Genomic DNA, 57,671 nt, shown 5'->3' with positions numbered 1-57,671 from the left:
TTATAACGTCATTAAATCCGAATAGGACAAGAAGACCTGGAATTGGTGATGCTGTTCCTGGTGCATTATTAACAAGCTGGAATAGCGATGTAATAATACCGGCAAGTGCACCGCCAACGAAATTTGTCATATAGATAGGAATTGGATTTGCTGAGACAACATCGGCTTGTGTTAAAGGCTCGATTGCTACAGCAATTGTATCTTTCTTTGAACAAATTTTTAATCGTTTAAAGAAAATAAAGTTCATCGGGGCTGAGGCGGCAACGGCAAGACTACCAATCGCCATTGGTAAACCTGTTAATCCAAGCATTGCAGTTAGTGCCATAGAACTTAGTGGAGAGGTAGAAATAACTGTTATTAATCCACCAAGCATAATACCCATAATGATAGGGCTTTCTGTAGTTGCAACTGAAATCATAGAACCGATTTTACCGAGTGTTGCGTTAACAAGCGGATCCATAAGCATTGCCATTCCGCGTGAGATTGGTGCAGCGATAAATAGGATTGCTAAAAATTCCACGCCAGCTGGTAATTTCTTTTCGAGAAATTTCACGACGAAAGCACAAACGTATCCAGCGAAAAATCCTGGTAAAATACCGAATCCACTAGTAGCGATACCAATTAAAACAGCGTATACGGGGGAAACACCGATTGCTAATGCGACTAAAATCGCTGCTGCGACACCGCTCATACTACCGGAAGCTTCTCCTACTGATTGTAAAAAGTCATTATGAAACATTTCTCCACCTATATAACGGTGAAATGCTTCAATAAGAAAACTTGCGATTGCTGCATTAGCTAAAGCACCCATCGCCTTCATTCCATAAGGCGCACGGTAACTAAAAAGTGTAAATAGACAAAGTACAACAAGTAATAGTGCTAAACCTTGCAAGATAGCCATTTGAAAACTGTCTCCTTTGATTTTTGTAATAAAAATTCGTATCATTCAATAATAATATAAAAGTGTATGAAACGGAAAAATTTTTTCTTGGGAACTTGCTGTAAGAAAAAATCCCTTACAATAATGTAAGGAAAGTGTAAGACTTTTAGATAGAGTATAGTATGCTCTTTTCCGTATAATACAAGTATAGATATAATACTAGTGAGAAAGAAGTGCAAACAGGAGGTTCATGTATGAAATTGGTAATTAAAGTTTTAGCTATATTCGCCATTATTCTAGGTGGAACAGCGTATTATTTGAACACAAAAACAGAAGGTGTACATGCTTTTGTAGACAACTTCTTTTCAAATAAAGAAATACAAGATTATTATGCGGTTATAGATAAAGGTGAGAAAAAAGACGGAGAATACTTGTATACTTTTAAAGGGTATACAGAAGACGGAAAGTTACAGATCATTAAAAGAATGATGAACCGTGAATTGCATACGGGGGCGTTTATAAAAATTTATGCAAAAGGTATGCAAGGAAAAGGATGGGCTGAAATCCCGAAAGAATCTATTCCACAAAAAGCGTTGGAAAAAATAGAAAAACCATAAAAGGAGCGACTCATTCGCTCCTTTTTAGTGGGTTAAAATAGTGATAGATGTTTTTTCCTTGTTAGAAATAATTTTTGCACGTCCACCAATTGGGAAAGTGAAAATCGGGGTTGTATGCCCGAAACTTGCGTTTGCAATGATAGGAATATGTGCAAGTTCAGGTTTTGAAGCAATCATTTCTTGAATGTCTTCTATCGTACATTCTGCACCTTTTTGCATCTTTCCTATAATGATTCCCTTTATGTATTCAAAATCTTGCTGCTGCATAAGGGAATGTAAATAACGATCAAAAGTTTTAAGAGTAGATGTTCCAGTTAAACTATCTTCTTCAATAAATAAAATTTTGTGCTTTAAATTTGGCATATATGGTGTGCCTTGCAGTAAGTTAAATGTGCTCATATTGCCACCGATAATATCTTCCGTAGCTTCTCCTTCCTGAATTGAAACGTATCCTTCATTTTTAATAAATTCTCGATTTTCCTGATCTATATACCAAGAATCATCGCTCCATGTTTCAGATGGCAGGACTTCAATAGGCTCATTAGAAGTTAAGCACTTTAAAAAGTAATCGGTTGTATACCCGAGCCCTTTCTCCATTCCAAACGAAGAGAAATGGGGTCCTGAATATGTAACAAGCCCTGTTTTTGCGTAAATTGCATTATTTAAGGCAGTAATATCAGAATAACCACAGAAAAATTTCGGGTTTTCACGAATTAAATCATAATCGAGATGTTTCAATAAACCATTTGAGTTGTATCCGCCAAGTGTAGTCAAAATAGCTTTTACATTAGGGTCTCCAAATGCTTCATGGAGGTCTTGAATGCGGGAAGAAATAGAGGAGGAAGCAAATCGATCTATCTCATCAGCATATTTTGAGAATGTAACTTGAAAGCCCATGTCAGTTAATCTTTTTATAGCAAGTTTTCTATTTTCATTTGAAACAATACTTAAACTACACGATGGTGAAATCACTCGTATTTCATCACCCTTTTTTAACTTTGTTGGTATCACTATATTCACCTCTTTAATTGAAAGAATATTTAGATTTAAAAAATATTTTATCATATGAAATAAAGTAGAAGTGAATTATTTTTTGAAATGGAGTTTTCCTGATTTTTCAGCAGACAGACAGAGTCTTTTTTTGATATGATAGGAAAAGTGATTTATTATAAGTAGTATTTAATATCTATAACATTTGAAAGGTGTGCAAGACGTGGAGAAACAACTTGCAGGCTTGCCGGTACACGTTCATTTCGTAACAGAAATCCGTGAAGGGGCGAGGAAGGAAACCGTTGCTTTTGAAGCAAATGGTCAATACTATGTAAAAGGTCAAGGTACATATGTAACATTCCAGGAGCCGAACGAACAAGGCGAAGTGAAAACAATTATTAAAATTCAAGATGAACAAGTTCTCATTATGCGTTCAGGTGCTGTTTCTATGCGTCAGACGCATGTGAAAGGTGAATGGACAACTGGTACGTATACGAGTGAACTTGGTACGTTTGCATTGCAAACAAAGACTGATAACGTTCTTTTTAAATGGTCGGATGAAAAGAAAAAAGGACAACTCTTCTTAACTTACGCATTGCTTCTAAGTGAACAAGAAGCTGGCAGATATACTATTACAATTAATTTGAAGGAGGCAAAATAATGAATTCCTTAGAACAAGTAAAAGGATTGATTAAAGAAGAAATTCAGGCTGCTGTATTAAAGGCAGAATTAGCGACAGAAGAACAGATTCCAAACGTTGTATTAGAATCTCCAAAAGATAAAACAAATGGTGACTTCTCTACAAATATGGCAATGCAACTTGCACGCGTTGCGAAAAAAGCACCTCGTATGATTGCAGAAGAACTAGTTGCAAACTTCGATAAAGCAAAAGCTTCTATTGAAAAAATCGAAATCGCTGGTCCTGGTTTTATTAACTTCTATATGGATAATAGCTACTTAACAGATTTAATTCCAACAATCGTAAACGCTGGTGAAGCTTACGGTGAAACGAATACTGGTAAAGGTGAAAAAGTACAAGTTGAGTTCGTATCTGCGAATCCAACAGGTGACCTTCACTTAGGACATGCACGTGGTGCGGCAGTAGGTGACACTTTATGTAACTTATTAGCAAAAGCAGGCTACGATGTATCTCGTGAGTACTACATTAATGATGCTGGTAACCAAATTCATAACTTAGCTCTTTCTGTTGAAGCTCGTTACATGCAAGCTTTAGGCTTAGATAAAGAAATGCCAGAAGACGGTTATCATGGTGCGGATATCATTGGAATCGGTAAACGTTTAGCTGAAGAATTCGGCGATCGTTATGCGAAAGCTGATGAAAAAGAAAGTTATGAATTCTATCGTGAATACGGTTTAAAATATGAATTAGCAAAACTTCAAAAAGACTTAGAAAGCTTCCGTGTTAAATTTGATGTATGGTTCTCAGAAACATCACTATACAAAAACGGAAAAATCGATCAAGCTCTTGCTGTATTAAAAGAGCGTGAAGAGATCTTTGAAGAAGACGGCGCAACTTGGTTCCGTTCAATGACTTACGGCGATGACAAAAATCGTGTATTAATTAAAAACGACGGTTCTTACACATACTTAACGCCAGATATCGCGTATCACCGTGATAAATTAGAGCGCGGTTTTGATAAGTTAATCAACATTTGGGGTGCTGACCACCACGGTTACATTCCTCGTATGAAGGCTGCTATTCAAGCACTTGGTTACGATAAAGACACGCTTGAAGTAGAAATCATCCAAATGGTACAACTATACCAAAATGGTGAAAAAATGAAGATGAGTAAGCGTACGGGTAAAGCAGTTACACTTCGTGAGCTTATGGAAGAAGTAGGCGTGGACGCAATGCGTTACTTCTTCGCAATGCGTAGCGGTGATTCTCATTTAGACTTCGATATGGACTTAGCTGTATCAAAATCTAATGAAAACCCAGTATACTATGCACAATATGCTCATGCTCGCGTATGCAGTATCCTTCGTCAAGGCGAAGAATTAGGATTAGCTGTAGATGGAGATGTGAACTATAAACTTGTTACTTCTGAGAAAGAAGTAGAGTTACTGAAAAAACTTGGTGAATTCCCAGCGGTAGTTGCGGATGCAGCACAAAAACGTCTACCACACCGTATTACAAACTATGCATTTGAATTAGCAGCAACATTACACAGCTTCTACAATGCAGAAAAAGTATTAAACCAAGATAACTTAGAATTAAGTAAAGCTCGTTACGAGTTAATGAAAGCAGTACGCACTACACTTCAAAATGCATTAGCAATCGTAGGAGTATCTGCACCAGAAAAAATGTAATGAAGAAAAGCGGAAGCGGCTCGTTTAGAATAGGAGGGGGATGGAGCTCCTGACAGAGAGGTGTACTTTGCCTCGGAGGAAGGCGCGAAGCCACCGAGTATTCTAGCCGCTGGAACTGGACAATAAAGAAAAGCGGAGCCGACTGTTTAGTCCCGAAGGCTAAGGTTCTTTCCCACAGAAGATGCATTTTATCTTCTCGTGGGGAAGGTTCTTAGACAGAAGGGGCTAGGAGGCAGAGCTGGACATAAAGAAAAGCGGAAGCGGACTTTCGTTTTTAAATAAAAGGCAATCACACGATGTTGTGATTGCCTTTTTATGTGGAGATAATAAAAAAAATTTATCAAACAAAAGGGGAATTTGCGTCGTCTTATATAAATGACAGGAGGCTTATGATGGAAGAAAAGATAGAAGAATTAATTGATATATATAAGCAGCAAATATATTCCTTATGCTATAAGTTAGCGAAAACGAAAGAAGATGCGGAAGATATTTTTCAAGAGACGTGGATAAAGGTTTTTTCATCAAGGCACCAACTTTTTTATGTGGATAATTATAAAAAGTGGATTACTACAATTTGCGTTCGTACATTTTATGACTTTTACCGCAAGAAGAAAAGATGGAAAGATCGCGTCTTAGATTTATTTTATAAAGAAGATGGTGGAGAAATAGATTTCGCAGATGATGTGAATATATCAGAAGAATTTATTCAAAAAGTGGAAGCGGAAATGATACGGGAAGTTATACAGCTATTGAATGAAAAATATAAAACCGTGCTCGTACTCTACTATTATGAACAATACTCTTATAAAGAAATGAGCGAAATATTAAATATACCGATTGGTACAGTGAAATATCGCCTTAATTATGCGAAGAAGCAAATGCGAGAACATTTGGAGGGGTTCGTTTATGACAGAAGATAAATTTGAACAGAAGGTAAAGAGTAGCTTAGCAGAAGAGATAACTCCAAGCGAAGAGCTAATAAATAACACGAAGCAGGGCGTGCGAAAGGCTCAGAAGTTAGAGAGGAAATGGATGATTTGTATTCACACCATTTGGATTGTTTTGTTAACAATTGTTATAGAACAATTTGTCACACATTTGGATTATAAAATTCCTATGTTGATAGCCATTGTGATTATGATGCATGTATACATTCCGATATATGTTGTAATACAGTCATTTTTAAAGAAGGAGTATAGATTACATGAAAGAGTTCGCTAATCCGTTTGTACTATTTGAAGTAGCTGGAGTGACGATGTTTTTAGCTTTTATAGCACTTTTAATATGTGTTGCATCATGGGTATATACAGATGCTAAAGCACATCAAATGAGCAAAGGATGGAGTATTTTAGCAGTTATATTGCCATTCTTTATTGGGTTTTTATTATATATGGTAAGAAGAAGTAAAAAGAAGGTTGAAGGAGAATGTAAGGTGAATTTTGTTAAAAAACAGAAAGTAACATTAGTTGCGATATTGGCAAGCACAATGTTTGTATTACTTAGTGGTTTTACTTTTGCACAAACGTTAGATGATGCATGGAGAGCCGGGGATATATATTTAGCAAATGAGAAGCAAGGGAAAACAAGTTATGAGGCAAAATTCTCATCATGGGATATTGCCAGTAAGGATATTGAATTTCAGTATGAAAAGGATACAGAAGTGACATTTTCTTATGAGACAGATGCAAAACGAGGAAACTTATGTTTTAGTGTGTATGAAAGACAAGGAGAAGGTATAAAAGAGTTAAAGGAAATTTGTGAATCGAAAAAAGGTACTTTTACAGTTACTTTAAAAGCAAATGAAGAATATGTATTGAATATAAGCGGATTAACAGTAAAAGATGGATTTGTAAAAGTGAATTGGCAAGAGAAATAAAAGGGGCCCTATAAAGGACCTCTTTTTTATTGAATAGTATAAGTAACAGAAAAACTAACAGGACTATAGTAAACGTAAGGTGCATGAAATTGAACATACATATTTCCATCTGTTTTTGCAGTGAAAATTCGGCCGTAACCATCAGAATAACGTCCAATTAGGTTATGATTTGAGTCATAAACACTGTAACTAGGAGTTTTGCTGTTAGGATGAATTGTTAGTTCTTGTCCTTTTTGAAGGAAAATAGGTTTTTGTTCAGAACTACCTCCAGTTTGCAAAGAATAAAATTTTGTAAAGCTTTGTTCTTGAGCGGCAGCAGCGACTTTTGTTTCAGGAATAAACGCAGTAGCTCCAGTAATTCCTGCTAAAGTTAATGCACCTGCTAAAATCATTTTTTTCATAATAGAAAAAGCCTCCTTATTAGTTGTAATCAGTTTTGTTACAATTAATATTGTATACGATAATGGGTAGGATAAAATATGCTTTTATGCATATATATTTTTTCTCAATAAAAGACCACCGATAAAATCAGTGGTCTTTTAAATGATTAAGCAGCTTTCTGTTCAGTTTGAGGAACAGGTTTTTGAAGCGAGTTATAAACTCCTGTTCCGATAACGTCTAATGCCATTCTCATTCGTTCAGGTGAAATGTTTTCTAATACGTTATCTTGAGGTGTATGGTATACCTTCTCAATATGATAGATTAATGGATTCCAACTATCGACACCCATCCAAATGAATAGAGCAGCAGGAATACCAGCTTCAGCAAATGGAACATGATCACTAGAACCGAATTTACCTTGTAGGATGAGGTTATTATTTAGTTGTTTACCTGCTTGCAAGGCAGCGTCTGTTACAAAGTTTGTAGAGCCATCAGGTGTCATAGCATATAAATTCTTTGCTTTATCATAATTTGTTGCAACCATGTCGGCGTTAAAGACACCTAAAATACGGTCGCGTTCTTTTTGGGATAGACTATTCACGTAATAATCCGAACCAAGTAATCCAGTTTCTTCAGAACCAAAGGTAATAAAGCGAATTTCTTTATCAGTTTCTACATTTTGAAAAGCACGAGCTAGTTCTAATACTAATCCAGTTCCAGAAGCATTATCATTTGCGCCAGGTGCTCCGACAACACTATCATAGTGCGAGCTTACAACGACTGCTTTTTCATTACCTGTACTCTTCTTTGGTTTCTTTTTGGCGATAACATTTAGAGATGTTAATTTAGATTCATGTCTCGCTTTTAGGGAAAGAATTGTTGTCCCTTTTTTAGCGATTTCTTCTTTAAATGCATTTCCTTGCGCATAAGCAAGACCAAAGACAGGGATAGATTGCTTTTTCATTAGGCGGGGATTGAAGGTTTGTCCATAATTTCCGCGTCCGCCAATTAAACTGTATAAAAGAACACCTTTTGCACCTTTGCTAACAGCATTTTCAACTTGTTTATTATAGTCGGTAACTGTCGTTCCTCTTTCAAATAAAACAATTTTACCGTTTACTTCATTTGGAATATCTTCTAATTTTGTCCCACCTTGAACAAAGATAAGGGGAGCTGTAACAGCTTCTGTAGAAATTAGTGCATTAGGAGCAGCACCAGCTTGCCAATTACGTTTTGTTGATAGGGGTGATTCAATGAATCCAACGTATTGATCGGGCACCTGAAATGGTTGATATTCTACTTCATAGCCCATTGATTTAAGCTGCATACCAATGTAACGAGAAGCCCATTCTTCGGATTTTGTTCCACCGGGGCGAGGACCAATTGTTTCAGATAAGAAACGAACATGTTCAATCGCGCGGTTTGGATCAATCTGTTTTGTAATAGATGGAGTTTGTGTAACCTCTGACGTGGAATCCGCTTTTGCTTGCCCAATTGGAGCTAAGCTAACAGCAAGTGATACAGCAAGCAAAGAGCTTACTATTTTTTGTTTCAATGATTTTCTCATTTTTTCCTCTCCTATTCTTCTATTCTCTCTGACTGACAAAAGAAGACGGATAATGACTTTATTTTACCTTCACACCTTTTATTTTTCAATATTCTGACATTGAGAAATAAAAAAACGATATATGCATATTTGCATATTTTTGAGGGAGATATGTATGCTATCATTTTAAACGAAGGTTCGCTTTCTACTCTGAAAGCTCCTACATTGCATGAATCTAGTGTACCCAAACTTTAGATTATGTAGAGGAATGGAACCACTGTAGGGTTTCATTTCTCATGTTTGAATCAGTTGATGGTAATTATGTTTCCGCATTTCATAATTATTATCAGTGATATATGTAAGGCATCCATATGAAAATAAGAGGCTGTTCAAAGGTTTTCCGTACTTTTGGGCAGCCTCACCCCGTTAAAAGGACGATACTTTATGTATCGTCCTTTTTGTATAAAAAAACATCCAATCAATTGAGAGATTGATTGGATGTGAAAAAATTATTAATAATTTTTTTTGCGTTTTGTAGCTAAAATACTTAATAATCCAGCTAGTAGAAGAACAATACCTACTGTTTGTGTAGGGTCTTCTTTATGACCTGTATTTGGAAGGTGCTTATCCGTATTTCGATCATCTTGCTGTTTGTTATCTGTTTTATTCGATGTTTCTTCGGAAGTTCCGTTTTCGTGTTTCTCAGGTGTTTCATTATTTTGTTCTTCAGAAGTTCCGTTTTCGTGTTTCTCAGATGTTTCATTGCCTTTGTTATCTTCTTTATTTGGAGGAGTAATTGGCTTGTCATCTCCACCTGAAGAAGATTCAATTTTTTTATTTGAAACTGTAATTTGTAGTGGCTTAGCTTGGGCTTTATCAATTGTAAAGTTTATTGGTGATGCATCTAATTGATAGCCTTTAGGAGCCTTTGTTTCTACTAATTGATAATTACCAGGTTTCAAATCATTTACGATTACTTTTCCGTGTTGATCTGTTTTTAAACCTTCTCGGATGACTTTTCCATCTTGGTCTAAAATATTGAAAATGGCACCTTCAAGTGTTCCATGGTGATCAATATCAACTTTAGTCAACTCAATTGAACCTGTTGTTAAACTATTTAAGGCTGTAACAGAGGTAACCTGAGATTGTCCTTTCGTAATTGTGAAAGGAATTGGTTTAACGTTTAAATCATAGCCAGTTGGAGCTTTCGTTTCAATGAACTGATAATCTCCCGGACGTAAATCAGAAACTGAAATCTTCCCATCTTTATCAGTAGTTAAATCAGTGCGAACAATTTTACCTTTCGCATCGATGATGTTAAACACTGCATCAGAAAGTTTTGTATCTGGATTTATATCATCCACTTTTATTAATTCTACAGCACCCTCAGTTAAGCTATTTGTAGCAGTAACTTGGAGCTTTTCTTTTTGGCTTTTCTTAATTGTAAACTTAATAGGTGTACTATCTAATTTATAGTGTTCAGGAGCTTTCGTTTCAATAAACTGATAGTCCCCAGGACGTAAATCAGAAACAGAAATTTTTCCATGTACATCTGTTGTAAGCTCAGTGCGAATGTCGTTACCATTCATATCAGTAATTTTAAATATCGCATCTTTAAGAGCAGTACCATCTACATCATCTACTTTAGAAAGTTCCACAGTGCCTTTCGTTAAGCTATTTGTAGCTGTAACGGAGATAGGATCAGCTTGGCTCTTTGTGATTGTGAATGGAATTGGCTCTTTGTTTAAATCATAGTGTTTCGGAGCCGTTGTCTCGATGAATTGATAATCACCAGGACGTAGGTCAGAAACGCTAATTTTACCTTGTTGATTCGTAACAAGATCTTTGCGAATTACAGTGCCATTCATATCCACAATTTTAAATACTGCGCCTTCAAGAGTAGTGCCATCGACGTCATCCACTTTAGAAAGTTCCACGCCGCCTTTTGTTAAACTATTTTTCATAGTAACGGTAGCAATATCTTTTTGGCTTTTTTCAATTGTAAATATAATTGGTTTTTTGTCTAAATCATAGTGTTCAGGAGCCGTTATTTCAACGAATTGATACGTACCAGGACGTAAGTTTTCGATAACGATTTTACCTTCACTGTTTGTTTTTAAATCTGTTTTAAGTACTTTGCCATCTTGATCTAGTAAATTAAATACCGCATCGGCAAGTTTTGTTTGAGTGTTTAAATCATCAACTTTAAGTAATTCGATACTACCTTGTTTTAAGCTATTTGTAGCAGTTAAAGAAATAACTTTCTTCTGTCCTTTTTCAATAGTGAATTTGATTGGTGTTTCATCTAAAACGTAATGCTTAGGAGCTTTCGTTTCGATGAATTGGTAATCACCAGGACGTAGGTCGTTAATTTCGATTATTCCTTGTTCATTTGTAACAAGGTCTTTATGAACTACATCACCGTTCATATTAACAATTTTAAATACTGCATCTTTAAGAACAGTGCCATCAATATCGTCTACTTTAGAAAGTTTAACTGCACCCTTTGTTAAAGCATTTGTAGCAGTGATATGAAGAGTTTCAGTTTGGCTCTTTTTAATTGTAAATACGATAGGTTTTTTATCTAAATCGTAATGTTCAGGAGCAATTGTTTCAACGAATTGATACGTACCAGGACGTAGATTTTCAACAACAATTTTACCTTCAGCATTTGTTTTTAAGCCTTCTTCAACTAGCTCACCGTCTGCATCTAATAAATTAAATACGGCGTTAGAAAGTTTTGTATTTATATCAATATCGTCAATCTTTGTTAGTTCAACGCTACCTTTTTTCAAAGCATTTTTGCCTGTAACATTGATCTCTTTCGTTTGACTTCTTTCAATTGTAAATGGAATCGTTGTTTCATCTAATACATAGTGCTCAGGAGCTTTTGTTTCAATGAACTGATAGTCTCCAGGGCGTAAATCAGAAACAGAAATTTTTCCGTTTTTATCTGTAACAAGATTCGTATGAACTTCCTTACCATTCATATCCACAATCTTAAAGATTGCACCTTCGAGCATCGTACGATCGATGTCATCAATTTTTGTTAATGTTACTGCGCCTTTCTTTAAACTGTTAGTAGCGGTAACAGTAATATTCTCTTTTTGACTTTTTTCGATAGTGAACGGAATAGGGTCTTTGCTTAAGGTATAGTCTTTTGGAGCTTTTACTTCAATAAATTGATAGTCTCCAGGACGTAAATCAGAAGCAGTAATTTTACCGTTTTTATCAGTCGTTAAACCTTTTCGAATTATCTTTTTAGTATCATGAGCGTCAACGATTATAAATTCTGCACCTTCAAGAGTAGTGCCATCAACATCATCCACTTTTGTTAAAGTGACGCCACCTGTAAGTAAACTATTTTTTACAGTAACAGGGATAGGAAGATCTTCCTTACTACCTTTTTTAATTGTGAACTTAATAGGTGTTTTGTCTAATTTATAATGTTCAGGGGCTTTTGTTTCGATAAATTGATAATCCCCTGGTGCTAAATCAGGAATAACTAATACTCCGTGATCATCTGTTGTTAAATCTTTCATAATTTCTTTGCCAGTTGCGTCTTGCAATGTGAATACAGCGCCGGCAAGAGCTTTACTACTTTCCACATCATCTTCTTTAATAAGTTTAACTTTTCCTTTCGTTAAACTATTTTTAAATGTAAGTGGAAGGAGTTTTTGTTGTCCTTTTTCGATTGTAAATTCAATTGGTTCTACATTTACATCGTAATAAGTTGGAGCCTTTGTTTCGATAAGTTTATAGTTACCAGGACGTAAGTCATCTACAACTAGCCTTCCTTTACTATTCGTAACAAGGTCCGTACGAACATCTTCATTAGTATCTCTATTAACGATTTTAAATACTGCACCTTCAAGTGTTTCCTTTTCATCTGCAGCATTCACTTTTGTTAACTCAATACCGCCTTTTGTTAAGCTGTTTTTAGCGGTAACAGTAGCCTGAGTTGTTTGACTTTCTGTAATCGTAAATTTAATTGGTTTTGTATTTTTGTCGTAATACTTCGGTGCTGTTACTTCGATAAATTTATAATCGCCAGGGCGTAAGCCAGTAGCGATAGCTGTACCATCCGCACCAGTTTTTACATTTTCGCGAATGACTTTCTTTTCATCATTAGCATCAACAATTTTAAATACAGCACCTTCAAGAGCTGTACCATCGATATCATCAACTTTTGTTAATTCAACATCTCCTGGTTTTAAAGCATTTTCAGCTTTCACAAGTAGAGTTTCTTTCTGACTTCTATCGATTGTAAATTCAATAGGTTCTGCTCGTAAAACGTAATGTTCAGGAGCAGCTATTTCAATAAATTTATACGTACCAGGACGTAGGTTACTAACTTTAACTTTACCGTGTTTATCAGTAGTTAAGTTAGTGTAAGGGGAAACGTCATTATTATTTGTATCGACAAGCTTGAATACTGCACCTTCAAGGGGTTTTTTCTCACCAAACTCATCAACTTTTAATAATTCAACTTCGCCCGTTTTTAAGCTGTTATTTGCCGTAACAGTAGCAAGAGCTTGTTGGCTTTTATCAATTGTAAACTCGATAGGGTTTGTACTTAACGTATAATCCTTAGGAGCTTCTGTTTCGATAAATTTATAAACACCAGGCTCTAGATCTTTAATGGTAACTTTTCCATCTGAACCTGTTTTTATATTTTCACGAATTACTTGTTTCTCGTCATTCGCATCGACAATTTTAAATACAGCACCTTCAAGGGCAGTGCCATCGACATCATCGACTTTCGTTAAAGTGACACCACCTTTAATGAGGTGATTTGTCGCGGTAACAGTAAGTGCTTTCTGTTGGCTTTTTTCAATTGTAAATTTAAGCGGTTTTTTATCTATTTCATAATGTTCAGGTGCTTTCTCTTCAACAAACTGGTACTCTCCAGGAAGTAAATTTTTCGCTTCGATTTGTCCGTTACCATTTGTCGTTAATTTGGTATAACCAGGAATTCTTTTGTTATTTTGGTCCCGTACACTAAATACAGCACCTTCTAAAGTATTACCCTCTTTATCAACTTTTGTTAGGATAGCTGAGCCTCTAATTAAGCTGTTTTGGGCCGTTTTATTGATTACTGTTGTTTGATCTTCCTCGATTGTAAATTCAATAAGTCGATCATCTAATTGATAATGCTCAGGAGCCTTTATTTCTTTTAAATAGTAAGTTCCTGGTTTTAAATTATCTACAGTAATTTGTCCTTTATCATTTGTTGTTAATTTTTCGTGTTCTGAAATTATTTTTTTATCTTTATCAAGTAGTGTGAAAACGGCACCTTGCAGTGTGACGTTTTTATTCAGGTCATCAGACTTTGTTAAAACTACTTTACCGACAAACTTCTTATTTGCAAGTTTATATGTTGTAGTCTCTTGTGTACCAAGTTCAACAATTTTTCCTTGTTTTAAATCCCAGCTAATTACATAGCCTTCAGGAGCCTTTGTTTCTTTTAATAAATATTTATCGCGTTTTAAATTATTAAATTTAGCGATACCGTCTTTGTCTGTTGTAATTTTACGGATAACAGTTTTACCTGTACGATCGTATAAAGTAAATTCTGCCCCAGCTAATAGTGCGTTTTTATTGTCGTTATCTACCTTTATAATTTCAAGGTTTCCACGGCCTTTAGTAGCAGATCCTCCGCCTGAACCAGAAGACATTCTCACTTCAATCGTTTCAGTAGTTTCTGTGTTTTTAACTGTCAACTTATTGCCTGTGATTTTCGCTTTATTACTTACTTTTTCTTTATCGTCTGCATTAATAAGTGAGCGATATTCTAAAATATAAGCTCGATCAATTTTTTTCAAGAAGGCAATTTCGAAATGTTGCTTTCCGGTATTATTGTCTGTTGTTATTTTGAGTTTATAGTCTGTTCCTTCTTTTAATTCGTTTACTGTATCTTTTGTTAAATTTCCATATGGATCAACAGTTGTAGGATATAAGTGGAATGAATCTTCCACAATTACCTGATTTTCGGTTGGGTCATCTGTTACAATGGCATCTGCAATGGTTGATTGGCTTTCGTTAATTGCGATACTCCAATTAATATAGTTGTCGTCTTGCACAGCTTTTTTAGTAACGAAGCTGCCACCTTTATTTACTTGAGTGTCACCTGTAAGGGTGTTTACGATTTTAGAGCCATCTTTTAAATCTGCCTCGTTTTTGTAGGTGCCTTGGATAAGTTCACCATCAAGGCTTGTTTTAAAGATAATATAGTAAGGTGAATTAATTGATTGTTTGAAATGAACCTTTAGGGTGTTTTTATTTTCCTCTGTAGGTTCTTCAAGTTCATATTTCTCAGTTGGTACAGCATTACCAGGTTGTGCATTATCAGGATTTCCATTTAAAATCATATCGCGCACTTCAATGGATCCAGGCACTAACTTTTGTTTATCTTGTATGACGTCTATAACATAAGGATCTTTAATCTCAACATTATTATAGTTAAAGCCTATTATCCAAGTAATTTCCTTCGTTTGGGCGTTATAAGAACCGTATTTATAACCATTTGCCTTTGTGAAAGTATCAGGATCAAAATTAGCTTCAACTTTATTTGATTGTGGATTAGAATCCGTATCTATCCAAGAAAGATTACCTGTATTTTTAAATGAAGTTTTACCACTTTCTAGCTTTGTATAATCAAAGTCTGTCGTATATTTTACGACTAATGTCTTTGTCATATTAGACTGATACGTACCTATAAGAGTGATTTTGAAGCCTTTATCTGTTACATCTAAAACATAGTCAGTCCCAGCTTGAAGGGTATAATTTCCGTCTTTAATTTCTAGTTTCTTATCTTTTAATTGTAATCCACCATGATCAAAGGTGTCCGTAATAATCGCGTTGTTTAATGGATAGTTGTTATTATTTACTATAATTGTCCAAGTTGTTGTTTTGTCTTTATAATTTGTTTCAGCTTTATTATTAGATTTAATAATATTTTGCTGCTTGAAGCTAGCTTCATTTTCTTTACTTGAATCATTATCAGCTGTAACTTTATTTTTTACTTTTCCATCTTCTATAACTTTATTAGTTGGCTTGGTTTTATAGGTAATCACATAAGCACTATTAATATCATCATTAAACTGTAAATCGAAGCCATTCTTCTTGTTACTTACAGTGTAATTATTAACAGCGTCTCCTGTTACAAGCGTTCCTTTTTCATTATATGAAGCGTTTTTTACAACAATAGAATTTGCATCTAGTTCGTGTGTATCGTCAAAAATATCTTTTAAAATCGCATCTGCTTTTTTGATCTCTCTTTGATCACCATTGTAAGTAATTGTCCACTCAATTGTTTGCGTCTTTGGATCATATTTACTTGTTTTATTTAAGTGTGTACCACGAGAAACCGTTACAGTAGAGCTTGCGTTTTGTTGCTTTTGATTATCACTCGTTATCGTAACGTTATTTCGGAAACTTTTAATATTTTCATCAGTAATTTTTGTGGCATATTCGATTTGATATGCTTTATTGATAGAATCTTTAAAAGCAATCTCCAATTTTGAGCCATCTGATGAAATAATATTGTAATCTGTTGGCTCAGCTTCTGCACCACGCGTTACATTCCCATTAACATCAACTTCTAGATAATAAACTTTAATAGAATCTTTATTTAAGTTTGTACCTTGTGGAATGTTATCTTTAAAAATAGCGTTTTTAAGGGTGTCTTGCGTTTTGTTCATCTCTACTTTCCAATTAATTTCATTTGTATTAATTGGTCTATCAGGTAATCCTTTTTTATTCGTAGCTGTTTGTACATTAGGCTTAAAGTCAACTGTAATAGAAACATCCTTATCTTTAATCGGGAAAGGAATTTCTTGTGTTGTTGTACCTTTAATTTCAGCTTTATTAAATTCTGTCTTTAATTGTAGGTTACCAGCAACATCTGGATGCTCTTCAACATAATCGTTGAATGTCATCGTGACTTTTCCATCTTTTGTAACAGTAAAATTACCAATTTGATGGTTTTCACTATCATATAAAGGACTGTTAATTGTATTGTAAATCTTAAAATGTTTAGGAAGATCAAAAATATAGTAATCTCCATTTTTCACATTCATTGACTTTAAAAGTTCCCATGTAAACTCAATATTGGCAGGGGAATCTGTACTTGGACGGTTATCCTCTGTAAATGGTTTTCCGTCTTTATCCGTCAACTTTACACCGGTTAAAATGTTTGTTGTTATTTGCTTTGGACCTGAATTTGTATTCTCAGCAGGGTCGCTTGATAGCTTTTGTTCTGGATTGTCAGTAGCAATTTTAGCTGCTGGGTTTTGTTCCGGATTATCGGTAACAGTTTTAGTTGCTGGGTTTTGTTCCGGATTATCAGTAACAGTTTTAGTTGCTGGATCTTGCTCCGGATTGTCAGTAACAGGTTTAGCTACTGGATCTTGCGCTTGTTTATTAGTATCCTGTTTGGTGCCATCTTCTTTAGAGTTTTCTACTTGAACAGGAACTGATATAGGCTGAACCATTGTTCCTAAAGGAAAAGCGATTTGAACTGATTTTTCCCCAGTTTTTAAAGTTGAGTTAAACACGGTATCAACTTTAATTTTTCCTTTAGCGTCTTTCAAATTTTCTACTTGATCATTAAATATTAATTTTAGTTTATTATCTTTAGCTGTTATAAAATATTGACCAATATTTTTTTGATCTGTTACTAAATCCCCTTGCAAATCTTTAGATACTTTTAATGCAAGTGGTATTTGAACTACTGCTGTATCATTTGCGTGTGCAACTTGTTGATCCTTTATTGACCAAGCGTATTCTACTTGAATGGTTGATCCTATCTTTATTAAATTGTTAGGATTTTTTGCTTCGTCAATAATATGATTCGTCGCATCTTTCATTTCAACAGTGTCAAATAAGGAATCTCCTGTTAAGGTTTCCGCTTTTACTTGATTGTATGGAAAACTAGCAAGTTGCGAAAATAGTACGAATACAATTAAACATACATTAAAAAGTTTTTTCATTTTTCCTCCTCTGAACATTCATTTGTCCATTGGGGACTTATTCCACATGAACAAATGGAATATTAAAAGTATTTGTTATAAGCTATTTATTTTTGTTATCCCTCCGTTTCTATACGCGTTCTCAGACAAACAGAATTATGTTCAAAGCAATATTATTTAACGTAAAACAAAATGTATATTTACACAGTTCTATGGAAATATACACAGTTCGACAAAAAATGTCGAAAAAAATACTGATATAAATAATGATATCAGACCTTTATATGTGAGATAGTTTTCATGTATATCTAGTAAAAAAGAATGGTTATAAAGGTAAGTTTTACGATACATACTAACCAATGTAGTGTATCCCTTTGTGAAGGCTTATTTTTGCCTTAAAGTTATGTGGAAATAAAAATCTAGATAGGGTTGGTTTTGGTCAGAATGAAGACAATATGTACTTTGAAAATAGTCATTTATTTTGTCTAAAGAGAGTTGTGCGATTAGTGGACCGAAGTTGAAAGGTGATAGTTTCTTACATTGTTAGAGAAATATAAGGATTACAGAATATTCGACTAACACGTTACTACGGTCATTTTTGAGCCTGTTTAAACAATAGGAAAGAAGGTGTTTTACTCCTTAGTTACAATATCTTTTTAGTAAAGATAAGCTTAAGTAACCTCCGCTAAAGATTATATACTTAAATGATAAAGAGTTCAACACTAGTTCACATATTTTCCCAAAAATAAAAAACGGCTGTTTTATGTGGAATAAATCTACAAAACAGCCGTTTTTGGTATTAGATTTCTGTTAAGATTATTGGTTCACCGCGTGTTACGACAACGGTATGTTCACATTGTGCAACAAGACTTTTATCTGGTGTAACGAATGTCCAACCATCGTCACCACGTTCAATAATATGATCAGCTTTCATAGAGATGAACGGTTCTACAGCGATAACAAGACCGTCTTTTAGAAGCGCATTATCCATTGGGTCATAGTAACTTAAAATGTGATTTGGTGCTTCATGTAAGCTAAGACCAATGCCGTGACCAGTTAAGTTTTGGATAACATTGTATCCACTTTTATGTGCGAAGTTTGAAACAGCACGACCAATTTGATTTTGTTTTGAGCCAGCTCTAACCTTTTTCATTGCTGCCCAAAATGCATCAACCGCTGCTTGGCAAAGTTTTTCTTTTGCCTCGTCTTCTCCAAGAACAAATGAAATGCCTGTATCTGCATAATAGCCATCAAGTGCAGCGGATACATCGACGTTTACTAAGTCGCCTTCTTTTAATACACGATCTCCTGGAATACCATGAGCAACTTCTTCATTTACACTAATGCAAGTTACACCTGGAAAATCATATTCTTTTTCAGGTGCAGAAATAGCACCATGCTCATCTAATACTTTTTTACCAATCAAATCAAGCTCTTTCGTTGTCATACCTGGCTTCGCTTGTTTTTTCATTTCTTCACGTGCAAGCGCAACGATGCGGCCGATTTTTCGTAAGCCTTCTAAATCTTGTTCATTACGAATAATCATGAAAACCACTGTCCTTCCTCGAATATATATCTTATCCGATTGTATCATGTTTATTTTCGTCCTGCTACTCGCTTGCGGTATGGGGGCTGATTCCTCTCATAAAGAATACATGACAATTGTCATATCGATGTCATGACGCATCATACTGTTTCCTAAGTTTTCCAAGGAATACAATGTAAATATAAGAAACAGCGGGGGTGGAGAGATGGAAAAGATTATTGAAGTAAATGATGTTTCTAAAACATTTAAACATAAAAACGCAGTAAATAATGTTTCATTTCATGTAAATAAAGGGGAAATAGTAGCGTTGCTTGGTCCAAATGGTGCGGGGAAAACAACGACGATGTCGATGATGCTTGGATTAAAGGAACCAACGGAAGGTAAGGTCTCTATATTTGGAAAGAGTCCAAAGCATAGGGATGTTCGTAATAGCCTCGGTGCGATGCTGCAAGAAGTAAGTGTCATTGATAGTATTACGGTGGAAGAGGCAATTGAGTTATTCCGTAGTTATTATACGAATCCTATAGAGAAAGAAACGTTACTGCAGTTAGCAAATTTAGAATCAGAGCGAAAGCAAAGATGTGAGAAATTATCAGGTGGGCAAAAAAGAAGGTTAAACTTTGCGCTTGCACTTGCGGGAAATCCGGATTTGTTATTTTTAGATGAGCCGACAGTCGGAATGGATATTACGTCTCGAAGAACGTTTTGGGAAACGATTCGAAAGTTAGCAAGTGAAGGGAAAACGATTATTTTAACGACGCATTATTTAGAAGAAGCAGATGCTTTAGCAAATCGTATCTTATTATTTGCGAACGGAAAGATTATCTCAGATGGTACACCAGACGAAATGAAAGCAACGATTTCGAGAAAAACAATCACATTTTACTCAAAGGAAAGCATTCCTACAAAATTACTAAAGGAATTACCAAATGTAATAGAAGTAAAGTCAAACGAAGGCCGCTTCATTTTAACAACGGAGGATACGGATGCAACTTTAAAAGCCATTTATCAAAGGAGTTTACCTGTAACAGATGTTTCAGTTGAACGTGGAAGCCTTGATGAGGCATTTGAACAGTTTGTCGCAAATCAGAAGGAGGAAATCGCATGAGAGCGTTATGGATGCAGTGCAAAATAGAAATTTTACGTACATTCCGCAATAAATTATTTATCTTTTTCTCATTATTAATGCCTGTTATGTTTTACTACATTTTTACAAATGTTGTTCAAGTACCACAAAACGGAGATGCGTGGAAAGCACATTATTTAATTTCGATGGCAACTTTCAGTATTGTAGGGACTGCACTCTTTAGTTTCGGTGTGAGACTTTCTCAGGAAAAAGGGCAAGGATGGACACATCTTTTAAAAATTACACCGCTTCCAGAGGGAGCATATTTAACAGCGAAAATTATCGCTCAAACAGTAGTAAATGCTTTTTCAATATTAGTTATCTTTATTGCAGGGATACTAATTAATCATGTTGAGTTAACAGTAGGGCAATGGATTGGTGCGGGGTTATGGTTATTGTTAGGGGTAACACCATTTTTAGCGTTAGGAACAGTAATAGGTTCCATTAAGAAGGCGGACGCAGCTGCTGGCTTAGCAAATATTTTAAATATGAGTTTAGCTATAGTTGGCGGGTTATGGATGCCGATTGAAGTATTCCCCAAAATATTAAGAACGATTGGTGAATGGACACCAACATACCATTTCGGAAGTGGTGCGTGGGATATTGTAGCTGGAAAATCAATTGGATGGGAAAATATCGCGGTATTAGGAGGTTATTTCCTTATATTTGTTGTAGTATCAATATATATAAGAAAAAGACAGGAAGCGGTATAAATGATAGAGAAGAAGAGGATTGAGATTTTTCCGAAACATATGGGATTTTTTCCGTACATGTGGCTTGTGTATTTATTATTTCCAATTTACCATTTAGCACAAGCATCAGGATGGAAGCTTGTGCTAGGAAGCGGTATGTTGATACTTTTTATTATCACATACCGTCAGCTATATTTTGTTCAGAAGACGTTTATTTTATGGGCATGCATTCAAATGATACTCATCTTTTTATTTGCTTTATTTTATAATCCCTTCATGATATTCTTTGGCTTTTTCACGGCAAGTGCGATGGGATTTGCACCAAGTAAGAAAGTATTTCGGGTATTACTCTGTTTGTTAGCTGTAATGCTTGGAGCATTTGTATTTGTAAATATGAATCAACTAACACCAACAAGTTTAGTAAATATCGTCCCGATGTTTATTTTAATGCTTCTTACGCCATTTGGTATGCGTAATTTTAATCAGAAAAAGATGTTAAGAAATCAATTAGATGAGGCGAACGAGCAAATTAAAGACTTAGTAAAACGTGAAGAACGGCAGCGGATTGCAAGAGATCTTCATGACACATTAGGGCATACGTTATCTCTTATTACTTTGAAAAGCCAGCTTGTAGAGAAGTTAATTGTGAAAAATCCGGAGCGTGCAAGTGCGGAAGCGAAGGAAATTACACAAACGTCTCGTACAGCCTTAAAACAGCTGAGAGAATTAATTTCTGATATGCGTATGATTACGGTAGAAGAAGAGCTAGAGCAAATAAAAGCAATCTTACAAGCAGCTAATATTGAATTAGAAGTGAGGCAAGAAGCAAGATCGAGCTCGTTATCACCAATTGAACAAAATATTGTCGGGATGTGTTTACGTGAGGCCGTTACAAATGTTGTAAAACATAGTAAGGCGACGCGGTGCGCAGTTTCTGTATTAGAATCACAAGGTGAACTAATTTTGAAAGTAGAAGATAACGGAATTGGTTTAACAGATCAAAATCATGATGGAAATGGTATTCGCGGCATGAAAGAACGAATTGCTCTTATTGATGGATTTGTTGAACTAGGTACAATCAATCCAGGGACGTTGTTAACAGTAAAAGTTCCAGTTGTTATTAGAACAGGAAAAGATGAGGTGAGGGCATGATCCGAATTATTATTGCAGAAGATCAGCGGATGCTTCGTGGTGCGTTAGGGGCTCTGCTTGATCTAGAAGATGATATCGAAGTAATTGGACAAGCGGCAAACGGGGAAGAGGCGCTAAAATTAATTGAATCGTTAAAACCGGATATAAGTATTATGGATATTGAAATGCCGATTCAAAGTGGATTAGATGTTGCTGAAGCGTTAAAGAAAGAAAAATCATCATGCAAAGTAATGATTTTAACAACATTTGCACGGCCGGGATATTTTGAAAGAGCAATGAAAGCTGGTGTGCACGGCTATTTATTAAAGGATAGCCCAAGTGAAGATTTAGCGGCAGCAATTCGTAATGTAATGAAGGGAAAACGAGAGGTCTCCCAAGATTTAATGTTCGGCCTATGGCAGGAGCAAAATCCGTTGTCAGATCGCGAAAAGGAAGTATTGTTGCTTGCGAAAGAAGGAAAGACGGCAAACGAAATTGCGAAGGCACTTTATCTTTCGCCGGGTACAGTGCGTAATTATATTTCTGAAGTATTAACGAAGCTCGATGCGAAAAATAGAATTGAGGCAATTACAATTGCGGAAGAAAAGGGTTGGATATGAAAAGAAGTTTACCTATGATTGGTAAACTTCTTTTTTATTATTGTACCGCTATTACTTTATTTATTTTTTGTAACGGTTTGTAACCGTGTGCTTCAAATGCCTTTGCAAATTCATTTGATACGGCAGTGCCATATAAATCTTTTGCAGCTTGTACAATATGAGATTGAAGTGATTCAAAGTCTTCAGCGGAAGTTGCATAATTTTGCAATGTACGCATAACAACTTTACTTACTTTTTCATTTCCTTGCTTTTGAACAGCAACACCGTTATATGTTTTACCTTCAGCTAATTGATATAATACGTGACTGATAATACCAGAATTCACGTGTGATTCTTGATTATTACCATCGTTATAGAAATCTTGTAAATTTGTATATAATTTATGACCGCCGTCACCAATTTCCCTTGGGATATCACGAATTGTTAGGCCACCTAATGTATCGCCCATAATCCAGTTTCCTTTATCTTTCTTTACGTAATATTCGATTTGTGTACCCCAGAAATCCGCTAATCCCTCGTTTAGTGCAGATGTTTCAGCACTTGGATATCTCACGACTTTATTTTTCGTCGTGCCACTAAATACAGCATGTCCAAATTCATGAGCTGTTACATCAAGAGCGGATGTTAGTTTTCCGCCTAAACCATCACCAAATACCATTTGGTTCCAAGCGGGATGCCAAAATGCATTTACATAGTCTTCTTTTACACCATCACTAACTTCAGTAGAATCAAAACCGTGTACACTAGCAACAACTTTTGAATCTTTATTGTCGTAACTTTTTAGATTATGTTCTTTCTTAAAGTAATCGTAAATATCACTCATATTCTTCATAGCGCCCGCGGCTTCTTTATCTGCAAAATTAGGAGTACTACTTGAAATTAGTGTCCCTGGATAACCAGCTTGACTATATCCTCCGAGGGAATCGGCGTAGTTTGCATTATAAATATAAATACCATTTCCGCGTGATAAATCCGCTAAATAAAATTTCCCATCAGTTCCTTTGGCAATATTGAAAGAGATGTTTTCTTGAAGTGCATTTTTCCCAGTTCCTTGCTCACTTGCAGGGGATAATCTAGGTGATGTTACTTGATTTATAGTCTTATTCTCTTTGTTTTTAATGAACTTTTCTTGGAAAAGTACTTCGCCAGTTTTTAGATCAACGATAGCATTGCCGTTTATGATTTGTTCATTGTTTTCATAAGTAAATGTAATAACAGTTGCGAATGTATAATAGCCATCTTTTTTCTTATAAACAACGGTTTCGCTAGAGAATTCTGTCTCAACTGCATCACTTGGAATTTGAACTATATCGCGTAATTTAGATTTTACTTCATTTTTCGACAAAAAATTTGTTATAGTAAGATTAGGTTGTTGATTTAAATTTTGAACAACTTTACCACTAACAGTTGTGATCACTCCATTTTTATCTACTTTTACAATGAGATCTTGGCCATATACTTTATAGTTTTTATATGTTTGTGCAAGGCGAACTTCGGTTTGATTTTCTTTGGTTTCTTTATTTGTAGGTTGGAAATCTACATTTTTTTCAGTAGTGACTTGTTCTTGTTGAGCTTTCGCCCCATTTACCTCACCTTTTAAATACTTTTTAGCAATATTTTCTTTCGTATCATTTTGAGGTTGTGTTAATTTCCCGATTGTTAAACCAGGCTGAGCAATTTCAACTTTGACTACACTTTTGTCTAATTCTTGAGCATGAATAGCTTCTGTTGATAAAGGGCAAAGAAGACCGAATGTAACGAAAGCACTAGCAAGTTTTCTATAATTCATCTATAACACTCCTAATCTATTATTGTATGTGAGATGAATTGTATGAAAAATTTGCCGAATTTTATATATATTATGCATTATTTCATATCAAAAATTGTCGAATTCACATTATTGTAGTGGTATGACAACTTAACAAATTAGATTGTTATAATGGGATGGTGAGTAAGTATGCACGCAGAGAAATTAGGAAGTGAAATTAAGAAAATTAGAGTGTTGAGAGGATTAACACAAAAACAGTTATCCGAGAACATATGTCATCAATCGGAAGTGAGCAGGATTGAATCGGGTGCGGTATACCCAAGTATGGATATATTGCAAGGTATTGCAGCAAAGTTACAAGTTCCCATTATTCATTTTTATGAGGTACTCATTTATTCCGATATTGAGAGGAAAAAGCAGTTAAAAGATCAAATCATTATGCTTTGTAAGCAAAAGAAATATAAAGAAATTTATAATAAAGTATGGAATGAGTTGAAAAAGGAAGAATATCATCCTGAGTTTCAGCAATTTCTTCAATGGCAATATCATGTAGCAGCGTATGTATTGAAGAAAAGTGATTATGAATATTGTATTTTAGAATTAAAAAAATTGTTAAATCAACAATTAACTGGGATTGATGTGTACCAAAATCTTTATATAGAGAATGCAATTGCAAATATTTATGCTGAAAATGGTTACTTTAAGAAGGGCATGGAGTTATTTGAAGGTATATTAAAGCAATTAGAGGCATTACCTGAAAATAAAGAGTTTGATGTGAAGGTAAGACATAATTATGCGAAAACATTATACTTAGATAATCAATATGAAGAGGCTCTTTATCAAATAAATAAAGCTATTGAAATATCGTGTCGAATTAATAGTATGGCATTGATTGGGCAGCTATACTATCAAAAAGGTGAATGCTTAGAAAAGCTAGGCTATGATGAGGCAGAGAGTGAAGAAGCTTATGAAAAAGCTTATTTCTTTTTTGATATACTAGAAATGCATACGTATAAAGAAAAGTTTATGAAAAAAATGCCGAAATAAAATAACGCAAAAACTAAATATGCATAATTGCATAATATATGGATAAATTTTCATGATATATTAAAAGAAAAAATGTGGGTGATGGAATATGAAGAAACTACTTATCGGTAGTCTATTAACGTTAGCAATGACATGGGGTATTTCATTAGCGGATACAGCTTTAGAGAAAAGCCAAGTAATTTCTCATGATGATCAAGAGGTACAATTAGCTTCAGATATGCCTTTTGAGTTTTAAAAAAAACAACCGTCTTACTTAGACGGTTGTTTTTTTATGGAGTAACATCCAAACGTCTTTACTAGAAACAGGTTTGCTAATAAAGAATCCTTGAATGTGATCACAATTTTGTTTATGTAAAAATTTCCATTCTTCTTCTGTTTCTACACCTTCTGCAATCACTTCTAAATTTAGTTCTTTTGATAGTGTAATAATGGAAGAGACAATTGCTTCTTCTAAAGGGCTAGTTGTAATTCCACAAATAAACTCTCGAGCGATTTTTAATGTATTGATTGGATATTTTGTTAAATAAGCTAAAGAACTATAACCAGTTCCAAAGTCGTCGATTGAAATTTGAATACCGAGATTTTGAAGTTGTTCTAGTTTTGCAACTACAGATTGATTTTGATTAATTGCGATGCTTTCCGTAATTTCAATATCTAGTGCTTCTGGTTTCAGTTCTGTTTCTTCCAACACCTTTGAAATAGTTGGGATTAAATCTGCATGGTTAAATTGAACAACAGATAAATTTACACCAACTTTTAAGTGAGAGAAACCTTGATTATGCCATCTTTTTGCCTCTAAACAGGCAGTACGTAAAATCCAATTGCCAAGTTCAATAATAAAACCAGTTTCCTCTGCTAGAGGAATAAATTGGGCAGGAGATACGATACCGAGTTTTGGATGCTTCCAACGTATTAATGCTTCAAAACCGATAATTTGTTTTGTTTTTGTGCTTACTTGTGGCTGGTATTCAAGGAAAAATTCATTTTGTTGTAATGCTTTTGAAAGTTCACCTTCTAAGAATTGAATTTCATTTTGAGCGATACTCATTTCTTTTGAGAAGAAAACAAATCGGTTTTTTCCATTTGCTTTCGCACGATACATAGCCATATCAGCATTTTTCATTAATTCATTTACATCAGTTCCATAATCAGGGTACATCGCAATTCCGATACTTGGTGTAATAGAGAGTTCTTCGCCTTGAATGAAGAATGGTTTGTTTAAAATAGTTAAAATCTGTTCAGCTATAAAAATTGCACTTTTTTCTGAGTACATTTCTGGTAACAGAATTGTAAACTCATCTCCACCTTGGCGAGCGACGATATCTTTTGAACGCAAGCAACCGCGTAATCTTTTTGCTACTTCAATTAATAATAAATCTCCAACGTCATGGCCAAGTCTATCGTTAATTTTTTTAAATCGATCTAAATCAAGGAATATGACGGCGACATCATTTGCGTTAGTTTGGGCTGTATTTAAAATGGCTTTTAAATCTTTTTCGAACTTTCGACGATTTGGTAATCCAGTAAGTGCATCGTGAAAGGCTAAATGCTCTACTTGTTTTTGTTTTTCATATAGAGTGGTAATATCACGCGCTATCCCAAACATTCCGACCACTTCTTTGTTTATAAAAGTAGGGATAAGTGTAATATGAAGATAATAATAATAGCCTTCTTGTTCTTTTGTACGAACTTCTAACGTTTGTGGCCTACCTTCCTTTGTAATTTGTAAAGCCTTCTTTAGTAGTTCGTGGTCTTTTGAATCAATAAAGTGTACCAGAGAATAGCTTGCTACTTCACAATAATAGGCAGTAAATAAGCTTTCGCATGCCTTATTAGATTGTTGAAAAATGCCATTCATATTTAAAGAGAAAACGGCATCGGGATGATCTTCGAATAAAGACTTATAGCGTTGTTCACTTTTTGATAATGCAAATGCACCTTCTTCAACTTCGTCCTCTAGTTGTGTAGTCAACTGTTCATATGTAAGGATTAGTGCTTGATTATCTTTCCACATGTAAAGTTGCCGCAAGAATAACAAAATAAGTGATAATACGAGACCAATTAACATAAATTTATCATCCCAAGGTTGAATGATAATAAAGGAAAAAGTAATAATTATACTAAAATAAGGTAGTATAAAACGTACATAATCGAATCGATAATATTTTGCTTTCGTTTCATGTTGCATTGGTTTATCCAAGATATATAGTATGGAAGAAAGTCCAATTAATAAAATAGAAGCAGTGTGTATTAAATAATTAAATTCAGGAGAAGTTTTCATCCCAAAATTTAATTGAAACAGATGAATGTAACCGTATACGAGTATAATAGTGAAACCGATAATTAATGCGATTCTACTAGAAGAATATTGTTCTCTTCTATAAAGACTAATAACGGCGTAAATTACTAATGATTGTGCAATAAAATAGCCAATTAAAATCCAAGTTTCCTTTGTTAACATACGGAAGCTTGAAAGGTCCAAGATAAAAGTTAAAGTGAAATAAATGTTCATAATAACAATAAAGATGCTATCGAATGAAAATTGAGCAAGACCCTTAATAGAGTAAATTTTTATAAACTTTATAGCAAATCCAACAAAGAGTAAAACATATTGTATGATAAAAAAAGGTAATGCTTTATATGAGAATATAACTTGCTTATGAATAGAAAGTGAAGGAAGAAATAAAGTTATTTCCATAGCTAACCCGCATAGACAAGTACATAATAATAAAATCCAAAATAATTTATCACCATGCGTCATTTTTCTAATCGCTTTACATAAGCAATAGCAAGAAAAAAGTGCAGCGAAACAGAATAAGAAAAGAATCCCGATTTCTTTTATATTCGACTCATTTGGTATAAGGAATATCCAAAGAGCAAATATAAATATGTATATTATGACAGATTGTATATACTTTTTTTGATTAATCATATTATGACTCCGTTTCAATAAAGTTGAATCTCGGGGAGAAAATGCTAATTTAAATAATAGCATATAAAACAGAATGTTTTTTACTATAAAAATTACTTTTTTGAAAAAATGGTGCAAAGTTACAATTTACCACTGTAACATTGCACCACTTATTCTTTTAATTCCTCTTATAGCAGAAAGTTCATCTATTAATTGGAATAGTGCTAAGTCTTTTTGTTTACTTTCAATCATAATATCGAAATTATGATTGTGTTTTTTTGCAATGTGTAAGAAAGGCTTAATAAACTCTAAATCGATATATTCAGCATGAGCCCTAAATTCTTTTTCCGATCTCGGGGAGGAAATGTGAACTTTAGGAGAGATATTTGTATGTGGCCAAGTTTCAAAAATTGCAGGAAGCAACTCTTCTAGTGGTTCCTCGCAAAGATTGGCCATATGATGATGATAATCAAATACAAATGGAATATTTTCTTTTTGGCAAATGGATAAAGTTTCAGCGGTTGTATAGGTTTTATCATCATTTTCAAGAGTCATTTGTTTTTTTATATGTGTAGGAAGTTTTTTTATGTTTTCATGGAAGCGCTCAATCGTCTTTTCTTTATTTCCATAGGCTCCACCTACATGAATATTAATGTAAGAAGAATCTGCAATGCCTATAGCATCCAATATTTTATAATGATAAGTCATATCCGTAATAGCGTTAGTAGTAATATGTGGCTTGTCGCTTGTAAATAGCGTAAATTGATTTGGATGAAAACTTATTCGTAAATTGTGTTCTTTAATTAAAGCCCCTATTTTACGCCAAAGTGGTGTGAATACCCCAATATAGTCAAACTCGACTTCGGGATGTGTTGCAAGTGGGACGATGGAAGACGATAGGCGATATAGTGGGATTTCATGCGCTATATTGTAATGAAGGATACGTATTGTGTGCTCTAAATTTTGCTTTATAACATGGTACAGTTTGTCTTCTCGTTCTTGCTTGCTAAGTTTCTTAAAACTTGTAAACGTCATTGTTTTGGCAGGAGAACAGTCCCAGAGTGCCATTGCATGTGAGACATATCCAAACCGTATAATCATATGAGATACACCTCTTTTATTCATTGTCTTTCCTATAAAAAGAAAGCAAGTATTGTTCCAATCCATTCCTTTCCTCTATTGATAAGAGAAGGCGGGTTTACATCGCTATAGGAAAGTACGGATGCATTCTCTAGATCTTCATGAAATTTATTTTTTACTGTTTGAATGAAATGTTTATTATATAACAGGCAGTTTATTTCATGGTTAATATATAAACTTCTCATATCAAAGTTTGCCGTTCCGATATCACAAATATCATCGTCCACTATAATAATTTTGGCGTGAAAAAACCCTTGTTGAAATGCATAAATATTGCAACCAGCCTGTATTAATTTTCGGCAGTACGGGAATTTTGCTTCCCGAACGAGAGGGTGATCAGCTTTTTCTGGAACAAGAATTGTGATTTGAACCCCTCTTTCTCTTGCTTTTAATAAGGCATTCATAATTTTTTTTCCAGGAATGAAATATGGCGTACCGATACAGATTTCTTTTTTTGCTCCGTTAATTAAATGTAAAAAAGTATGCTGTAAATAAGCACCATCAGTCGGAATAAATTGATGCAAGATGGTACCTGGTTGTTGTTTTGGAAAATAAAGAGAAGCATCCAATAAATTCTGTTTCGTATCATCAAACCAATCATGCAAAAATTGCTTTTGTAAATCTTGAACCCCTTCTCCTGTAAGACGTAAATGATAGTCTCGCCATAATCCTAAGTGTTCATTATGCCCTAGATACTCTTCGCCAATATTAAATCCCCCGATATAGCCGGTTTTCCCATCAATCACTGTAATTTTTCTATGATTTCTTTGATTGGCAGAAAAGAAAGGAAGAGGAAATTTTACCTTATGACAAAATGAAAAAGATACACCATGTTTTTGCAGGGAGCGAATAGCTTCGTTTGATAAAGAATGGCTGCCAAATCGATCAAGTAAAAGTCGTACTTCAATTCCTTCCTGAGCCTTATCAATCAGCAACTTTAAAAATTCACGACTGATTTTATCGTTTTTTACAATGAAGAATAAAATATGAATGTGGTGCTGTGCTTGTTTTATATCAGTAAATAAAGCATCATATAAATCTTTCCCATATGTATAAAGGTGAAAATCACTTTGACGTAAAGGGAAAGTGCGAGAGCTTACCCGTTTTAAATGAAGAAGTCTCCCGTATGAAAGGTCAATTGTAATCCAAAGAGCAACGGATATTAACAAAAGAGATAAGTAGAGCATCAGTGAATTCCCTCCTTCGCATTCTTTTCACCTTCAGTATGTTACAAATGATACGGGTAGCACGGCTGTTATTATAAATTTCTTTAGAGGATAGATGTTGTACTAATTAAAGTTTCACTTTATCCTGCTTTAACGGGCAGTAAGCCTTTCACCTCAAAAACTGTTGGATAAGTAGAAGTTAGTTAGGAAATCAACTGCCCGTAAAAGCCCGATTGGTTCAACTAATAATCAGTGGGGGATGAACCACCCCTACTGATTAAAGTTTCACTTTATAGTTTCACCGAAATAAACAGCTTTATGAAAAAATGTGTTGTTCTATAACAAAAAACTGTTGACTGAATGCTCACTCATTATATAATGGGGATAGGGGATATAATTCAGAAAATTATATATTTTTGAAGATTCAAAAAGAAAGAGGGCTTACAAAGAGAGGGGTAGCATAAAAATGAATAGCTTACTGATTATTAATTGGCTGGCTGCCATTGCTGTTATTGCTTATGCAGGATATTTGTTTGTATATCTTATACGGACGAGAATGGCCTACATACAATTAGGAAAAAAAATTGAGTTTGACCGTCGTTTTAAAGAGCGTTGGGATCTCCTTAAGGTCAATGTTTTCGGTCAGAAAAAGCTGCTGAAAGATAAGAAAAGCGGCATCATTCACGTTATGTTCTTTTACGGATTTATTCTTGTCCAATTTGGAGCAATTGACTTCGTTTGGAAAGGACTCGCACCAGGATCACATCTTCCACTTGGACCACTATACCCTGCATTTACATTCTTCCAGGAAATTGTCACACTTGTTATTTTAATTGCAGTATTTTGGGCCTTTCATAGACGTTATGTAGAAAAGCTTGTTCGTTTAAAACGTAACTTCAAATCAGGTCTTGTTCTTATTTTTATCGGTGGTTTAATGATTTCTGTGCTACTTGGTAACGGTATGGGACTTATATGGCATGGCGAGGAGCTTTCATGGAGTGAACCAATTGCTTCTGCAATCGCTTACGTTTTTAGCGGGATAAATGAAACCGTAGCCATTTCAGTGTTCTATTTTTCTTGGTGGGTGCATTTACTAATTTTGTTAACGTTTTTAGTGTATGTTCCACAATCAAAACATGCGCATTTAATTGCAGGACCAGCTAATGTATTCTTCGGTCGTCTTTCAAACCCAGGGAAGCTTGAAAAGATTGATTTTGAAGATGAAACGCAAGAAACATTTGGTGTTGGTAAAATTGAAGACTTTAGACAAAATCAACTTATTGACTTATACGCTTGTGTAGAGTGTGGCCGTTGTACAAATATGTGTCCGGCAACAGGAACAGGAAAAATGTTATCACCGATGGACTTAATTTTAAAACTTCGCGATCATTTAACTGATAAAGGAGCTGCGGTAACATCAAAAGCACCGTGGGTTCCAGTAGTTGCCTTCAATAATACACAAGGAAATCAGTTAGCGATGATGGCAGCTGGAAAAGGGCAACAAGAATCAGCGTCTACAACGCTCGCTTACGATCCGAGTTTAATCGGAGATGTTATTACAGAAGAAGAGATTTGGGCATGTACAACGTGCCGTAACTGTGAAGATCAATGCCCAGTTATGAATGAGCATGTTGACAAAATTATTGACTTACGTCGATATCTCGTTTTGACTGAAGGAAAAATGGACGCGGAAGCACAACGCGCGATGACAAATATCGAGCGTCAAGGAAATCCGTGGGGGCTGAACCGTAAAGAGCGTGAAACATGGCGCCAAGGTGATGACGAAGTAACAGTTCCAACTGTAAAAGAAAAATCAAAAGCTGGGGAGGAATTCGAGTATTTATTCTGGGTTGGTTCAATGGGATCATACGACAATCGTAGTCAGAAGATTGCGATATCGTTTGCGAAGTTAATGAACGAAGCAGGCATTTCATTCGCAATTCTCGGTAATAAAGAAAAGAATTCTGGAGATACACCACGCCGCCTTGGAAATGAATTTGTATTCCAAGAGATGGCGACAAAGAATATCGAAGAATTTGAAAAGGCAGGAGTGAAGAAAATCGTTACGATTGATCCTCATGCTTATAACACATTTAAAAATGAGTATCCGGACTTTGGCTTGCAAGCAGAAGTCTATCATCATACAGAATTGTTAGCTCAGTGGGTGAAAGAAGGGCGCTTAAAGCCTGTTCACGCTATTGAAGAAACAGTTACGTACCATGATTCCTGTTATTTAGGAAGATACAACGAAGTGTATGAAGCGCCACGTGACATTTTGAAAGCGATTCCTGGAGTGAATCTTGTAGAAATGGCACGTAACCGTGAAACGGGAATGTGCTGTGGCGCAGGTGGTGGCTTAATGTGGATGGAAGAAACAACAGGTTCACGTATTAACGTTGCTCGTACAGAACAAGCATTAGCTGTACAGCCATCCATTATCGGTACAGGTTGTCCATATTGCTTAACGATGATCAGTGATGGAACGAAAGCGAAAGAGGTAGAAGAGAAGGTTCAAACTCTTGATGTGACAGAGATTTTAGAACGATCTGTTATCGGACAGAAAAAAGAAGCGATGTAGTTTGTAAGAATGTATACAACTTTAGAAAGAGGTGCAATGATTGCACCTCTTCTCAACGTAGGGATACCGAGCGAGCGCTCAGTGTTAAAAAATGAAATGGGGGAAAGAAACATGAGTAAAACAGTTATTTTAAGTGCTGCAAGAACACCAGTTGGAAAATTTGGAGGATCTTTAAAAGATGTAAAAGCGGCGGAACTTGGAGGAATTGCAATTAAAGCAGCGCTTGAAAGAGCAAATGTTGCGGCTAGTGATGTTGAAGAAGTTATATTTGGAACGGTTATTCAAGGTGGACAGGGGCAAATTCCATCGCGCCAAGCTGCAAGGGCTGCTGGAATCCCATGGGAAGTGCAGACGGAAACAGTGAATAAAGTTTGTGCATCAGGACTTCGTGCGGTTACGTTGGCGGATCAGATTATTCGTACTGGCGATCAATCACTAATTGTAGCTGGCGGTATGGAGTCGATGAGTAACAGTCCTTACATTTTACGCGGAGCAAGATGGGGATACAGAATGGGCAATAACGAAGTTGTTGATTTAAACGTTGCTGACGGTTTAACATGTGCATTTTCAGGTACACACATGGGCGTTTATGGCGGAGAAGTTGCGAAGGAAGATGGAATTTCTCGCGAAGCGCAAGATGAATGGGCATATCGTAGCCATCAGCGTGCGGTTTCAGCGCATAAAGAAGGGCGTTTTGAAGAGGAAATCGTGCCAGTAACGATTCCGCAAAGAAAAGGCGATCCTATTGTCGTTGCAAAGGATGAGGCGCCACGTGAAGATACAACGATTGAAAAGTTAGCAAAGTTAAAACCTGTATTTGATAAGACAGCGACGGTGACAGCTGGTAATGCGCCGGGACTAAATGATGGTGGTGCCGCACTTGTATTAATGAGCGAAGACAGAGCGAAGCAAGAAGGAAGAAAGCCATTAGCGACAATTTTGGCGCATACAGCAATTGCAGTGGAATCTAAAGATTTCCCAAGAACGCCAGGTTATGCAATTAACGCATTGCTTGAAAAAACAGGCAAGAAAATTGAAGACATCGATTTATTCGAGATTAATGAAGCATTTGCAGCGGTAGCAATTGCAAGTACAGAAATCGCAGGAATTGATCCGGAAAAATTGAATGTAAATGGCGGCGCGGTAGCGATGGGACATCCAATTGGAGCAAGCGGAGCGCGCATTATCGTTACACTAATCCATGCACTTAAGCAGCGCGGCGGCGGAATTGGAATTGCTTCGATTTGTAGCGGTGGCGGTCAAGGGGACGCAGTGATGATTGAAGTCCACTAATTAAAGTTCGAGGGTATAAAATTTATTAACAATTAAGGGGGAAGAAAAAATGGGTGTACAAAACATTGTTGTAATTGGTGCAGGGCAAATGGGATCAGGAATTGCACAAGTATGTGCAATGGCAGGATATGACGTGAAGGTACAAGATTTAAAGCAAGAGCAATTAGATAGAGGAATGGCTATCATTACGAAAAACTTAGCGCGCCAAGTAGAAAAAGGACGCATGAAGGAAGAAGAGAAGGAAGCGACATTAAATCGTCTTACAGTAACGCTTGATTTAGATTGTGTGAAAGAAGCGGATCTTATTATTGAAGCAGCTGTTGAGAAAATGGATATTAAAAAGAAAATCTTTGCGAATCTAGATGAAATTGCTCCAGAACACGCAATTTTAGCGACGAATACGTCATCTCTGCCAATTACAGAAATTGCAGCGGTAACGAAGCGTCCGGAAAAAGTAATCGGTATGCACTTTATGAATCCAGTTCCAGTTATGAAGCTTGTTGAGATTATTCGTGGTTTGGCTACCGATGATGCGGTATATGAAGCAATTGAAGATATTACGAAAAAAATTGGGAAAGTACCAGTTGAAGTGAATGATTTCCCAGGTTTTGTATCAAACCGCATTTTACTACCGATGATTAACGAAGCAATTTATACGTTATATGAAGGTGTAGCGACGAAAGAAGCAATTGATGAAGTCATGAAGCTTGGTATGAACCATCCGATGGGGCCTTTGACACTCGCTGATTTTATCGGTTTAGATACGTGTTTATACATTATGGAAGTGTTGCATGAAGGATTAGGAGATAGTAAATATCGCCCATGTCCATTATTACGTAAGTATGTGAATGCAGGATGGTTAGGGCGTAAAACAGGTCGTGGATTCTACGTTTACGAATAAATGCCCCCTTTGTTACAACATAGTGGTCTTACCAAATTATTTAAAGGATATATAGCAAATGGAGGCGGAATATATGAACTTTCGTTTTAATGAAGAGCAGCAAATGATGAGGAACATGGTTCGGGATTTTGCACAGAAGGAAATAGCTCCCTTTGTTCCTAGTATGGAACAAGGGGTGTTCCCGAAAGAGATTTTGCAAAAGATGGGTGAGCTTGGATTAATGGGTATTCCAGCGCCTGCAAAATACGGCGGGGCAGAAATGGACTTTATTTCTTACATTCTAGCAATTGAGGAAATCTCAAAGGTAAGTGCAACAGTTGGTGTAATTTTAGCTGTACATACGTCAGTTGGAATGAATCCGATTTTATATTTTGGAACAGAAGAACAGAAGAAAAAATATGTTTGTAAACTTGCAACCGGGGAATATTTAGGTGCATTTGCTTTAACAGAGCCAAATGCAGGATCAGATGCAGGGAGTTTGAAATCAAGAGCTGTGAAAAAAGGTGATCATTATATTATTAATGGATCGAAAGTGTTTATTACAAATGGTGGTGAAGCAAGTACATACATTGTATTCGCTTCTACAAATCCAGAGGCAGGAAAAAGTGGTATTTCTGCATTTATAGTAGAGAAAGATACACCTGGTTTAATCATTGGAAAAGATGAACATAAGATGGGACTTCTCGGTTCTCGTACAGTACAACTTACTTTTGAAGATATGAAAGTGCCAGCTGAGAATTTACTTGGGGAAGAAGGACAAGGATTCAAAGTGGCGATGGCGAATTTAGATGTTGGGCGAATTGGAATCGGTGCGCAGGCTTTAGGAATTGCTGAAGCGGCGCTTGGCTGTGCAATTGATTATGCAAAAGAAAGAGAGCAATTCGGGAAGCCAATTGCGGCGCAGCAAGGGATTGGCTTCAAGCTTGCAGATATGGCAACAAGTGTCGAGGCAGCAAGGTTACTCGTATATAGAGCGGCATCTCTTAGGGCACAAGGATTACCATGCGGTAAAGAAGCATCTATTGCGAAATTATTTGCTTCTAAGACAGCGGTTGAAGTCGCGATTGAGGCGGTGCAAGTATTTGGTGGTTACGGTTATACGAAAGACTATCCAGTAGAACGATTTTTCCGTGATGCGAAAATTACGCAAATATATGAAGGAACAAGTGAAATACAGAAACTTGTTATTAGCCGTGCTTTATAAAAGGGCGAGGGGGAGACGGAGATGCATTTTAAACTATCAGAAGAACATGAAATGATAAGAAAAATGGTTCGAGATTTTGCTAAAAATGAAGTGGCACCAACAGCAGCTGAGCGTGATGAAGAAGAGCGATTTGATCGAGAGTTATTTGATCAAATGGCAGAGCTTGGTTTAACTGGTATTCCATGGCCTGAAGAGTACGGTGGAATTGGAAGCGATTACTTAGCATACGTAATCGCTATTGAAGAATTATCTCGCGTTTGTGCTTCAACAGGTGTAACACTGTCTGCGCATACTTCACTTGCGGGATGGCCAATTTTTAAATTTGGGACGGAAGAGCAAAAGCAAAAGTTTTTACGGCCGATGGCTGAAGGGAAGAAAATTGGTGCATACGGCTTAACGGAACCAGGATCTGGATCGGATGCTGGTGGAATGAAGACAATCGCAAAGAGAGATGGCGATCATTATATTTTAAATGGATCAAAAATTTTCATTACAAATGGCGGTATTGCTGATATTTATGTTGTTTTTGCGCTAACTGATCCTGAATCGAAGCAGCGCGGTACGAGTGCATTTATTGTAGAAAGTGATACACCGGGATTTTCAGTTGGGAAGAAGGAGAGCAAGCTAGGGATTCGCTCTTCACCAACGACTGAAATTATGTTTGAAGATTGCCGCATCCCTGTAGAGAATTTACTAGGGGAAGAAGGACAAGGGTTTAAGATAGCGATGCAAACATTAGATGGAGGTCGTAACGGTATTGCGGCGCAAGCGGTTGGTATTGCACAAGGGGCTTTAGATGCTTCCGTAGAATATGCAAGAGAGCGTCATCAGTTTGGGAAGCCGATTGCGGCGCAGCAAGGGATTGGCTTTAAACTTGCGGATATGGCAACAGATGTAGAAGCAGCACGCCTTTTAACATATCAAGCGGCTTGGCTTGAATCAGAAGGGCTTCCGTATGGAAAAGAATCAGCGATGTCAAAAGTATTTGCAGGCGATGCAGCGATGAAGGTGACGACTGAAGCGGTGCAAGTATTTGGTGGTTACGGTTATACGAAAGATTATCCAGTAGAGCGTTATATGCGAGATGCAAAGATTACACAAATATATGAAGGAACACAAGAGATTCAGAGGCTTGTAATTTCTCGTATGTTAACGAAGTAGGAACGAAAGCGTAGGTATTTTCCTACGCTTTTTCCTTCCAAAAAATAATAGAGAGAGGTGAAGGGAATGGTTAAACATAATGTGCATGCATCGGTGAAAGATGAAAAATTAGTTGCGTTAAGACGTGAACAAATGATTAAAGGTGCGGTGCAACTGTTTAAACAAAAAGGATTTCCGCGTACAACAACGAGAGAGATTGCAAAAGCGGCTGGGTTTAGTATAGGGACACTTTATGAGTACATTCGTACCAAAGATGATGTTTTATATTTAGTTTGTGATAGTATATATGAACATGTAAAAGAAAGATTAGAGGAAGTAGTGTGTACAGAAAAAGGGAGTATAGAAAGTTTAAAGATAGCAATAACGAATTACTTTAAAGTGATGGACGAATTACAGGAAGAAGTATTGATAATGTATCAAGAGGTACGCTTTTTACCGAAAGAATCACTTCCGTATGTATTAGAAAAGGAGTTTCAAATGGTAGGAATGTTCGAGAATATTTTAGAACAGTGTACGGAAAATGGAACATTTACATTAAATAAAAAAGAAATACAGCTTCTTGCGCATAATATTTTTATACAAGGACAGATGTGGGGATTTAGACGCTGGGCGCTGCAAAAACTGTATACGCTCGAAGAATATACAGAAATGCAAATTAGGTATGTATTGCAAGGGGCCCATATGCTTCCGAAATAAGGAACAGACAAATTATAATTTTACTACCCTATAAAAGTTTCCCGTTTTTTTTGTAGCATATTTGTGCGACTTTTGTTTATAATGAATAGTATGGATTTTTTTAAGCAGGCCGTTATATATAAGGTTATATTTGATGAAAGGAAGTGCCGCATAAGTGGATTTTAAGCAATATTCACCAGAAGAGCTAAAAGAATGTTCAATGATTGAAGTTGTACATAGCGTTTTAGGGGATAAAAAACAAGCAACGACATTCAACGAGTTGGTTCAAGAAATCGCTCAAGTGCTGGGACTATCTCAAGAGCAAGTTAATGCGAAAATCGCACAATTTTATACAGACTTAAACATCGATGGACGTTTCATTAATTTAGGAGAAAATCGTTGGGGACTACGCAGCTGGTACCCATATGAGCAAATTGATGAAGAAATCTTGCCTCAACCAAAACCGAAGAAGAAACGTAAAGTTGAAGAAGACGGTTTTGATGACTACATTGAAGAAGACGAAGATGACTTCGACGATGCAGACGTAAGTGAAGATGAAGACGATGTAGAAGATTTGGACAAGGTTCTTGAAGAAGAAGACGGAGATGACGACGATCTTGATGATTTAGACGAAGATGACGACGACTTCGCTGAAGAAGAACTTGAGTATGATGAAACTGAAGAAGAAGAAGAGGAAGAACTGTAGTTCTTGACTTTTCATTATCGTCCATGTAGAATCATTTTTGGGCTCTTTAAAAAAGGACGATAATACTTTTAAAGTGTAAATATAAAAGAAAATTGCTCCCTACTTATTACTTTTTGTGATGAGGGGAGCAATTTTCTTTTTTGTTTTTTGTTTAGAAAATAAAAAGAGTCTAACAATAAGATGGATACAGTGTTATCTACATACGTTGCGCTTTGCAACGGTGATTATATAACAGCAAAATAGAAGGGAGCTTTTTCATGACTAAGTATATTTTTGTAACAGGCGGTGTAGTATCGTCTTTAGGAAAAGGTATTACAGCAGCATCTCTTGGAAGACTTTTAAAAAATCGTGGTTTAAACGTAACGATTCAAAAGTTTGATCCATACATTAACGTAGACCCAGGGACTATGAGCCCATACCAACACGGTGAGGTATTCGTAACAGATGATGGCGCAGAAACTGACTTAGACCTTGGTCACTATGAGCGTTTCATCGACATTAACTTAAACAAATACAGCAACGTAACAACAGGTAAAATTTACTCTTCAGTTCTTCAAAAAGAGCGTCGCGGTGAATATTTAGGAGGAACAGTTCAAGTTATTCCTCATATTACTAACGAAATTAAAGAACGCGTATATCGTTCTGGTCGTGAAACAAATGCGGATGTTGTTATTACAGAAATCGGTGGAACTGTTGGTGACATCGAGTCTCTACCATTCTTAGAAGCAATCCGTCAAATTAAGAGCGACATCGGTCGTGACAATGTAATGTACATTCACTGTACGTTAATCCCGTACTTAAAAGCAGCGGGTGAAATGAAGACAAAACCAACACAACATAGTGTTAAAGAACTTCGTAGCTTAGGTATTCAACCAAACATTATCGTTGTTCGTACAGAAATGCCTGTTTCTCAAGATATGAAAGACAAGCTTGCATTATTCTGTGACATCGATACAAAAGCAGTTATCGAAGCTCGCGATGCAGATACTTTATATGCGGTTCCATTATCTCTTCAAGAACAAAACATGGACCAAATCGTTTGTGACCACTTAAAATTAGACAATCCAGCTGCAGATATGACAGAGTGGACTGCGCTAGTTAACAAAGTGCGTAATCTTTCTAAGAAAACAAAAATCGCTCTTGTTGGTAAATATGTAGAACTTCAAGATGCTTATATTTCTGTTGTAGAAGCACTTCGTCATGCTGGTTACTCATTCGACACAGATGTAGAAGTAAAATGGGTAAATGCTGAGCACGTAACAGCAGAAAACGTAAAAGAATTAGTTGGCGATACAGATGGTATCCTTGTACCAGGTGGCTTCGGCGATCGTGGTGTAGAAGGTAAAATCGTTGCGATTCAATATGCTCGTGAAAATAAAGTTCCATTCTTAGGAATTTGCTTAGGTATGCAACTTGCATCAATCGAATTCGCACGTAATGTATTAGGTTTAGAAGGTGCTAACTCTTCTGAAATCAACCCTGACACACCATATGCAATCATCGACTTATTACCAGAACAAAAAGATGTAGAGGACCTAGGTGGTACACTTCGTCTTGGTCTATACCCATGTAAGCTTGCTGAAGAAACAAATGCTTACAATGCTTATAATGAGCCGGTTGTATATGAGCGTCATCGTCATCGTTATGAGTTCAACAACCAGTTCCGTCCTGATATGGAAAAAGAAGGATTTGTATTCTCTGGTACAAGCCCAGACGGCCGTCTAGTTGAAATCATTGAATTAAAAGACCACCCTTGGTTCGTGGCAGCACAGTTCCACCCAGAACTTGTTTCTCGTCCAAACCGTCCACAACCATTGTTCCATGACTTCGTAAGAGCTTCTATTACGAATAAAGAGAGCAAGTAATAAAAAAAGCGCCTGAAATAAGGCGCTTTTTTTTAATATTCATTTAACATTTCATCGATTGTAAATTTGATTCCGTGATAAGCAAATAAAGCTACTATTAAACTTGGGAATCCGTAGCGATTACCTTCATCGTCTGGAATAAGACCTTTTAACAGTTTTGTATCAATATGTACGTCTGTATATCGTTCGAGTGATTCCGTACCTTCTTGAAGAGCAGAAATGCCGACAATAGAGTGTCCCTCTTCTTGTAGTTTTTTTGCAATTTCTACAACCGCTTCATCTGTTGAAAAACGGCTAATAAGAAGTACACGATCCGCAGAGGTTACTTCTGCTTCTTTACCATTTTCAAATAAGCGTTTTGCTTGCTTCATTGGTTCAGCACCGAATAGTGCCTCGGCAACAACGCCTTCCATTTCATTTGTACCATGTAAATAAATGAAACCATCGCCAACTAGTGCTTGAGCAAGTAAACGAGCACTATCTTCTATATTCATTTCTTCTTTTTGAGAAACTCTGGAGAAATAACCACTTAATTGAGTTGAAAAAATTTTTAACATAATGTTACTCCCTTCGTACGTGTTTGCCGGCTTTCATTATAGTTTATTTTTTTAGAAAGGTGAAATCGTAGGGTAGCATAACAAAATAGGAAACGGTAAAATAAGAAAGAATAGGAAGGAATTTGCCAAAGAATAGCGAAAATAAATCGTTAAGATATAAGAAGCTTTAAATCTTGTACTTACACAGAAAGGTTGGGAATTATGGAAGGTAAAATTTTAATCGTTGATGATCAATATGGGATTCGTGTGCTATTACATGAAGTGTTCCAAAAAGAAGGTTATCAGACATTCCAAGCAGCAAATGGATTTCAAGCTTTAGATATCGTGAAAAAAGATAATCCAGATTTAGTAGTGTTAGATATGAAAATTCCAGGCATGGATGGTATAGAGATTTTAAAGCATGTAAAAGAAATTGATGAGAGTATTAAAGTAATTTTAATGACTGCTTATGGAGAGCTTGATATGATCCAAGAAGCAAAAGATTTAGGTGCTTTAATGCATTTTGCTAAACCATTTGATATTGATGAAATTCGTCAAGCTGTGAGAAATGAGCTCGCTGTAGAGGCGTAAAAATGAATTTTTTATAAAAAATATGGAAAAAAGCGTTTACATGGACTATTGTGCAGGTGAATACGGTTGAGTTTTTGAGTACAAGTTGTTATCCTATTGAGTGTAGAAAAAAGTCCGGTATGTAGATATACATATTTTACCTTATTCTGGTCATACTACCAGCGATAAGAACTTATCGGATACAAAAAACGTTTTTTAGGAGGATTCACCATGCCTTTAGTTTCTATGAAAGAAATGCTAAACAAAGCACTAGAAGGAAAATACGCAGTTGGTCAATTCAACATGAACAACTTAGAGTGGACTCAAGCTATCTTAGCTGCTGCGGAAGAAGAAAAATCTCCTGTAATCCTAGGTGTATCTGAGGGTGCAGCTCGTCATATGACTGGTTTCAAAACAGTTGTAGCTATGGTTAAAGCTTTAATCGAAGAAATGAACATCACTGTTCCTGTAGCGATTCACCTTGATCATGGTTCAAGCTTCGAAAAATGTAAAGAAGCAATCGATGCAGGTTTCACATCTGTAATGATCGACGCTTCTCACCACCCATTCGAAGAAAACGTTGAAACTACTAAACAAGTAGTAGAATACGCACACGCTCGTAACGTATCTGTTGAAGCTGAGCTTGGAACAGTTGGCGGACAAGAAGACGACGTAATCGCTGAAGGCGTAATTTACGCTGACCCAGCAGAGTGTAAGCACCTTGTTGAAGCAACAGGTATCGATTGCCTAGCTCCAGCTTTAGGTTCTGTACACGGTCCTTACAAAGGTGAGCCTAACTTAGGATTCGCTGAAATGGAACAAGTTCGTGACTTCACTGGCGTACCTTTAGTATTACATGGTGGTACTGGTATCCCAACTGCTGATATCGAAAAAGCTATCTCTTTAGGTACTTCAAAAATCAACGTAAACACTGAGAACCAAATCGAGTTTACAAAAGCTGTTCGTGAAGTATTAAACAAAGACCAAGAAGTTTACGATCCTCGTAAATTTATCGGACCTGGCCGCGACGCTATCAAAGCAACTGTTATTGGTAAAATTCGCGAATTCGGTTCTAACGGTAAAGCGTAAGAATAAAATTCCGTTTTGGAAACCGTCTAGTCTTTTAGACGGTTTCCTTTCGTTGTATAATGAAAGCGTGAACAAGTCTAAAGATTTTATCATTTTTGGTTTTTAAATAGAAAATAATGTGCATAGTCCTATTAATAAATGTGATAACGTATCTAAATTGATAAAGTACATTCGATGAATAGTTGATCTTTATCTATTCGTGCTACAGGAGAAATGAAGATAATGGTTTCCTATTTATTGAGTTTTGGGATGGAAAGAGTAATTGAGATTCTTAAGGGGAGCTTTCTATAAAAAGATAGAAAGTAAATACATTCACAAGAAGGGAGCTCAATATGGAAAAATTGCTAATTGAAGGCGGAAGAGCTTTAAATGGAACAATTCGAGTAAGTGGTGCAAAGAACAGTGCCGTTGCATTAATTCCAGCGACAATTTTAGCAGATACTCCAGTAACTATTGGTGGTGTCCCTAATATTTCGGACGTGAAAATGTTAGGAGACTTACTAGAGGAAATTGGAGGGAAAGTAACTTATGGACAGGAGGAGGAGATGGTAGTCGATCCTTCTAACATGGTTGCAATGCCTTTGCCAAATGGAAAAGTGAAAAAATTGCGCGCTTCTTATTATTTAATGGGTGCAATGCTTGGCCGTTTTAAAAAAGCTGTTATTGGGCTTCCGGGTGGATGTCATTTAGGACCGAGGCCGATTGATCAGCATATTAAAGGGTTTGAAGCGCTAGGTGCACATGTTACGAATGAACAAGGTGCCATCTATTTAAGAGCAGATGAGCTACGCGGGGCACGTATTTATTTAGATGTTGTTAGTGTAGGAGCTACGATTAATATTATGCTAGCAGCTGTACGAGCAAAAGGTAGAACTGTTATTGAAAATGCAGCGAAAGAGCCCGAGATTATTGATGTAGCTACATTGTTAACAAGCATGGGGGCACGTATTAAAGGTGCTGGTACAGATGTAATCCGAATAGATGGTGTGGACTCTTTACATGGTTGTCACCATACTATCATCCCAGATCGTATTGAAGCTGGTACGTATATGATTCTAGGAGCTGCATCAGGAGGAGAAGTAACGGTTGATAACGTTATTCCTCAGCATTTAGAATCAGTTACTGCAAAGCTAAGAGAAGCTGGTGTTCAAGTTGAAACGAACGATGATCAAATTACGGTGAACGGTAATAGAAAGTTAAAAGTAGTTGATATCAAAACGCTTGTATATCCAGGTTTTCCAACGGATTTACAACAGCCGTTTACGACGCTTTTAACAAAGGCGCACGGGACGGGAGTTGTAACAGATACAATTTACGGTGCCCGTTTCAAACACATTGATGAATTACGTCGTATGAATGCTCAAATTAAAGTAGAGGGTCGTTCGGCAATTGTAACTGGTCCTGTATTATTGCAAGGTGCAAAAGTGAAGGCGAGTGATTTACGAGCAGGAGCGGCACTTGTTATTGCAGGATTAATGGCAGATGGAATTACAGAAGTAACAGGACTTGAGCATATTGATCGAGGTTATGAGAATATAGTGGACAAGCTTAAAGGGCTTGGAGCAAACATTTGGCGAGAACAAATGACAAAGCAAGAAATTGAAGAAATGAAGAACGCATAAGTGATACTTCCGCAAGGGGGAAGCGAAGCATCACTACTTGCGGAAGTATCACTTTATAGAAAAACACGGTTCACAAAATACGGCAGAAATATAAAGACTTAAAGGAGAGGGATTATCGTGGAGAGAAGTTTATCTATGGAGTTAGTACGTGTAACAGAGGCTGCAGCTTTATCATCAGCGCGTTGGATGGGGCGCGGGAAAAAGGATGAGGCAGACGGTGCAGCAACATCAGCTATGCGTGATGTATTTGATACAATTCCGATGAAAGGTACAGTTGTAATTGGTGAAGGTGAGATGGATGAAGCACCAATGCTATATATCGGAGAGAAATTAGGTACAGGATATGGACCACGTGTAGACGTTGCGGTTGATCCTTTAGAAGGGACAAACATCGTAGCAGCTGGTGGCTGGAATGCTCTTGCTGTTATTGCAATTGCAGACCACGGTAATTTGTTACATGCCCCTGACATGTACATGGATAAAATCGCGGTTGGCCCAGAAGCAGTTGGGGCGGTCGACATTGATGCGCCTATTATTGATAACTTACGTGCAGTTGCGAAAGCGAAAAATAAAGATATTGAAGATGTTGTAGCGACAGTTTTAAATCGTCCACGTCATCAAGAAATTATCGAAGAAATTCGTAAAGCTGGTGCGCGCATTAAATTGATTAATGATGGAGATGTAGCTGGAGCGATTAATACAGCGTTTGATCGTACAGGTGTAGATATTTTATTTGGATCTGGTGGAGCACCTGAAGGTGTATTAGCAGCAGTTGCTTTAAAATGTTTAGGTGGAGAAATTCACGGAAAACTATTGCCACAAAACGAAGCTGAATTAGCACGTTGTAAAAAAATGGGCATAGAAGACATTAATCGTATCCTTCGCATGGAGGACTTAGTAAAAGGTGACGATGCAATCTTTGCAGCAACAGGCGTAACAGATGGAGAACTATTACGCGGTGTTCAATTTAAAGGTAGCGTAGGAACAACGCAATCCCTTGTTATGCGCGCAAAATCAGGCACAGTTCGCTTCGTGGATGGACGTCATAGCTTGAATAAAAAACCAAACTTGGTTATTAAATAAAAAGCGTAAGCAGCTCGTTCAGAATGGGAGGGGGATGGAGCTTCTGACGAAGAGGCGTTTTGTGCCTCGCAGGAAGGGGTGAAATGACTGACCCTTCTAGACACCGGAGCTGGATTAAATAAAAAGTGCAAGCGGCTCGTTCAGAAAGGTTAAAATGGTCGACTTTTCTAACTATCGGAGCTGGAACTAAATTAAATAAGAAGCGAAGACAAATTTTCTTGTCTTCGCTTCTTGTATTTGTGTTCCAACGTATTGATTAAAACTAGATAAAAGGGTTACAATAGTGAATATTACCCTACTTGAACTTATTGCCTTTCATTATTAATTATTTGCCTTCCGTATTTTTTCCCTTTACCCATGAAAAAAGAGAATAACGTTAAAGTGTGGTGTCTGAATGAATTTGTCAATTGCAGCATTAGAAAACATGAAATTAAAAGAGTTATACGAGCTTGCGAAAGAATTTAAGATTTCGTATTATAGCAAATTAACGAAAAAAGAGTTAATTTTTTCTATTTTGAAAGCTCGAGCAGAAAAAGAAGGTTTCTTTTTCATGGAAGGCGTATTAGAAATTATTCAATCAGAAGGATTTGGATTCCTACGTCCTATCAACTATTCTCCAAGCTCAGAAGATATTTATATCTCAGCTTCGCAAATTCGTCGTTTCGATTTACGTAATGGAGATAAGGTTTCTGGTAAAGTACGACCTCCGAAAGAAAATGAACGCTATTTTGGGTTATTACAAGTTGAAGCTGTAAACGGAGATGATCCAGATTCAGCAAAAGAGCGTGTGCATTTCCCTGCATTAACACCATTATACCCAGATCGCCAAATGAAATTGGAAACGGAACCTAAAAAGTTACCGACACGCATCATGGATTTAATCGCACCAGTTGGATTTGGACAACGTGGTTTAATTGTTGCGCCTCCAAAGGCTGGTAAAACAAGTCTATTAAAAGAAATCGCGCATAGTGTTACAACAAATCATCCGGAAGCAGAATTAATTGTACTTTTAATTGATGAGCGTCCAGAGGAAGTAACAGACATTGAACGTTCTGTTAAAGGAGATGTTGTAAGTTCTACTTTTGATGAAGTGCCAGAAAATCATATTAAAGTAGCTGAGCTTGTGTTAGAACGTGCGATGCGTCTTGTAGAGCACAAGAAAGATGTTATCATTTTAATGGATAGTATTACCCGTTTAGCTCGAGCTTACAACCTCGTTATTCCACCAAGTGGTAGAACATTATCAGGTGGTATCGATCCAGCTGCCTTCCATAGACCGAAGCGTTTCTTTGGAGCTGCGCGTAATATTGAAGAAGGCGGTAGCTTAACAATTTTAGCAACAGCCCTTGTTGATACAGGATCACGTATGGACGATGTTATTTACGAGGAATTTAAAGGAACTGGAAATATGGAACTTCACTTAGATCGTTCATTAGCTGAACGTCGTATCTTCCCGGCGATCGATATTCGTCGTTCTGGTACACGTAAAGAAGATCTATTAATTCCAAAAGAACATTTAGACAAGTTATGGGGCATTCGTAAAACAATGCGTGATACACCAGACTTCGTTGAAAGTTTCTTACGTAAGCTTCGTCAAACGAAGACAAATGAAGAGTTTTTACAAAACATTGTTGCAGACTCAAAAAGGTATGTAACAACTAAGTAAAGGGAAAAAATCAGGACTCGCTTATTTTATAGTAAGCGAGTTTTTTATGCTGTTTAGGTGATATTAAAGAGAGAAATAAGTGAGAGAACCTTAGCCAGTCAGAGCTAAACGAGCCGTCTCCACTTTAAGATAATATCCAGTTCCGGTGGCTAGCTCTTCGCATCTAAGAACCTTCCGCCCAAAAGGTAAAAAGCACCTTTTGGGCGAAAGAACCTTAGCTGGTCAGAGCTGAGCGAGCCACCTCCACTTTCAATTTAATATCCAGCTCCAGCGGCTAGAATTGTCGGTGGCTTCGCGTCTTCCTACGAGGCAAAAAGCGCCTCTACGTCAGAAGCTCCATCCCCCTCCCATTCTGAACGAGCCGCTTGCGCTTTTAAAATTAAAAAGACAAAAACAGGTAGTTGCAAAATGAAGTTAGCCTTGTTATAATTTCATCATATGTGTTTCATCAATATAGTTGTGTATGCAGCTGAAGATGAAAAACTCTGTTTCGAAAATGATTCAGGGCGGAAGGAGATGAAAAGAATGAAAGCAGGAATTCACCCAGATTACAAGAAAGTTGTATTCATGGACACAAACACAGGCTTCAAATTCTTAAGCGGATCTACTAAAGGATCTAACGAAACTGTTGAGTGGGAAGATGGTAACACTTATCCATTACTAAAAGTTGAGATCAGTTCTGATTCTCACCCATTCTACACTGGACGTCAGAAGTTTGCTACTGCAGACGGACGCGTTGACCGCTTCAATAAGAAATACGGTCTTAAGTAATAAAAACATAAAACAGGCAAGTGTATGTATTCGCTTGTCTGTTTTTTTTGCGAAAATATTATACCTTTACCCTACTTTTAACTGAAAAGTAGATGAAAGGAGAGCTTCATGTACTTAATAAATCAAAATGGCTGGATTGAAGTGATTTGCGGTAGTATGTTTTCTGGCAAGTCAGAAGAGCTAATCCGCCGTGTGCGCCGTACGCAATTTGCAAAACAACATGCAATTGTATTTAAACCATGTATTGATAATCGATATAGTGAAGAAGATGTAGTATCACATAACGGATTAAAGGTAAAAGCAGTTCCTGTTTCAGCTTCAAAGGATATATTTGAACATATTACAGAAGAGCTGGATGTTATTGCAATCGATGAGGTGCAATTTTTTGATGGGGACATTGTGGAAGTGGTGCAAGTATTGGCAAATCGTGGCTATCGTGTCATTGTAGCTGGTTTAGACCAAGATTTCCGTGGTCTACCATTTGGACAAGTTCCTCAGCTGATGGCGATTGCTGAACATGTGACAAAACTACAAGCAGTATGTTCTGTATGTGGATCTCCAGCAAGTCGTACACAACGATTAATTGATGGAGAACCAGCGGCATTTGATGATCCAATTATTTTAGTTGGAGCTTCAGAATCGTATGAACCGCGTTGTCGTCATTGTCATGCAGTACCTGCAAACAAAGATAAGTAAAACTCGCTGCGCAAGGCGGGTTTTTTTCAAAATAGAGAGAATGAGCGGTGTGAGCCGCTTACGCTTTTAAATATATCTAGTTCTGGTGGCTAGCTCTTCGCATCTAAGAACCTTCCGCCCAAAAGGTAAAAAGCACCTTTAGGTCGAAAGAACCTTAGCTGATCAGAGCTGAAAGAGCCACCGCCACTTTTAAATATATTATCTAGCTTCAGCGGCTAGAATCTCCGGCGATTTCACTCTCTCGCTTGAAGCAAAAAGCGCTTCAAGCGAGAGAGTTGAAAGTGGCCTGCGATTCTGAAAGAGCCGCTTGTGCTTTTAAATATATCTAGTTCTGGTGGCTAGCTCTTCGCATCTAAGAACCTTTCGCCCAAAAGGTAAAAAGCACCTTTAGGTCGAAAGAACCTTAGCTGGTCAGAGCTGAAAGAGCCACCGCCACTTTTAAATATAATTTGCGTTTTTTTGAGTAAGTACCATATACTATTTGTATTAGATACTAGGATGTAGAGGTGAATGATGTGTTAGATCGTTTGCAAGCTGTAGAAAATCGTTATGAGAAGTTAAATGAATTGTTAAGTGATCCAGCGATTATTAGTGATTCAAATAAGCTTCGTGAATATTCAAAGGAACAGTCTGATATACAGGAAACGGTAGAGGTGTATCGTGAGTATAAGGATGTTCGTGAGCAATTAAAAGATGCGAAAGCAATGTTAGAAGATAAGTTAGACGCAGAAATGCGTGAAATGGTAAAAGAAGAAGTTTCTGAGTTAGAATCACAAGATAAAACATTATCAGAGCGTCTGAAAATTTTACTTGTTCCAAAAGACCCTAATGATGATAAGAACGTTATCGTTGAGGTTCGTGGAGCTGCTGGTGGAGACGAGGCAGCTTTATTTGCTGGTGACTTATACCGTATGTATAGCCGTTACGCTGAGGTACAGGGCTGGAAAACGGAGATTATTGAGGCTAGCTATACAGAGTTAGGTGGATATAAAGAGATTATCTTTATGATTAATGGTAAAGGTGCTTTCGCGAAGCTGAAATTCGAGAATGGTGCTCACCGTGTACAACGTGTTCCTGAAACGGAATCTGGTGGACGTATTCATACATCTACAGCAACTGTAGCTGTATTACCAGAGGCAGAAGAAGTAGAAATTGATATTCACGAGAAAGATGTTCGTGTTGATACATTCGCTTCTAGTGGACCTGGTGGACAGAGCGTTAATACAACGATGTCAGCGGTGCGTTTAACGCATTTACCGACTGGTGTAGTTGTATCTTGTCAGGATGAGAAATCACAGATCAAGAATAAAGAAAAAGCGATGAAAGTATTACGCGCACGTGTTTATGATAAGTTTAGACAAGAAGCGCAAGCTGAGTATGATCAAAACCGTAAACAAGCTGTTGGTACGGGAGATCGTTCAGAGCGTATTCGTACGTATAACTTCCCGCAAAACCGTGTTACAGACCATCGAATCGGTTTAACGATTCAAAAGCTAGATCAAATCTTACAAGGTAAGTTAGATGATTTCATCAATGCCTTAGTGATGGAAGATCAGGCTCAAAAGATGGAGGCAGCTGAGTAATGCGTGTCTATGAAGCCCTGAAATGGGCTTCTTCTTTTTTACAGGAAAATGGACGAGATGAAAATGCGGGAGAAATTGTCCTTTGTCATGTATTAAAGGTGAACAGAACAGGATTACTTATGAATATGCGTGAAGAAATAACTGAGGATCAAGAGAAAAGCTTTACGGAGTTTATCCACAAGCATGTAGAAGGTATTCCTATTCAATATATGATTGGTTATGAAATGTTTTATGGACGGTCTTTCTTTGTGAATGAAGAAGTATTAATACCAAGACCGGAAACAGAAGAGCTTATAGTGGGAGTATTAGAAAGAATCGAGCGCCATTTTGGTGATGAGAAACTACATGTAGCAGATATAGGTACAGGTAGTGGGGCGATTTCTATTACGCTTGCTTTAGAAAATGAAAATCTTCATGTGTATACAGTAGATATTGCACAAGAGTCGATTGAAGTTGCAAAAGAAAATGCAAAAGCTTTAGGTGCAGAAGTAACGTTCTATCACGGTGATTTATTGTCACCATTTCATAAAACGGGTCAAAAGCTAGATGTTGTTGTTTCAAATCCTCCATATATACCGGAAGAGGATTGGCGTGGTCTTTCTCCTGTTGTGAAAGAGCATGAGCCGAAGAGAGCACTTGTTGGTGGTGAAGACGGATTAGATTTCTATCGCCGTTTTATGGAAGAATTGCCGAATGTGTTGCAGAAGAAAGCGATTGTGGCGTTTGAAATTGGAGTAGGACAAGGTGAGGATGTAAAAAGATTGTTACAACAAGCTTTTCCACATGCTCATGTTGAGGTTGTTTTCGATATTAACGGAAAAGATCGTATGGTATTTGCAGAGATGGAGTAAGGTTCACACCTTACTCTATTTTTTTGTGGAAAAATTCATATAGATTTTGAATTTAATAGTTTAGAAAGATGAAAGTCTGTCCACACTGTTTGTAGAAGGGACGGTGGAGGAAATGAAAAAACAAGTTATTGCTTATCTTCTTATACTATTAATTGGTGCACAGTTACTTGTGCAGTTTGGATATATGAAAGCTGATGCGAAAGGGCCTTCAGTTATTCCGAAAGAGGCCGTTCGATTACGAATTTTAGCAAATAGTGATTCAGATAAAGACCAGGCATTAAAGCGTAAAGTGCGTGATGAAGTAAAAGCACAAATTGATGGGTGGGTAGCAGATTTAACTTCATTTGAAGAGGCACGCAAAGTAATTCAAAGTCATATTCCAGAAATCGAGAAAACGGTGGAAAATACGTTAAAAAGAGAAGGAAGTAAAGATTCATTTCAAGTGAAATTTAGTAAGAATGTAAAGTTTCCTACAAAGGTATACGGGAATTTTATTTATCCAGCAGGAGAATATGAAGCAGTATTAATCACAATTGGAGAAGGTGAAGGGGCGAACTGGTGGTGTGTATTATTTCCACCAATGTGTTTCTTAGATTTTTCGAGCGGGACAGCTGTAAGAAAAGAAGAGCACGTTGTGAAGGCGGAATCTCCTGAAGAGGAGCAGGTGAAACAACTAGATGAGGAAGTAATAGATAAAGAAGAGAAGAAAGTAGATAAGGTAAAAGAAACGAAAGCTGTAAAGCAGGAAGTAGTAAAAAAAGTAACAGCTTCTGAAAAGAAAGTAGTAAAAAATGAAACAAAAGTCGAAGAGCAGCCTGTAAGTAAAGAAGAAATAAAAACTGTGGAAAAAGTGGAGAAACCTGTGGAGAAAAAACAAGAAAAGCAAAATGAGTATGTAAAAGTAGAAGAGGAAGAAGAAAAGCCAGAAGTTAAATTGTTTATTGTAGAAGCTTTTACATCTTTATTCTCTAAATAGTACTATTAATAAATCCCTCTTCATATATAAAAATGAGGAGGGATTTATTATGAAGAAAGTGTATTTTGCTACGAAAGCAGATGTGGAAAGATTACATTCTTTTTTCGGACAAGCTAATAAAAAAGATGATAAAATAAATGAGTTGTACGCACAATTTATGATTTTGGAAGAGGCGGAAGAAATACGAGCTGTAATTGGTTATGAACAAAGTGGGGAAGATGTGCTTATTCGTTCTTGTTTATTCACACCTCATGTGGATAAACAGACTTTCTTATATTTTTTTGAAATGTTTTTGCAGTATATGAAAGAAAAAAGTGTTCAACAATTGTACTTACTAACAAATCATCCACAATCTGTACCGATCTTTCAGTTTTTTGACTTTTTTACTATAGAAAAGGATGAGGTTCCAGAGGGAATTCGACAACTAGAACATTTTTGTAAAAATATAAAAGAGCAGAATGCAATAATACTAAATTGTCAGCTATTCACAAAGTTATCCACGGATTAATTAGGTTTATCCACATTTTGTGGATAAACCTTGTTTGTCTTTTGGATAAATCTCATAGTAAACTAAAAATATACAAGTATTTAAGGGTAGAAAAGGACGTGGAAAAAAATGCATACAAACATGTGGGTTGTGGATAATGTTGTGGAAAGAAAAAAATATTATCCACAGTTACAAGAAGCAGCAAAATTATTAAGAGAAAATGAGGCGGTGGCTTTCCCTACGGAAACAGTATATGGGTTAGGTGCAAATGCGATGGATGATGAAGCAATCGCGAAAATTTTCGAAGCGAAAGGAAGACCGAGTGATAATCCACTCATTGTCCATATAGGTACAAAATCTCAGTTAGATGGGATTGTGAAAGAAATTCCACCAGTTGCAGAGAAGTTAATGGCGCATTTTTGGCCAGGACCATTAACAATTATTTTGCCGAGAAAAGAAGGGATTTCAGAGAAGGTGACGGCAGGACTTAATACGGTTGGAGTAAGAATGCCTGATCATCCAATTGCACTTGCTCTTATTGAAGAGGCGAATGTACCTGTTGCGGCACCAAGTGCGAATCGTTCAGGGCGTCCAAGTCCAACATTAGCTTCTCACGTATATGAAGATTTGAATGGGAAGATTGCAGGTATTGTTGATGGTGGTGCAACTGGAGTAGGCGTTGAATCAACTGTAATTGATTGTACAAGCGCGGTTCCAACAATATTACGTCCAGGTGGGATTACGAAAGAACAATTAGAAGCGGTGATAGGTACTGTTTCTTTAGATCCAGCTTTAAAGGATGAGAAGGAAAAACCGAAATCGCCTGGAATGAAATACACACATTATGCCCCGAAAGCACCACTTAGTATTGTTGAGGGCTCACGTGAGTTTATTCAGCATCTTGTGGATGAGAAAAAGGAAGAAGGATTTAAAGTAGGCGTATTAACGACAGAAGAGTATCAGCATGTATATAGTGCAGATGTTATATTATCTTGTGGTGTTAGAAGTGACTTAGCTAGTGTTGCGACTAAATTATATGATGTACTTAGAACATTTGATGCAAGTGAAGTGGATGTTATTTTTAGTGAGTCATTCCCTAATGAAGGAATAGGGAATGCAATTATGAATCGTTTAACAAAAGCGGCAGGACATCATATTATTATTGAATGATAAGGTAAGATTAGCAAACAGAATATTTCTCCTTGGATAAGCATATTGTGAAGTAGCACGTCCAAGGAGGGGCATGAATGACGTTTGAACAGCTAATACCTTTAATAATTATGGCATTCGCCTTAGGGATGGATGCGTTCTCGGTGAGTCTTGGTATGGGGATGATACCCCTAAAGTTAAGACAAATCCTGTATATTGGTATGACGATAGGGATATTTCATATTATTATGCCGTTTATAGGAATGGTACTAGGTCGTTTTTTATCAGAGAAGTATGGAGATATCGCACATTTTGCGGGTGCTATTTTATTAATCGGACTAGGGTTTTATATCGTATATTCGAGCATTTTACAAAATGAAGAGACTAGAACAGCCCCTATTGGAATTAGTTTATTCGTATTTGCATTTGGCGTCAGTATAGATAGTTTCTCAGTAGGACTTAGTCTTGGTATTTATGGAGCACAAACAATTATTACGATTTTACTTTTTGGATTTGTTAGCATGTTATTAGCGTGGATGGGTTTATTAATTGGGAGACATGCGAAAGATATGCTCGGTACATATGGTGAGATAGTAGGTGGTATCATTTTAGTTGGGTTTGGATTATATATCCTTTTTCCTATATAATTTTATGTAGGAGGGAATTATGAACAAGCTATTGGAATGGTATGTTAAATTTTTAACCTTCTATCCTCGATGGCTAAGAAGACTTATAATTTGGGGTATTATTTTGCAAATTTCGATGTTAGGTTGGATTAAGTTAATTCGTGAATGGTAAGATAGTTCCTTTCTGTGAATATTTTGTTTGTACTATATTTATTGCGCTAAAAATTACAGATATAGAAAGGATGAGATGAATGACGAGATTGAAGCAAGTTTTTGGTATTATTATTAGTTTTTTTGTTTTTTGGTTTAGTATGCTCGGTGTACAAATGTTTGCTGAGTTTTTAGATATTGAGTCATTGAAATTTGTTGCGGGAAAGACTGAGGCGGCGCGTGCCTTTTACTCTCCGTACCCGTTTTTAATTGTTTTTCTTATTACATTGCTTTCCCTATACTTCTTCGTAATTAAGCTAGGGAAGCCGAAAAAAGAGAAAATGCCTACTTTAGAGGAAAAGAAGGAAGAATTACAATGAGAAAATCCCCTGCTAAAAAGCAGGGGATTTTATATTTGAGTGATGGGAGGAATCTAGCCGCCTTGCTTTTAAATATATCCAGCTCCAGCGGCTAGAATCTCCGGTCATTTCGCTCTCTCGCATGAAGCAAAAAGCGCTTCAAGGTCGAGAGCTTGAAGTGTCCTGCGATTCTGAACGAGCCGCTTCCGCTTTTAGATATTATCCAGTTCCAGTGGCCAGCTCTTCGCATCTAAGAACCTCCCGCACGAAAGGTAAAAAGCACCTTTTGTGCGAGAGAACCTTAGCTGGTCAGAGCTAAACGGGCCACTTCCACTTTTAAACTGGCCTAACCAATTCAAATTGTTCTCCTAATTTTGCATAGTTGTGTCCTGCTAGGCGGCTTACTGGTTTGAGTCCTTCGGCGTGAATGCGCCCTTTTTCATATAGATGTTCGGCAACGTGGAAACGAACGACGCGTCCAATTAGTAGATCACAAGCTGGTGAGTCTTCCGTTCCGCCAAGTGGAATTGCACGTTCTAATACGCATTCCATTCGAATATTTGCTTCTTTTACACCTGGAACAGAGATGACTTCACTTTCAATTGGTGTTAGTTTTGCTAGTTCAATTTCACTTTCATTTGGCGGGAGGTTAGCTGCTGTTTCGTTAATTGCTGCTACATATGATTCGTCAGAAATATGTACGACAAATTCTCCTTTTTCAATTGCGTTTCGGGAAGTGTCCTTTCTTTCTCCGGCTTTTCGTTGTACAGATACTGAGATAAGTGGTGGATTAGCAGCGACAATATTGAAATAACTATATGGTGCTCCGTTTAGTACACCTTCTTTTGTTATAGAAGTAACGAATGCGACAGGACGAGGGATGATACTTCCAGTAAGTAATTTGTAATTATCTTTTTCAGTTTGTTCATTTGGATTAATGGATAACATGCTTGTAATCCCCTTTCTAAATATGAATACTTATTGTTTGTTTACAAGATAACGATGAGAAAATCCTGCTGGAAATAATATTTTGTTTCATAAAAAGAACTTACTTCAATTGTAATGAAGTAAGTTCTTTTTTCAAGAATCTCAAATTTGAGATAAAAATTAAAGTAAAACGTATGCCCCAGGTCCGATTAAAGCTACACCAACAGCGACAGCGATTAACATTAAGTTATATTCATATCCGTTTTGTGTTACCCAGTAACCATTTTTTCCGTGAACAGTGAAGATAGCCATTAACATTGTTCCAACGATAAATAATGAACCAACTACAATGAAAATACCTGATGCAAATAAGAAACCACCTAGTAATTCAGTTGCGCCAGCCATAAATGCCATAAATACACCAGGACGTAAACCGATTGACTCCATCCAGCCACCTGTTCCTTTTAAACCGTAACCGCCGAACCAACCAAATAATTTTTGAGCGCCATGACCCATGAATGTAATTCCTATAATAAGACGAATAATAAGTAGACCGAAATCCATCATTTTTAAAAACCTCCTAAAAGTTATTAACTTATCTTACGTAAGTAATAATAAAATAGTTACTTACTTTAGTCAAGTGTATTTTGAAAAAAGTTTGAATTAAATTTTACAAATTAACAACAAAAAATAAAATGTAGTAAAGACCTCTAGACAAGTTGGGCAAAAAAAGAGAAAATATGAATAGAAGTTAACTTCTAATTGTTATTCAGACAATCAGAATTGACTGGAATTTTGTGAAGCGCTACAATAAGAGTCTATTAGTAATGACGTAATTTATTTCGAAAGCGTTTTTACAGTATAATATTCGAAGTATGAAGTCTTACATGTATCCCGAGCTTTACTAGGGATTGCCCTATAAACTTTTAGGTAAATTATAAGGAGGACTATCCTATGTTTAAAAAATTATTCGGTCTTGGTTCAAAAACAAATGAAGAAACAATCGTAGCTCCATTAACTGGAGCAGTGAAAAATATTGAAGAAGTACCAGATCCAGTATTTGCTGGTCGTATGATGGGTGACGGTGTTGCAATCGATCCTACTGAAGGTGTAGTTGTATCTCCAGTTGATGGTGAAATCGTACAATTATTCCACACAAAACATGCTATCGGAATTAAAGCGAAAAACGGTACAGAAATTTTAATCCACGTTGGATTAGAAACTGTAAAAATGGAAGGCGAAGGTTTCGAAGCTCACGTTTCTGAAGGCCAAGCTGTAAAAGCTGGAGATAAATTAATCTCATTCGACTTAGAATTAATCCGTGAAAAAGCGAAAAGCACAATTACTCCAATTGTTATTACAAACACAGATGCAGCTGAGTCTATTAAGACAACTGTAGGCGTAGCA

At 36.6% G+C, this 57,671-nt stretch carries 49 protein-coding genes (2 of these 49 cut by a window edge); 36 read left to right on the top strand and 13 right to left on the bottom strand.

All coding sequences use genetic code 11. From position 1 onward, the window contains the following. Nucleotides 1–901: the 5' portion of a PTS sugar transporter subunit IIC gene (locus ES895_RS16200; protein WP_098005335.1), read on the bottom strand. Its footprint begins 137 nt before the window's first position; 901 of the gene's 1,038 nt are visible here — the first part of the coding sequence; it begins with the start codon at nt 899–901; its stop codon lies off the left edge, out of view. Between the two features lie 233 nt (nt 902–1,134). Between ES895_RS16200 and ES895_RS16195 the strand changes: the two genes are divergently transcribed. Then, nucleotides 1,135–1,497, top strand: a complete 363-nt coding sequence (locus ES895_RS16195; RefSeq protein ID WP_000779915.1) for a YxeA family protein — start codon at nt 1,135–1,137, stop codon at nt 1,495–1,497. A gap of 24 nt (nt 1,498–1,521) precedes the next feature. Here the strand turns inward: ES895_RS16195 and ES895_RS16190 are convergent, their stop codons facing one another. Then, nucleotides 1,522–2,508 (bottom strand): S66 family peptidase, encoded by a 987-nt coding sequence (locus ES895_RS16190; protein WP_135238483.1) that lies wholly within the window; start codon nt 2,506–2,508, stop codon nt 1,522–1,524. A gap of 202 nt (nt 2,509–2,710) precedes the next feature. Between ES895_RS16190 and ES895_RS16185 the strand changes: the two genes are divergently transcribed. The 5 genes from ES895_RS16185 to ES895_RS16165 all read left to right on the top strand — a co-directional run bounded on the left by ES895_RS16185 (nt 2,711) and on the right by ES895_RS16165 (nt 6,694). Next, nucleotides 2,711–3,148, top strand: a complete 438-nt coding sequence (locus tag ES895_RS16185; RefSeq protein WP_000414867.1) for a YwiB family protein — start codon at nt 2,711–2,713, stop codon at nt 3,146–3,148. Continuing rightward, entirely contained in the window at nt 3,148–4,818 is a 1,671-nt protein-coding gene (gene argS, locus ES895_RS16180; RefSeq protein WP_001086446.1) for an arginine--tRNA ligase, read from the top strand. Before ES895_RS16185 ends, argS begins: the two co-directional genes overlap by 1 nt. A 392-nt stretch (nt 4,819–5,210) precedes the next feature. Beyond that, the gene (locus ES895_RS16175) at nt 5,211–5,738 is read left to right on the top strand and encodes an RNA polymerase sigma factor (RefSeq protein WP_058840350.1); all 528 of its coding nucleotides are present in this window, start codon (nt 5,211–5,213) and stop codon (nt 5,736–5,738) included. Then, nucleotides 5,725–6,039 (top strand): hypothetical protein, encoded by a 315-nt coding sequence (locus ES895_RS16170; RefSeq protein ID WP_000133823.1) that lies wholly within the window; start codon nt 5,725–5,727, stop codon nt 6,037–6,039. Before ES895_RS16175 ends, ES895_RS16170 begins: the two co-directional genes overlap by 14 nt. Then, a complete protein-coding gene (locus ES895_RS16165; RefSeq protein ID WP_000657192.1) occupies nt 6,023–6,694 on the top strand; it encodes a hypothetical protein in 672 nt (223 codons plus the stop codon). The genes ES895_RS16170 and ES895_RS16165 overlap by 17 nt, the downstream gene beginning before the upstream one ends. A gap of 26 nt (nt 6,695–6,720) precedes the next feature. On the opposite strand, the gene ES895_RS16160 is transcribed toward ES895_RS16165, so the two are convergent. The 4 genes from ES895_RS16160 to map form a co-directional block, all read right to left on the bottom strand. After that, on the bottom strand, nt 6,721–7,095 hold the full coding sequence (locus tag ES895_RS16160; protein ID WP_135238482.1) for a hypothetical protein: 375 nt from the start codon (nt 7,093–7,095) through the stop codon (nt 6,721–6,723). Between the two features lie 146 nt (nt 7,096–7,241). Beyond that, nucleotides 7,242–8,642, bottom strand: a complete 1,401-nt coding sequence (locus ES895_RS16155; protein ID WP_001232226.1) for a M28 family metallopeptidase — start codon at nt 8,640–8,642, stop codon at nt 7,242–7,244. Between the two features lie 491 nt (nt 8,643–9,133). Further along, nucleotides 9,134–17,614, bottom strand: a complete 8,481-nt coding sequence (locus tag ES895_RS16150) for a SpaA isopeptide-forming pilin-related protein (protein ID WP_135238481.1) — start codon at nt 17,612–17,614, stop codon at nt 9,134–9,136. Nucleotides 17,615–18,392: 778 nt separating this feature from the next. Next, nucleotides 18,393–19,187, bottom strand: a complete 795-nt coding sequence (gene map, locus ES895_RS16145; RefSeq protein ID WP_003313889.1) for a type I methionyl aminopeptidase — start codon at nt 19,185–19,187, stop codon at nt 18,393–18,395. Between the two features lie 157 nt (nt 19,188–19,344). On the opposite strand from map, the gene ES895_RS16140 reads away from it, so the two are divergent. The 4 genes from ES895_RS16140 to ES895_RS16125 are packed head-to-tail and all read left to right on the top strand — an operon-like array spanning nt 19,345 to nt 22,708. After that, nucleotides 19,345–20,247: an ABC transporter ATP-binding protein gene (locus tag ES895_RS16140; protein WP_000411111.1), complete on the top strand. Its 903-nt coding sequence runs from the start codon at nt 19,345–19,347 to the stop codon at nt 20,245–20,247. Next, entirely contained in the window at nt 20,244–20,978 is a 735-nt protein-coding gene (locus tag ES895_RS16135; protein WP_001202427.1) for an ABC transporter permease, read from the top strand. Before ES895_RS16140 ends, ES895_RS16135 begins: the two co-directional genes overlap by 4 nt. Beyond that, nucleotides 20,979–22,109: a sensor histidine kinase gene (locus ES895_RS16130; RefSeq protein ID WP_000570626.1), complete on the top strand. Its 1,131-nt coding sequence runs from the start codon at nt 20,979–20,981 to the stop codon at nt 22,107–22,109. Continuing rightward, a complete protein-coding gene (locus tag ES895_RS16125; RefSeq protein WP_000619245.1) occupies nt 22,106–22,708 on the top strand; it encodes a response regulator transcription factor in 603 nt (200 codons plus the stop codon). Before ES895_RS16130 ends, ES895_RS16125 begins: the two co-directional genes overlap by 4 nt. Before the next feature lie 37 nt (nt 22,709–22,745). Here the strand turns inward: ES895_RS16125 and ES895_RS16120 are convergent, their stop codons facing one another. Beyond that, entirely contained in the window at nt 22,746–24,497 is a 1,752-nt protein-coding gene (locus ES895_RS16120; RefSeq protein ID WP_048568663.1) for a M4 family metallopeptidase, read from the bottom strand. Nucleotides 24,498–24,665: 168 nt separating this feature from the next. Between ES895_RS16120 and ES895_RS16115 the strand changes: the two genes are divergently transcribed. Then, entirely contained in the window at nt 24,666–25,523 is an 858-nt protein-coding gene (locus ES895_RS16115; protein WP_000542907.1) for a helix-turn-helix domain-containing protein, read from the top strand. Nucleotides 25,524–25,611: 88 nt separating this feature from the next. Further along, nucleotides 25,612–25,758, top strand: coding sequence for a quorum-sensing peptide PapR (locus tag ES895_RS16110; protein WP_000734744.1), 147 nt, complete (start codon nt 25,612–25,614; stop codon nt 25,756–25,758). 18 nt (nt 25,759–25,776) lie between these two features. Here the strand turns inward: ES895_RS16110 and ES895_RS16105 are convergent, their stop codons facing one another. The 3 genes from ES895_RS16105 to cls form a co-directional block, all read right to left on the bottom strand. Further along, nucleotides 25,777–28,455, bottom strand: coding sequence for a DUF4084 domain-containing protein (locus tag ES895_RS16105; protein WP_048568662.1), 2,679 nt, complete (start codon nt 28,453–28,455; stop codon nt 25,777–25,779). Between the two features lie 126 nt (nt 28,456–28,581). Then, a complete protein-coding gene (gene uvsE / locus ES895_RS16100) occupies nt 28,582–29,535 on the bottom strand; it encodes a UV DNA damage repair endonuclease UvsE (RefSeq protein WP_135238480.1) in 954 nt (317 codons plus the stop codon). A 32-nt stretch (nt 29,536–29,567) separates the two neighbouring features. Next, nucleotides 29,568–30,761, bottom strand: a complete 1,194-nt coding sequence (cls, locus tag ES895_RS16095; protein WP_000966417.1) for a cardiolipin synthase — start codon at nt 30,759–30,761, stop codon at nt 29,568–29,570. 445 nt (nt 30,762–31,206) lie between these two features. On the opposite strand from cls, the gene ES895_RS16090 reads away from it, so the two are divergent. From ES895_RS16090 to pyrG, 8 genes are all read left to right on the top strand, one after another. Then, nucleotides 31,207–33,318: a (Fe-S)-binding protein gene (locus tag ES895_RS16090; protein WP_001086776.1), complete on the top strand. Its 2,112-nt coding sequence runs from the start codon at nt 31,207–31,209 to the stop codon at nt 33,316–33,318. 9 nt (nt 33,319–33,327) lie between these two features. Continuing rightward, nucleotides 33,328–34,611 carry an acetyl-CoA C-acetyltransferase gene (locus tag ES895_RS16085; RefSeq protein ID WP_002025101.1) on the top strand — a complete coding sequence of 428 codons (1,284 nt, stop codon included), beginning with the start codon at nt 33,328–33,330 and terminating at the stop codon, nt 34,609–34,611. A gap of 49 nt (nt 34,612–34,660) precedes the next feature. Then, nucleotides 34,661–35,512, top strand: a complete 852-nt coding sequence (locus ES895_RS16080; protein WP_000538880.1) for a 3-hydroxybutyryl-CoA dehydrogenase — start codon at nt 34,661–34,663, stop codon at nt 35,510–35,512. Between the two features lie 73 nt (nt 35,513–35,585). Further along, nucleotides 35,586–36,716: an acyl-CoA dehydrogenase gene (locus ES895_RS16075; protein ID WP_135238479.1), complete on the top strand. Its 1,131-nt coding sequence runs from the start codon at nt 35,586–35,588 to the stop codon at nt 36,714–36,716. 21 nt (nt 36,717–36,737) lie between these two features. Continuing rightward, nucleotides 36,738–37,877 carry an acyl-CoA dehydrogenase AcdA gene (gene acdA / locus ES895_RS16070; RefSeq protein ID WP_000545541.1) on the top strand — a complete coding sequence of 380 codons (1,140 nt, stop codon included), beginning with the start codon at nt 36,738–36,740 and terminating at the stop codon, nt 37,875–37,877. Nucleotides 37,878–37,943: 66 nt separating this feature from the next. Further along, nucleotides 37,944–38,573 carry a TetR/AcrR family transcriptional regulator gene (locus ES895_RS16065; protein WP_000238599.1) on the top strand — a complete coding sequence of 210 codons (630 nt, stop codon included), beginning with the start codon at nt 37,944–37,946 and terminating at the stop codon, nt 38,571–38,573. Between the two features lie 154 nt (nt 38,574–38,727). After that, entirely contained in the window at nt 38,728–39,258 is a 531-nt protein-coding gene (gene rpoE, locus ES895_RS16060; RefSeq protein ID WP_000346280.1) for a DNA-directed RNA polymerase subunit delta, read from the top strand. A 257-nt stretch (nt 39,259–39,515) separates the two neighbouring features. Continuing rightward, on the top strand, nt 39,516–41,123 hold the full coding sequence (pyrG, locus tag ES895_RS16055; RefSeq protein WP_000170460.1) for a CTP synthase: 1,608 nt from the start codon (nt 39,516–39,518) through the stop codon (nt 41,121–41,123). A gap of 32 nt (nt 41,124–41,155) precedes the next feature. On the opposite strand, the gene ES895_RS16050 is transcribed toward pyrG, so the two are convergent. Further along, entirely contained in the window at nt 41,156–41,680 is a 525-nt protein-coding gene (locus tag ES895_RS16050; RefSeq protein WP_000912402.1) for a DUF2529 domain-containing protein, read from the bottom strand. Nucleotides 41,681–41,881: 201 nt separating this feature from the next. On the opposite strand from ES895_RS16050, the gene spo0F reads away from it, so the two are divergent. From spo0F to ES895_RS15980, 15 genes are all read left to right on the top strand, one after another. Beyond that, nucleotides 41,882–42,250, top strand: a complete 369-nt coding sequence (spo0F, locus tag ES895_RS16045; RefSeq protein ID WP_000398594.1) for a sporulation initiation phosphotransferase Spo0F — start codon at nt 41,882–41,884, stop codon at nt 42,248–42,250. A gap of 210 nt (nt 42,251–42,460) precedes the next feature. Beyond that, nucleotides 42,461–43,318, top strand: coding sequence for a class II fructose-bisphosphate aldolase (locus ES895_RS16040; protein ID WP_001131855.1), 858 nt, complete (start codon nt 42,461–42,463; stop codon nt 43,316–43,318). Between the two features lie 332 nt (nt 43,319–43,650). Beyond that, nucleotides 43,651–44,940, top strand: coding sequence for a UDP-N-acetylglucosamine 1-carboxyvinyltransferase (murA, locus tag ES895_RS16035; RefSeq protein ID WP_000413254.1), 1,290 nt, complete (start codon nt 43,651–43,653; stop codon nt 44,938–44,940). Between the two features lie 117 nt (nt 44,941–45,057). Beyond that, entirely contained in the window at nt 45,058–46,023 is a 966-nt protein-coding gene (gene glpX, locus ES895_RS16030) for a class II fructose-bisphosphatase (protein ID WP_000442340.1), read from the top strand. A 394-nt stretch (nt 46,024–46,417) separates the two neighbouring features. Continuing rightward, nucleotides 46,418–47,689: a transcription termination factor Rho gene (gene rho / locus ES895_RS16025; protein ID WP_001053903.1), complete on the top strand. Its 1,272-nt coding sequence runs from the start codon at nt 46,418–46,420 to the stop codon at nt 47,687–47,689. A 525-nt stretch (nt 47,690–48,214) separates the two neighbouring features. Next, the gene (locus ES895_RS16020) at nt 48,215–48,460 is read left to right on the top strand and encodes a type B 50S ribosomal protein L31 (protein WP_000643433.1); all 246 of its coding nucleotides are present in this window, start codon (nt 48,215–48,217) and stop codon (nt 48,458–48,460) included. A 108-nt stretch (nt 48,461–48,568) separates the two neighbouring features. Beyond that, nucleotides 48,569–49,156, top strand: a complete 588-nt coding sequence (locus ES895_RS16015; protein ID WP_000280859.1) for a thymidine kinase — start codon at nt 48,569–48,571, stop codon at nt 49,154–49,156. A gap of 515 nt (nt 49,157–49,671) precedes the next feature. Next, nucleotides 49,672–50,739, top strand: a complete 1,068-nt coding sequence (gene prfA, locus ES895_RS16010) for a peptide chain release factor 1 (protein ID WP_000887064.1) — start codon at nt 49,672–49,674, stop codon at nt 50,737–50,739. Next, complete coding sequence (prmC, locus tag ES895_RS16005) at nt 50,739–51,590, top strand: peptide chain release factor N(5)-glutamine methyltransferase (protein WP_001267055.1); 852 nt, start codon at nt 50,739–50,741, stop codon at nt 51,588–51,590. The genes prfA and prmC overlap by 1 nt, the downstream gene beginning before the upstream one ends. 112 nt (nt 51,591–51,702) lie before the next feature. Further along, the gene (spoIIR, locus tag ES895_RS16000; protein ID WP_000745063.1) at nt 51,703–52,566 is read left to right on the top strand and encodes a stage II sporulation protein R; all 864 of its coding nucleotides are present in this window, start codon (nt 51,703–51,705) and stop codon (nt 52,564–52,566) included. Between the two features lie 49 nt (nt 52,567–52,615). Next, a complete protein-coding gene (locus ES895_RS15995) occupies nt 52,616–53,074 on the top strand; it encodes a GNAT family N-acetyltransferase (RefSeq protein WP_000758438.1) in 459 nt (152 codons plus the stop codon). Nucleotides 53,075–53,182: 108 nt separating this feature from the next. Next, nucleotides 53,183–54,223 carry an L-threonylcarbamoyladenylate synthase gene (locus ES895_RS15990; protein ID WP_000557351.1) on the top strand — a complete coding sequence of 347 codons (1,041 nt, stop codon included), beginning with the start codon at nt 53,183–53,185 and terminating at the stop codon, nt 54,221–54,223. A 77-nt stretch (nt 54,224–54,300) separates the two neighbouring features. After that, entirely contained in the window at nt 54,301–54,849 is a 549-nt protein-coding gene (locus ES895_RS15985) for a manganese efflux pump MntP (protein ID WP_000142463.1), read from the top strand. Between the two features lie 19 nt (nt 54,850–54,868). Next, nucleotides 54,869–55,000 (top strand): hypothetical protein, encoded by a 132-nt coding sequence (locus ES895_RS29980; protein ID WP_001037636.1) that lies wholly within the window; start codon nt 54,869–54,871, stop codon nt 54,998–55,000. Nucleotides 55,001–55,079: 79 nt separating this feature from the next. Further along, nucleotides 55,080–55,358, top strand: coding sequence for a DUF3935 domain-containing protein (locus tag ES895_RS15980; protein ID WP_000197472.1), 279 nt, complete (start codon nt 55,080–55,082; stop codon nt 55,356–55,358). Nucleotides 55,359–55,673: 315 nt separating this feature from the next. Here ES895_RS15980 and ES895_RS15975 read toward each other — a convergent pair whose 3' ends face one another. Together ES895_RS15975 and ES895_RS15970 are read right to left on the bottom strand one after the other, a co-directional pair. Beyond that, nucleotides 55,674–56,285, bottom strand: coding sequence for a flavin reductase family protein (locus ES895_RS15975; protein ID WP_097995102.1), 612 nt, complete (start codon nt 56,283–56,285; stop codon nt 55,674–55,676). 159 nt (nt 56,286–56,444) lie between these two features. Further along, nucleotides 56,445–56,831, bottom strand: a complete 387-nt coding sequence (locus tag ES895_RS15970; RefSeq protein ID WP_000968616.1) for a DoxX family protein — start codon at nt 56,829–56,831, stop codon at nt 56,445–56,447. Between the two features lie 387 nt (nt 56,832–57,218). Here ES895_RS15970 and ES895_RS15965 point away from each other — a divergent pair, with 387 nt between their 5' ends. Then, nucleotides 57,219–57,671: the 5' portion of a PTS sugar transporter subunit IIA gene (locus ES895_RS15965; RefSeq protein ID WP_000473665.1), read on the top strand. 45 nt of this gene lie beyond the right edge of the window; the window shows 453 of its 498 coding nt (coding positions 1–453); the start codon lies at nt 57,219–57,221; the stop codon falls past the right edge of the window.

Source organism: Bacillus sp. 007/AIA-02/001 (genome assembly GCF_004634455.1).
GTDB lineage: Bacteria > Bacillota > Bacilli > Bacillales > Bacillaceae_G > Bacillus_A > Bacillus_A cereus.
This window is presented reverse-complemented; position numbering and strand designations above follow the sequence as displayed.

What these genes read in the sequence shown, in the direction of transcription:
- ES895_RS16105 (WP_048568662.1), bottom strand. Translation starts at nt 28,455, where the DNA reads ATGATTAATCAAAAAAAGTATATACAATCTGTCATAATATACATATTT.
- ES895_RS16140 (WP_000411111.1), top strand. Translation starts at nt 19,345, where the DNA reads ATGGAAAAGATTATTGAAGTAAATGATGTTTCTAAAACATTTAAACAT.
- ES895_RS16195 (WP_000779915.1), top strand. Translation starts at nt 1,135, where the DNA reads ATGAAATTGGTAATTAAAGTTTTAGCTATATTCGCCATTATTCTAGGT.
- spo0F (WP_000398594.1), top strand. Translation starts at nt 41,882, where the DNA reads ATGGAAGGTAAAATTTTAATCGTTGATGATCAATATGGGATTCGTGTG.
- ES895_RS16075 (WP_135238479.1), top strand. Translation starts at nt 35,586, where the DNA reads ATGAACTTTCGTTTTAATGAAGAGCAGCAAATGATGAGGAACATGGTT.
- ES895_RS16135 (WP_001202427.1), top strand. Translation starts at nt 20,244, where the DNA reads ATGAGAGCGTTATGGATGCAGTGCAAAATAGAAATTTTACGTACATTC.
- ES895_RS16130 (WP_000570626.1), top strand. Translation starts at nt 20,979, where the DNA reads ATGATAGAGAAGAAGAGGATTGAGATTTTTCCGAAACATATGGGATTT.
- ES895_RS16050 (WP_000912402.1), bottom strand. Translation starts at nt 41,680, where the DNA reads ATGTTAAAAATTTTTTCAACTCAATTAAGTGGTTATTTCTCCAGAGTT.
- murA (WP_000413254.1), top strand. Translation starts at nt 43,651, where the DNA reads ATGGAAAAATTGCTAATTGAAGGCGGAAGAGCTTTAAATGGAACAATT.
- cls (WP_000966417.1), bottom strand. Translation starts at nt 30,761, where the DNA reads ATGCTCTACTTATCTCTTTTGTTAATATCCGTTGCTCTTTGGATTACA.
- ES895_RS16155 (WP_001232226.1), bottom strand. Translation starts at nt 8,642, where the DNA reads ATGAGAAAATCATTGAAACAAAAAATAGTAAGCTCTTTGCTTGCTGTA.
- argS (WP_001086446.1), top strand. Translation starts at nt 3,148, where the DNA reads ATGAATTCCTTAGAACAAGTAAAAGGATTGATTAAAGAAGAAATTCAG.
- uvsE (WP_135238480.1), bottom strand. Translation starts at nt 29,535, where the DNA reads ATGATTATACGGTTTGGATATGTCTCACATGCAATGGCACTCTGGGAC.
- ES895_RS16020 (WP_000643433.1), top strand. Translation starts at nt 48,215, where the DNA reads ATGAAAGCAGGAATTCACCCAGATTACAAGAAAGTTGTATTCATGGAC.
- ES895_RS16170 (WP_000133823.1), top strand. Translation starts at nt 5,725, where the DNA reads ATGACAGAAGATAAATTTGAACAGAAGGTAAAGAGTAGCTTAGCAGAA.
- map (WP_003313889.1), bottom strand. Translation starts at nt 19,187, where the DNA reads ATGATACAATCGGATAAGATATATATTCGAGGAAGGACAGTGGTTTTC.
- ES895_RS16115 (WP_000542907.1), top strand. Translation starts at nt 24,666, where the DNA reads ATGCACGCAGAGAAATTAGGAAGTGAAATTAAGAAAATTAGAGTGTTG.
- ES895_RS15980 (WP_000197472.1), top strand. Translation starts at nt 55,080, where the DNA reads ATGACGAGATTGAAGCAAGTTTTTGGTATTATTATTAGTTTTTTTGTT.
- ES895_RS15985 (WP_000142463.1), top strand. Translation starts at nt 54,301, where the DNA reads ATGACGTTTGAACAGCTAATACCTTTAATAATTATGGCATTCGCCTTA.
- spoIIR (WP_000745063.1), top strand. Translation starts at nt 51,703, where the DNA reads ATGAAAAAACAAGTTATTGCTTATCTTCTTATACTATTAATTGGTGCA.
- ES895_RS16165 (WP_000657192.1), top strand. Translation starts at nt 6,023, where the DNA reads ATGAAAGAGTTCGCTAATCCGTTTGTACTATTTGAAGTAGCTGGAGTG.
- acdA (WP_000545541.1), top strand. Translation starts at nt 36,738, where the DNA reads ATGCATTTTAAACTATCAGAAGAACATGAAATGATAAGAAAAATGGTT.
- ES895_RS16015 (WP_000280859.1), top strand. Translation starts at nt 48,569, where the DNA reads ATGTACTTAATAAATCAAAATGGCTGGATTGAAGTGATTTGCGGTAGT.
- rho (WP_001053903.1), top strand. Translation starts at nt 46,418, where the DNA reads ATGAATTTGTCAATTGCAGCATTAGAAAACATGAAATTAAAAGAGTTA.
- ES895_RS16175 (WP_058840350.1), top strand. Translation starts at nt 5,211, where the DNA reads ATGGAAGAAAAGATAGAAGAATTAATTGATATATATAAGCAGCAAATA.
- ES895_RS15975 (WP_097995102.1), bottom strand. Translation starts at nt 56,285, where the DNA reads ATGTTATCCATTAATCCAAATGAACAAACTGAAAAAGATAATTACAAA.
- ES895_RS16110 (WP_000734744.1), top strand. Translation starts at nt 25,612, where the DNA reads ATGAAGAAACTACTTATCGGTAGTCTATTAACGTTAGCAATGACATGG.
- ES895_RS16040 (WP_001131855.1), top strand. Translation starts at nt 42,461, where the DNA reads ATGCCTTTAGTTTCTATGAAAGAAATGCTAAACAAAGCACTAGAAGGA.
- ES895_RS16065 (WP_000238599.1), top strand. Translation starts at nt 37,944, where the DNA reads ATGGTTAAACATAATGTGCATGCATCGGTGAAAGATGAAAAATTAGTT.
- ES895_RS29980 (WP_001037636.1), top strand. Translation starts at nt 54,869, where the DNA reads ATGAACAAGCTATTGGAATGGTATGTTAAATTTTTAACCTTCTATCCT.
- ES895_RS16160 (WP_135238482.1), bottom strand. Translation starts at nt 7,095, where the DNA reads ATGAAAAAAATGATTTTAGCAGGTGCATTAACTTTAGCAGGAATTACT.
- ES895_RS16150 (WP_135238481.1), bottom strand. Translation starts at nt 17,614, where the DNA reads ATGAAAAAACTTTTTAATGTATGTTTAATTGTATTCGTACTATTTTCG.
- ES895_RS16085 (WP_002025101.1), top strand. Translation starts at nt 33,328, where the DNA reads ATGTATACAACTTTAGAAAGAGGTGCAATGATTGCACCTCTTCTCAAC.
- ES895_RS16090 (WP_001086776.1), top strand. Translation starts at nt 31,207, where the DNA reads ATGAATAGCTTACTGATTATTAATTGGCTGGCTGCCATTGCTGTTATT.
- ES895_RS15970 (WP_000968616.1), bottom strand. Translation starts at nt 56,831, where the DNA reads ATGATGGATTTCGGTCTACTTATTATTCGTCTTATTATAGGAATTACA.
- pyrG (WP_000170460.1), top strand. Translation starts at nt 39,516, where the DNA reads ATGACTAAGTATATTTTTGTAACAGGCGGTGTAGTATCGTCTTTAGGA.
- ES895_RS15990 (WP_000557351.1), top strand. Translation starts at nt 53,183, where the DNA reads ATGCATACAAACATGTGGGTTGTGGATAATGTTGTGGAAAGAAAAAAA.
- ES895_RS15995 (WP_000758438.1), top strand. Translation starts at nt 52,616, where the DNA reads ATGAAGAAAGTGTATTTTGCTACGAAAGCAGATGTGGAAAGATTACAT.
- ES895_RS16080 (WP_000538880.1), top strand. Translation starts at nt 34,661, where the DNA reads ATGGGTGTACAAAACATTGTTGTAATTGGTGCAGGGCAAATGGGATCA.
- prmC (WP_001267055.1), top strand. Translation starts at nt 50,739, where the DNA reads ATGCGTGTCTATGAAGCCCTGAAATGGGCTTCTTCTTTTTTACAGGAA.
- ES895_RS16125 (WP_000619245.1), top strand. Translation starts at nt 22,106, where the DNA reads ATGATCCGAATTATTATTGCAGAAGATCAGCGGATGCTTCGTGGTGCG.
- ES895_RS16120 (WP_048568663.1), bottom strand. Translation starts at nt 24,497, where the DNA reads ATGAATTATAGAAAACTTGCTAGTGCTTTCGTTACATTCGGTCTTCTT.